Source organism: Kitasatospora sp. NPDC005856 (assembly GCF_040629945.1).
Taxonomy (GTDB): domain Bacteria; phylum Actinomycetota; class Actinomycetes; order Streptomycetales; family Streptomycetaceae; genus Kitasatospora.
Genome location: NZ_JBEXWT010000072.1, coordinates 1 through 46,815 on the forward strand (window position 1 = coordinate 1; position 46,815 = coordinate 46,815).

46 protein-coding genes are annotated in these 46,815 nt (G+C 73.5%); 26 read left to right on the forward strand and 20 right to left on the reverse strand.

Annotated elements, in window-relative coordinates; translation table 11 throughout:
• Nucleotides 1–39: 39 nt before the first annotated feature.
• Complete coding sequence (locus ABZ449_RS31545; protein WP_360352988.1) at nucleotides 40–861, reverse strand: integrase; 822 nt, start codon at nucleotides 859–861, stop codon at nucleotides 40–42.
• A gap of 203 nt (nucleotides 862–1,064) precedes the next feature.
• On the opposite strand from ABZ449_RS31545, the gene ABZ449_RS31550 reads away from it, so the two are divergent.
• Nucleotides 1,065–1,226, forward strand: a complete 162-nt coding sequence (locus ABZ449_RS31550) for a hypothetical protein (protein WP_360352990.1) — start codon at nucleotides 1,065–1,067, stop codon at nucleotides 1,224–1,226.
• On the opposite strand, the gene ABZ449_RS31555 is transcribed toward ABZ449_RS31550, so the two are convergent.
• Complete coding sequence (locus ABZ449_RS31555) at nucleotides 1,223–2,572, reverse strand: amidase (RefSeq protein ID WP_360352992.1); 1,350 nt, start codon at nucleotides 2,570–2,572, stop codon at nucleotides 1,223–1,225. The two genes, ABZ449_RS31550 and ABZ449_RS31555, sit on opposite strands and share 4 nt — an antisense overlap.
• A 19-nt stretch (nucleotides 2,573–2,591) precedes the next feature.
• Entirely contained in the window at nucleotides 2,592–2,822 is a 231-nt protein-coding gene (locus ABZ449_RS31560; protein WP_360352994.1) for a hypothetical protein, read from the reverse strand.
• 248 nt (nucleotides 2,823–3,070) lie between these two features.
• Here ABZ449_RS31560 and ABZ449_RS31565 point away from each other — a divergent pair, with 248 nt between their 5' ends.
• The 7 genes from ABZ449_RS31565 (at nucleotide 3,071) to ABZ449_RS31595 (ending at nucleotide 8,854) form a co-directional block, all read left to right on the forward strand.
• Complete coding sequence (locus ABZ449_RS31565; RefSeq protein WP_360352996.1) at nucleotides 3,071–3,295, forward strand: LuxR C-terminal-related transcriptional regulator; 225 nt, start codon at nucleotides 3,071–3,073, stop codon at nucleotides 3,293–3,295.
• 114 nt (nucleotides 3,296–3,409) lie between these two features.
• Nucleotides 3,410–3,736 carry a hypothetical protein gene (locus ABZ449_RS31570; protein WP_360352998.1) on the forward strand — a complete coding sequence of 109 codons (327 nt, stop codon included), beginning with the start codon at nucleotides 3,410–3,412 and terminating at the stop codon, nucleotides 3,734–3,736.
• A gap of 106 nt (nucleotides 3,737–3,842) precedes the next feature.
• On the forward strand, nucleotides 3,843–4,763 hold the full coding sequence (locus ABZ449_RS31575; RefSeq protein WP_360352999.1) for a hypothetical protein: 921 nt from the start codon (nucleotides 3,843–3,845) through the stop codon (nucleotides 4,761–4,763).
• Complete coding sequence (locus tag ABZ449_RS31580; RefSeq protein ID WP_360353001.1) at nucleotides 4,760–5,335, forward strand: hypothetical protein; 576 nt, start codon at nucleotides 4,760–4,762, stop codon at nucleotides 5,333–5,335. Before ABZ449_RS31575 ends, ABZ449_RS31580 begins: the two co-directional genes overlap by 4 nt.
• Before the next feature lie 38 nt (nucleotides 5,336–5,373).
• Nucleotides 5,374–6,861 (forward strand): peptidoglycan-binding protein, encoded by a 1,488-nt coding sequence (locus ABZ449_RS31585; protein WP_360353003.1) that lies wholly within the window; start codon nucleotides 5,374–5,376, stop codon nucleotides 6,859–6,861.
• Nucleotides 6,858–7,598 (forward strand): ABC transporter ATP-binding protein, encoded by a 741-nt coding sequence (locus tag ABZ449_RS31590; RefSeq protein WP_360353005.1) that lies wholly within the window; start codon nucleotides 6,858–6,860, stop codon nucleotides 7,596–7,598. The genes ABZ449_RS31585 and ABZ449_RS31590 overlap by 4 nt, the downstream gene beginning before the upstream one ends.
• Complete coding sequence (locus ABZ449_RS31595; protein WP_360353007.1) at nucleotides 7,595–8,854, forward strand: ABC transporter permease; 1,260 nt, start codon at nucleotides 7,595–7,597, stop codon at nucleotides 8,852–8,854. Before ABZ449_RS31590 ends, ABZ449_RS31595 begins: the two co-directional genes overlap by 4 nt.
• Before the next feature lie 67 nt (nucleotides 8,855–8,921).
• Here ABZ449_RS31595 and ABZ449_RS31600 read toward each other — a convergent pair whose 3' ends face one another.
• A complete protein-coding gene (locus tag ABZ449_RS31600; protein WP_360353009.1) occupies nucleotides 8,922–9,563 on the reverse strand; it encodes an ATP-binding protein in 642 nt (213 codons plus the stop codon).
• Nucleotides 9,564–9,793: 230 nt separating this feature from the next.
• On the opposite strand from ABZ449_RS31600, the gene ABZ449_RS31605 reads away from it, so the two are divergent.
• From ABZ449_RS31605 to ABZ449_RS31655, 11 genes are all read left to right on the forward strand, one after another.
• On the forward strand, nucleotides 9,794–10,603 hold the full coding sequence (locus ABZ449_RS31605; protein WP_360353011.1) for a hypothetical protein: 810 nt from the start codon (nucleotides 9,794–9,796) through the stop codon (nucleotides 10,601–10,603).
• Between the two features lie 182 nt (nucleotides 10,604–10,785).
• Nucleotides 10,786–11,535: a YcnI family protein gene (locus ABZ449_RS31610; protein WP_360353013.1), complete on the forward strand. Its 750-nt coding sequence runs from the start codon at nucleotides 10,786–10,788 to the stop codon at nucleotides 11,533–11,535.
• A gap of 77 nt (nucleotides 11,536–11,612) precedes the next feature.
• On the forward strand, nucleotides 11,613–12,281 hold the full coding sequence (locus ABZ449_RS31615; protein WP_360353015.1) for an SCO family protein: 669 nt from the start codon (nucleotides 11,613–11,615) through the stop codon (nucleotides 12,279–12,281).
• Nucleotides 12,278–12,802 (forward strand): copper chaperone PCu(A)C, encoded by a 525-nt coding sequence (locus tag ABZ449_RS31620; RefSeq protein ID WP_360353017.1) that lies wholly within the window; start codon nucleotides 12,278–12,280, stop codon nucleotides 12,800–12,802. Before ABZ449_RS31615 ends, ABZ449_RS31620 begins: the two co-directional genes overlap by 4 nt.
• A 14-nt stretch (nucleotides 12,803–12,816) precedes the next feature.
• On the forward strand, nucleotides 12,817–14,850 hold the full coding sequence (locus ABZ449_RS31625) for a FixH family protein (RefSeq protein WP_360353019.1): 2,034 nt from the start codon (nucleotides 12,817–12,819) through the stop codon (nucleotides 14,848–14,850).
• 14 nt (nucleotides 14,851–14,864) lie between these two features.
• Nucleotides 14,865–16,205 (forward strand): iron uptake transporter deferrochelatase/peroxidase subunit, encoded by a 1,341-nt coding sequence (gene efeB / locus ABZ449_RS31630; protein ID WP_360353021.1) that lies wholly within the window; start codon nucleotides 14,865–14,867, stop codon nucleotides 16,203–16,205.
• A gap of 155 nt (nucleotides 16,206–16,360) precedes the next feature.
• Nucleotides 16,361–17,296, forward strand: a complete 936-nt coding sequence (gene pheA / locus ABZ449_RS31635) for a prephenate dehydratase (RefSeq protein ID WP_360353023.1) — start codon at nucleotides 16,361–16,363, stop codon at nucleotides 17,294–17,296.
• A 543-nt stretch (nucleotides 17,297–17,839) separates the two neighbouring features.
• Nucleotides 17,840–19,114, forward strand: coding sequence for a serine--tRNA ligase (gene serS, locus ABZ449_RS31640; RefSeq protein ID WP_360353025.1), 1,275 nt, complete (start codon nucleotides 17,840–17,842; stop codon nucleotides 19,112–19,114).
• A gap of 52 nt (nucleotides 19,115–19,166) precedes the next feature.
• Entirely contained in the window at nucleotides 19,167–20,012 is an 846-nt protein-coding gene (locus tag ABZ449_RS31645; protein ID WP_360353027.1) for an HAD family hydrolase, read from the forward strand.
• A 333-nt stretch (nucleotides 20,013–20,345) separates the two neighbouring features.
• Nucleotides 20,346–21,068, forward strand: a complete 723-nt coding sequence (locus ABZ449_RS31650; RefSeq protein ID WP_360353029.1) for a FadR/GntR family transcriptional regulator — start codon at nucleotides 20,346–20,348, stop codon at nucleotides 21,066–21,068.
• A 63-nt stretch (nucleotides 21,069–21,131) separates the two neighbouring features.
• Nucleotides 21,132–22,382 (forward strand): MFS transporter, encoded by a 1,251-nt coding sequence (locus ABZ449_RS31655; protein ID WP_360353031.1) that lies wholly within the window; start codon nucleotides 21,132–21,134, stop codon nucleotides 22,380–22,382.
• Between the two features lie 173 nt (nucleotides 22,383–22,555).
• Here ABZ449_RS31655 and ABZ449_RS31660 read toward each other — a convergent pair whose 3' ends face one another.
• From ABZ449_RS31660 to ABZ449_RS31675, 4 genes are all read right to left on the reverse strand, one after another.
• The gene (locus ABZ449_RS31660) at nucleotides 22,556–23,272 is read right to left on the reverse strand and encodes an ABC transporter permease subunit (RefSeq protein ID WP_360353033.1); all 717 of its coding nucleotides are present in this window, start codon (nucleotides 23,270–23,272) and stop codon (nucleotides 22,556–22,558) included.
• 118 nt (nucleotides 23,273–23,390) lie between these two features.
• On the reverse strand, nucleotides 23,391–24,308 hold the full coding sequence (locus tag ABZ449_RS31665) for an ABC transporter ATP-binding protein (protein ID WP_360353035.1): 918 nt from the start codon (nucleotides 24,306–24,308) through the stop codon (nucleotides 23,391–23,393).
• A 30-nt stretch (nucleotides 24,309–24,338) separates the two neighbouring features.
• The gene (locus ABZ449_RS31670; RefSeq protein ID WP_360353037.1) at nucleotides 24,339–25,238 is read right to left on the reverse strand and encodes an ABC transporter permease; all 900 of its coding nucleotides are present in this window, start codon (nucleotides 25,236–25,238) and stop codon (nucleotides 24,339–24,341) included.
• The gene (locus ABZ449_RS31675; RefSeq protein WP_360353039.1) at nucleotides 25,222–26,244 is read right to left on the reverse strand and encodes an ABC transporter ATP-binding protein; all 1,023 of its coding nucleotides are present in this window, start codon (nucleotides 26,242–26,244) and stop codon (nucleotides 25,222–25,224) included. The genes ABZ449_RS31670 and ABZ449_RS31675 overlap by 17 nt, the downstream gene beginning before the upstream one ends.
• 215 nt (nucleotides 26,245–26,459) lie before the next feature.
• Here ABZ449_RS31675 and ABZ449_RS31680 point away from each other — a divergent pair, with 215 nt between their 5' ends.
• The 4 genes from ABZ449_RS31680 to ABZ449_RS31695 are packed head-to-tail and all read left to right on the forward strand — an operon-like array spanning nucleotide 26,460 to nucleotide 30,253.
• Nucleotides 26,460–26,900: a hypothetical protein gene (locus ABZ449_RS31680; RefSeq protein ID WP_360353041.1), complete on the forward strand. Its 441-nt coding sequence runs from the start codon at nucleotides 26,460–26,462 to the stop codon at nucleotides 26,898–26,900.
• A 13-nt stretch (nucleotides 26,901–26,913) separates the two neighbouring features.
• Entirely contained in the window at nucleotides 26,914–29,196 is a 2,283-nt protein-coding gene (locus tag ABZ449_RS31685) for a hypothetical protein (protein ID WP_360353043.1), read from the forward strand.
• Nucleotides 29,193–29,741, forward strand: coding sequence for a hypothetical protein (locus ABZ449_RS31690; RefSeq protein ID WP_360353045.1), 549 nt, complete (start codon nucleotides 29,193–29,195; stop codon nucleotides 29,739–29,741). The genes ABZ449_RS31685 and ABZ449_RS31690 overlap by 4 nt, the downstream gene beginning before the upstream one ends.
• Nucleotides 29,738–30,253, forward strand: coding sequence for a hypothetical protein (locus tag ABZ449_RS31695; protein WP_360353047.1), 516 nt, complete (start codon nucleotides 29,738–29,740; stop codon nucleotides 30,251–30,253). Before ABZ449_RS31690 ends, ABZ449_RS31695 begins: the two co-directional genes overlap by 4 nt.
• 72 nt (nucleotides 30,254–30,325) lie before the next feature.
• Here the strand turns inward: ABZ449_RS31695 and ABZ449_RS31700 are convergent, their stop codons facing one another.
• Together ABZ449_RS31700 and ABZ449_RS31705 are read right to left on the reverse strand one after the other, a co-directional pair.
• Entirely contained in the window at nucleotides 30,326–30,934 is a 609-nt protein-coding gene (locus ABZ449_RS31700; RefSeq protein ID WP_360353049.1) for a hypothetical protein, read from the reverse strand.
• A 116-nt stretch (nucleotides 30,935–31,050) separates the two neighbouring features.
• On the reverse strand, nucleotides 31,051–31,938 hold the full coding sequence (locus ABZ449_RS31705; RefSeq protein WP_360353051.1) for an LLM class flavin-dependent oxidoreductase: 888 nt from the start codon (nucleotides 31,936–31,938) through the stop codon (nucleotides 31,051–31,053).
• Nucleotides 31,939–32,020: 82 nt separating this feature from the next.
• Between ABZ449_RS31705 and ABZ449_RS31710 the strand changes: the two genes are divergently transcribed.
• The gene (locus ABZ449_RS31710) at nucleotides 32,021–32,335 is read left to right on the forward strand and encodes a hypothetical protein (protein ID WP_360353053.1); all 315 of its coding nucleotides are present in this window, start codon (nucleotides 32,021–32,023) and stop codon (nucleotides 32,333–32,335) included.
• A 32-nt stretch (nucleotides 32,336–32,367) separates the two neighbouring features.
• Nucleotides 32,368–33,612, forward strand: coding sequence for a hypothetical protein (locus tag ABZ449_RS31715; RefSeq protein ID WP_360353055.1), 1,245 nt, complete (start codon nucleotides 32,368–32,370; stop codon nucleotides 33,610–33,612).
• Between the two features lie 374 nt (nucleotides 33,613–33,986).
• On the opposite strand, the gene ABZ449_RS31720 is transcribed toward ABZ449_RS31715, so the two are convergent.
• The 3 genes from ABZ449_RS31720 to ABZ449_RS31730 all read right to left on the reverse strand — a co-directional run bounded on the left by ABZ449_RS31720 (nucleotide 33,987) and on the right by ABZ449_RS31730 (nucleotide 35,632).
• The gene (locus ABZ449_RS31720; RefSeq protein ID WP_360353057.1) at nucleotides 33,987–34,817 is read right to left on the reverse strand and encodes an isocitrate lyase/phosphoenolpyruvate mutase family protein; all 831 of its coding nucleotides are present in this window, start codon (nucleotides 34,815–34,817) and stop codon (nucleotides 33,987–33,989) included.
• A 338-nt stretch (nucleotides 34,818–35,155) separates the two neighbouring features.
• Nucleotides 35,156–35,401, reverse strand: a complete 246-nt coding sequence (locus tag ABZ449_RS31725; RefSeq protein ID WP_360353075.1) for an LLM class flavin-dependent oxidoreductase — start codon at nucleotides 35,399–35,401, stop codon at nucleotides 35,156–35,158.
• A gap of 42 nt (nucleotides 35,402–35,443) precedes the next feature.
• Nucleotides 35,444–35,632 carry a hypothetical protein gene (locus tag ABZ449_RS31730; RefSeq protein WP_360353059.1) on the reverse strand — a complete coding sequence of 63 codons (189 nt, stop codon included), beginning with the start codon at nucleotides 35,630–35,632 and terminating at the stop codon, nucleotides 35,444–35,446.
• A 179-nt stretch (nucleotides 35,633–35,811) separates the two neighbouring features.
• Between ABZ449_RS31730 and ABZ449_RS31735 the strand changes: the two genes are divergently transcribed.
• Nucleotides 35,812–36,639 carry an HAD family hydrolase gene (locus ABZ449_RS31735; protein WP_360353061.1) on the forward strand — a complete coding sequence of 276 codons (828 nt, stop codon included), beginning with the start codon at nucleotides 35,812–35,814 and terminating at the stop codon, nucleotides 36,637–36,639.
• An 87-nt stretch (nucleotides 36,640–36,726) separates the two neighbouring features.
• Here ABZ449_RS31735 and ABZ449_RS31740 read toward each other — a convergent pair whose 3' ends face one another.
• From ABZ449_RS31740 to ABZ449_RS31770, 7 genes are all read right to left on the reverse strand, one after another.
• Nucleotides 36,727–37,674 carry a phosphate ABC transporter ATP-binding protein gene (locus ABZ449_RS31740; protein WP_360353062.1) on the reverse strand — a complete coding sequence of 316 codons (948 nt, stop codon included), beginning with the start codon at nucleotides 37,672–37,674 and terminating at the stop codon, nucleotides 36,727–36,729.
• Between the two features lie 23 nt (nucleotides 37,675–37,697).
• Entirely contained in the window at nucleotides 37,698–38,609 is a 912-nt protein-coding gene (locus tag ABZ449_RS31745; RefSeq protein WP_360353064.1) for a class E sortase, read from the reverse strand.
• Nucleotides 38,606–40,426, reverse strand: coding sequence for a phosphate ABC transporter substrate-binding protein PstS (locus ABZ449_RS31750; protein ID WP_360353066.1), 1,821 nt, complete (start codon nucleotides 40,424–40,426; stop codon nucleotides 38,606–38,608). The genes ABZ449_RS31745 and ABZ449_RS31750 overlap by 4 nt, the downstream gene beginning before the upstream one ends.
• A 38-nt stretch (nucleotides 40,427–40,464) precedes the next feature.
• Nucleotides 40,465–41,706: a phosphate ABC transporter permease PstA gene (gene pstA / locus ABZ449_RS31755; protein ID WP_360353067.1), complete on the reverse strand. Its 1,242-nt coding sequence runs from the start codon at nucleotides 41,704–41,706 to the stop codon at nucleotides 40,465–40,467.
• Nucleotides 41,707–41,773: 67 nt separating this feature from the next.
• A complete protein-coding gene (pstC, locus tag ABZ449_RS31760) occupies nucleotides 41,774–42,805 on the reverse strand; it encodes a phosphate ABC transporter permease subunit PstC (RefSeq protein WP_360353069.1) in 1,032 nt (343 codons plus the stop codon).
• Nucleotides 42,806–42,967: 162 nt separating this feature from the next.
• Nucleotides 42,968–45,616, reverse strand: a complete 2,649-nt coding sequence (locus ABZ449_RS31765; protein WP_360353071.1) for a hypothetical protein — start codon at nucleotides 45,614–45,616, stop codon at nucleotides 42,968–42,970.
• A gap of 236 nt (nucleotides 45,617–45,852) precedes the next feature.
• A complete protein-coding gene (locus tag ABZ449_RS31770; RefSeq protein WP_360353073.1) occupies nucleotides 45,853–46,446 on the reverse strand; it encodes a hypothetical protein in 594 nt (197 codons plus the stop codon).
• Nucleotides 46,447–46,815 lie beyond the last annotated feature (369 nt).

Sequence of the window (46,815 nt, forward strand, 5' to 3'; positions counted from 1 at the left end):
GGCCGCGGGCGATGCCCGCGGCCGCTCCGCCGTTCCCGGTCACAACAGCGCGTAGAGGGCCGAGGCGTCGGCGTGCGTCCTGCCGCGCGGCCAGCGCTCGCAGGCGGCGTCCGCCCGCTCCGCCGCCCGGACCTGGGCGATCAGCTCGCCCGGCCCCGACTCGGCGAGCAGCCGCAGCACATCACCCCAACTGCCCAGCCCGAAGCGCTCGGTGTAGCGCGAGGCACCGTCGGTGAGGGCGGCCAGCGCGTGCAGCCGGTCCAGCCGGACGAAGCCGGTCTCGGCGCGCTCGGCCGCGCGCGGGCCCGCGGCGGCGATCCACGGGCCGTTGCCCCGGTTGCGGGCGGCGCGCACGGCCATCGCGTACTCCAGGTGCAGCGCGGCCCGCTCCGCCGATCCGGGAACGGTCTCCCAGACCTGGCGGCGCAGCTCCTCCCCGCCGGGGAAGCGCTGGTTGTCCCCGATCACCTTCGGCGGAGCGTCCTTGAACTCCAGCACCAACAGGGAGTCCCCGAGCACCAGGTACTCCAGCGACTCGCCGTGCCGCCGGGCGGCGACGACCATCGCGGCGGGCGTGTTGGGGTGGGCGAGGTCGCAGCGGCCGCCGTGCAGGGCGGCCGTCTCCACGATGGCGTCGGCCAGGCACTCGGCGATCGAGCGGTCCGCCCGGTCGGTGAGCCGGGCGAGCAGGTGCACGCCCAGCCGGCGCACGTACCAGGCCGTCCCGTGCCGGCACCCGGACTCCAGGCCGGCCGGCGAACTCGCGCCGTCCAGCAGGACCAGCGCCTCCGGCGAGGCCGCCGCGAAGTCCTCGCTCTCGCGGTCGGGCCGCCGTGCTTCCCCTGCGAGCTGTAGCTGCATCCCGACAGTGTGTCCGCCGCGCCGGGCCCGCGCCCAGACCCGTGCGCCGGTGTGGCGCGGGCCGGGACGCGGCGCCCGGTGGCAGCCGGGGTGATTCGGCCATACCGTCGGACAGTGACCGGACGATTCGGCCAATCGGAGCGGGCCGGGTTTGGGATCACCTTCGGGTGTCCGGGCCGCCCGCGACTGACGAGGAGCGGAAGATGTTCTGGCAGTTCATCGTGTTGCTGGCCGCCTCGCTCGGCTTCCCGACCGCCGCCCTGCTCTTCCTGATCGGCGGCCCGCGCTTCCCCGACGAGCAACGCGGCCCCGACCCCGACCGGGGCACCGCGGCCCGGGGCACCGGGGCCTCCCGGACCTCCTAGCGACCCGCCCGGCTCTCCCGACTCTCCCGACTCGCCCGGCTCTCCGCAAGGGCCCGCTCGACGCGGGCGGCCTGGGCCAGCAGGCGCTCGTCACCGCCGGGGGCGCCGACCACCTGGAGGCCCAGCGGCAGCCCCTCCGCGGTCCGCCCGGCCGGCAGGCTCAGCGCCGGCCGGCCGAGGAAGCTCCACGGCAGTGACATCACCGCGTCCCCGGTGCTGTGCAGGCCCTCGGGCGCCCCGCCGGTCGCCGAGGGTGCCAGCCACAGGTCCACCCCGGCCGCCGCACCCGCCGCGGCCACCCGCTCGCCCAGCCGCTCACGGAACCGCAGGGCGGCCGCCCGGTCCCCGGCCGCGACGCCCTGGCCGGCCCGGATGCCCGCCACCGTCTCCGGCCGGTAGAGCCCGCCGAAGCGGGCGAACCAGTCGGCGTGGCTGCGGGCCAGCTCGAAGCGGTTGACCGCCTGCAGCTGCCGGGTGATCCCGGCGAAGTCGGGGAACAGCTCGACCCTGCGCACCGTGAACCCGGCCCGCTCCAGCCGGGCCAGCTGCTCCTCGAAGGCGCGCAGCGCGGCCGGTTCGGCGTGCTCCAGGTACGTCCCGTCCGGCACCCCCAGCACGGGTTCGGGCGAGTCACCGCGCCCCGGCCGCCAGCCGTCGCAGAGCAGCGGGGCCACCAGGGCCGCGCCCGCCAGGTCGGCGGTGAAGGTGCCCAGGGTGTCGAAGCTCGGCGCGTTCGGGATCACCCCCGTGATCGGGATCCGCCCGTACGTCGGCCGGAAGCCCACCACCCCGCAGTACGCGGCCGGGCGGATCACCGAGCCGACCGTCTGGGTGCCGATCGCCAGCGGCACCAGCCCGGCCGCGACGGCCGCCGCCGAGCCGCTGCTGGAGCCGCCCGGGGTGTGCCCCGGATGGTGCGGGTTGCGGGTCGGGCCCGGGGCGCTCGCGGCGAACTCGGCGGTCACCGTCTTGCCGGCGACCAGCGCCCCCGCCGCCCGCAGCCGGTCCACCACCACGGCCTGCGGCCCGGCCAGCACCCCGGGCGGCAGCGCCGAACCGCCGTGCGTGGGCAGCCCGTCCACGTGCACGATGTCCTTGACGCCCACCGCCACCCCGTACAGCGGCGGCCGCCCGTCCGGCTCCGGGTACCGCGCGGCCACCTCCCGCGCCTGCGCCCGCAGCCGGTCGTACCGGCCCGGTTCCGGCACGAAGGCGTGGATCAGCGGGTCCACCCGCTCGACCAGGGCGCACAACCGGTCGACGTGATCGGGCAGTTCGGGCACACCGGCGCGCAGCCCGGCGGCCTCCTCGGTCAGCGGCCGCGGCCGGACGAGCGGTTCCTCCATGCCAGCACGGTAACGCTGTTCACGGGTGCTCGGCCGCCAGGTACGGCGCCTCGCGCAGGAAGTACGCCCCGCAGGTGTGGCAGCACAGCTCCGGGGTCTTCCCCCAGTCCACCGCCGACCGCACCCGCGCCCCCGGATCGAGCTCACGCCCGCACATGGCCACGCTCTCCTCGCCCCGGACCATGTGCCACAGCCGCACCCCGTCGGCGGCGCCGCCGGCGCCGTACTCGGCTCGCATCTGGTGCATCATGCTCCCCATCGTCCGGCCGCCGCACGCCCCCGGCAACCGGAACGGATCCGCCGGCCGGCCGCCCGCGAGGCCCGCACGCGCGCGCCCCGGCGGCCTCACCGTGCACATCCGGAGCCCCGCTCTCCGTCACATCCACGTTGACTGGGCCCAGCACCCGCCGGAGACTGGTTGTGCGTACGCTCCACACTCGGCTACGGGGGGAACCGATGGGCGATGCACCGCTTTTGACGATCGATCACCTTTCCAGAATGCGCGCGGCGGCCGACCGGGTCAGGGGGCTCTCCCAGCGCCGCGCCCAGGTCCTCGAGCTCATCGGAACCGACCTGTCCAACCAGGAGATCGCCGCCGCACTGCGGATCGAGGAGCGGACCGTCAAGGCGCACACCGCTGCCCTGTTCGAGCAGCTCGGCGTGTGCTCACGCATCCAACTGGCCCAGGCGGCCCTGCTGTTCCGGCTGGAGGACTGTACCTGAGGACACTTTCGGACCGTCCGGCCCGGTGCTGAGATGTCCTAGCCCCGATCGGGGCCCTGGCTCCGATCGGGGCATCGACAACCACCCTCCGCACCACGAGAGACGGGATTCACCATGCTCAGGAACCGTGTGGGCCGCATGGTCTCCGTGGCGGTCGCCGCCACCGCCGCGCTGACCCTCGGCACCGGTGTCGCCAACGCCCTCTACGTCAGCGACTACACCACCGCCGCCAACATCCGGAACACCCCGTACACCAACGGTGTCATCAACGGCGTCGGCTACCCGGGCCACGGCACCAACGACTGGTGCTTCACCCTCGGTTCGACCGTCAACAACTACGCCGCCTGGGACAGCAACACCGACAAGGCCACCGGCAAGTGGGGCTACACCTTCGAGGACTACATCGCCGGCGCCCAGGCGAACCAGTGGACCCGCTGCTGATCCGCTGAGCGCACCACCGCACCACAGCCCTCTTCGCCCCACCGCTAATGGGGCGAAGAGGGCTCCGTCCGAGACTACCGGCCCGCCCACCCGATGAGGTCCACTCGTGAGGTCCCACCGCCGCACCGCCCTGGTCGTCACCGCCGCCGGGCTCGCCCTGCTCACCGGCTGCTCCTCCGACAAGAGCGCCGCTCCGGCCGCCGGCGGATCCGGCGGCCAGGCCGCCGCGCCCGCCCTGACCGCGACGCCCACCCCGACGACCGTGGCCGACACCCAGCAGCTCCCGCTGCGGGCCTTCGCGGCGAGCCCGCAGGAGCTGACCGGCATCGCGCGGGCGCAGGGACTGCTCACCCAGGACTGCATGAAGCGGTTCGGCTTCGCCTCCTGGCAGCCGAGCAACGCCGACCTCACCAAGGCCGCCAAGGACGACATGCCCACGCCGTACGGGTTCCTCAACGAGGCGCAGGCCGCCCAGTACGGCTTCCACGCCCCCGGCACCGCCGGGGGCGCCAAGACCGGTGGCAGCACGATGAACCCCGCCGAGTTCACCGCGCTGTCCGGGCTGAAGTCCCCCTCCGGCGGCGAGCCGGCCGGCGGCAACACCCCGCCCGGCGGCTGCACCGGCGAGGCGGACCGCAAGCTCAAGGGCGACAAGGCACCCGGGACCGACGTCTACGGCGACCTCACCGGCCAGTCGATGAACCGCACGAAGTCGGACGCCCGGGTGGTCGCCGCCACCGCCGAGTGGGCGTCCTGCATGAAGCAGAAGGGCTACGCCTACAGCAACCCGGAGAGCCTCAGCACCGAGTCCTGGGGCCCCACGGTGACCCAGCGGGAGATCGACACCGCCAAGGCCGACGTCGCCTGCACCAAGCAGACCAACCTCTCCGGCATCGCCTTCGGCGTGCAGAGCGCCATCCAGAAGCAGCTGATCGAGCAGCACGACAACGAACTGAAGGCCTACCGCGCCGCCGTCCAGTCCCAGATCGACCAGGCGGCGACGGTGCTGCGGGAGCACGGCCAGTGAGCCGCACCCGGCCCGGCCGCCCGCTGCGGGCCGCGGCGGCGGCCCTGGCCTGTGCCGCGGCGTTGACCACCGCGGGCTGCTCCGGCACCTCCGCGGCGGCCCCGGACGGCGCGACCGCCACCGGTCCGTACGGCGAGCGGCTGATCGCCGTCGACACCGACCTCCGGCAGCCCTACCTGGCGTACTGGGACGAGTGGACGAGGGTGGCCCGGGCCGCCGACACCGGGGCCGCGCCTCTGGACGCCCACGCCGACGAACCCAACCTCTCCATCCTCCGCGCCTCGGTCGACCGGATGCGCGAGGACAAGCGGCACATGAGCGGCGACGTGAAGCACCGGCTGCTCGGCATGCAGGTCGACGGCGAGGCCCGCCGGCTGTACGACTGCGTGGACCTGAACGCCTGGCGGATCGTGGACGCGGGCACCGGCCGAGAGATCGACCAGGTCGGACAACGGCCGGAGCAACTCAGTGTCATGACGATGCGTCATGTCAACGGGGCGTGGAAGGTCACGGACATCCGGAATCCGCTGCCGTGCCCGGAGGGCACCGCCGGCCCGTCCCGCAGCAGCTGAAACCGTCCGAGCGCCGAGCACCGGAAGAAGCACGGGAAATGGAAGCCGTGGAAACACCCCAGCCCGAGGCCACCGCAGCGGAACCCGCCGCCCCGGCCGGGCCCGCCCCGCACCGACGACGGCGGCTGATCATCGTGATCGCCCTGGTCGCCGCGGTCACCGCCGGGGGCGGGATGTGGGCCGCCACCCTGATCCGCTCGCCGGAGCAGGCCGCAGCCGACACCAAGGCACCACCCGCCTCGGTGCTCACGGCGCCGGTGGTGCAGCGGGTGCTGTCCAACACCACCGTCCTGCGCGGGGTGTTCACGGCCGGCCAGTCCTTCCCGGTGCAGCCGGGCGCGGTCTCGGCCAGCGCCGGCGGCCCGGGTGGCGGCACCCCGATCGTGACGGCGCTGAAGGTCAACGGCGGGGACGCGGTGGACTCCGGGCAGGTGCTGGCCGAGGTGTCCGGGCGGCCGGTGATCGCCCTGCCCGGCCCGATACCCGCCTACCGCGACATGGCGCCGGGCGAGTCCGGCGGGGACATCGGCCAACTGCAGGACGTGCTCCGGGGCATGGGGTACTCCACGGGTGGCGACGACAAGGAGTACTTCGGGGCCGGTACCAAGGCCGCCGTGACCAGGCTCTACCAGAAGCTCGGCTATCCGGTGCCCACCACCGGCGACCAGACCGCCGCCGCCGTCCGGGCCGCCCAGCAGGCCGTGGACCAGGCCAAGCAGACCGTCCAGGACCTGGAGAGCCAGCCCGCCCGCGGCAGCGAACCGACCGCGACGGCCACCAAGTCCGGCGCGCCGGCGAACGCACCCGGCGCAGCCGCCGGGGGTGCCTCCGGGGGTGCCGCCGCACTCGCCCGCGCCCGCGCCGACCTCACCGCCAAGCAGCAGGACCTGGCCCGCGCCCAGGCCAAGGACGGCCCCCAGCTGCCCGCCGCCGAGGTGGTCTTCCTGCCCGCCCTGCCGGCCCGGGTCGGTGCCGTGGGCGCCAAGGTCGGCGACAGGGTGACGACCCCGGTCCTCACCCTCACCGCCGGCGGCCTCAACCTGACCGGCCACCTGCTCCCCGGTGACGCCCCGCTGGTCAAGCCCGGGATGAACGTCACCGTGCTGTCCGAGACCACGGGCGCCCAACTCTCCGCCAAGGTCGGCTCGGTGGGCACGCTCGTCACCCCCGGCAGTCCCGCCGGGGGAGGCGCGGCCAGCGCGGCACCGGCGGCGCCGGGCGCCGGCACCGACCCCTACGTCCCGCTCGTCATCACGCCCGACGCTCCCTGGGACCCGGCGCTGGAGGGCCAGGACGTGCGGATCACCGTGGTCGCCGCCTCCACCCAGGGCGAGGTGCTCGCCGTGCCCTCCTCGGCCATCAGCTCGGGCGTTGACGGCCGGACCTCCGTGTCCGTCGCGGGCGCCGACGGCACCCGGCGCACCGTGGAGGTGACGGCGGGCGTCGCCGCCGACGGCTTCGTCGAGGTCAGGCCCGCCGCCGGGACCGAACTCAGGCCCGGCGAGCAGGTCGTGGTCGGCCGGTGAGCGGGACCGAGGCACGGGCCGACGACCGCGGGGCCCCGGGACACCGCGACACCCCCGTGATCCGGCTGCGCGGAGCGTTCCGCACCTTCCCCGGGCCGCCGCCGGTCACCGCCCTGCACCCCCTCGACCTGGAGGTGGCCCGCGGCGAGTACGCCGCCGTGATCGGCCCCTCGGGCTCCGGCAAGTCCACCTTCCTCAATCTGCTCGGACTGCTCGACCGGCCCAGCGGCGGCACGTACGAACTCGACGGCATCGACACCGGTGCGCTCTCCGAGGCACGGCGCACCGCGCTGCGCGGGCGGCGGATCGGCTTCGTCTTCCAGTCCTTCCACCTGCTGCCGTACCGGACCGCCCTGGAGAACGTGATGCTCGCCCAGGTCTACAACGGATCGGCGCGAGCCGGCCGGGCCGAGGCCGCCCGGCGGGTCCTGGACCAGGTCGGCCTCGGCCACCGGGCCGAGGCCCTGCCCTCCAGGATGTCCGGTGGCGAACGCCAACGCGTCGCGGTGGCACGGGCGTTGGTGAACCGGCCGTCGCTCCTGCTGTGCGACGAGCCGACCGGGAACCTCGACTCGGCCACGGCCCGGCGGGTCATGGAGCTGTTCGAGGAACTGCACGGGAGCGGCCTGACCCTGCTGGTCATCACCCATGACCGCGAGGTCGCCGAGCGGGCCCGGCGGACCATCACCATCCGGGACGGCCGGCTGGGCACCTCGGGGGCGGTGGCCGGGCGATGAGGAAGCGCGCCGCGTCCACCGAAGTCCCGCTCTCCCGGATCGGGTTGGCCGACCTGCTGAGCGAGGCGCTGTCCGGCATGGTGCAGCGGCCCGGCCGCTCGGTGCTCACCCTGCTGGGCACCGTCCTCGGGGTCGGCGCCTTCGTCGCCGTCCTCGGGCTCACCTCCAGCGCCACCGGCCAGATCGGCAAGCGCTTCTCCGCGCTGCAGAACACCACGGTCACCCTGGTCGGCACCGGAGCGGAAGTCGTCACGGCCGGCGGCCGGCACCGTGCCGCCATGGACTTCCCCGAGGACGCCGACCGCCGGGTGGGCCGGCTCAACGGCGCGGTCGCGGCCGGGGTCTACTGGAGCGCACCGCTGACCGAGCCGAAGATCTCCACCTCCCCGGTGCCCGGCCCCGGCTCCGGCACCGGGCTCGACGTCCTGGCACTCTCACCCGGAGGCTTCGACGCGATCGAGGCGCAGGTCTCCGCCGGCACCGTCTACAACGCCTTCCACAGCGAACGCGGCCTGCGCGTCGCGGTGCTGGGCTCGGCCGCCGCCGGACGGCTCGGCATCAGCCGCCTCGACGCCCATCCGGCGGTGTTCGTCAACGGCGTCGGCTTCACCGTCATCGGCATCATCGACGGCAGCGCCCGGCTCCCCGAGACCGCGCTCGACGTCATGGTGCCCACCACCACCGCGCGGACGCTCTGGGGCAACCCGCTGCCCGGGGAGAACGGCCGGGCCCGGATGGTGATCCGCACCCGGACCGGCGCGGCCGGCCTGGTCGCCTCCCAGGCCCCGACCGCCCTGCGACCGGAGGCCCCCCAGGACTTCGAGGCGCTCGCCCCGCCCGACCCGCACACCCTGCGGGACTCCGTCTCCACCGACCTCACCGGGCTGTTCCTGCTGCTGGCCGCCATCTGCCTGGTGATCGGCGCGGTCGGGATCGCCAACACCACGCTGGTCGCCGTCCTGGAACGCACCGGCGAGATCGGCCTGCGGCGCGCCCTGGGCGCCCGCCCCCGGCACATCGCGGCCCAGTTCCTCACCGAGTCCACCGTGCTCGGCACGCTCGGCGGACTGGTGGGCACCGCGATCGGCGTGGCCGTCGTGGTGCTGGTCGCGCTGGCCCGGGACTGGACCGCCCTGCTCCAGCCCTGGACGGTCCTGTCCGCACCACTGGCCGGCAGCCTGGTGGGCCTGCTGGCCGGCCTCTACCCGGCACTCCGCGCCGCCGGCGTGGAACCGGCCGAAGCCCTGCGCCACTGACCCGGCTCCCCCGCCCGTCCCACGGCGCCGCCCGCCGCCCGCGCCGCCGCCCGTGCCCCGCCCTCCCCTACGACGCCGCCTGCAGCAGCGCGCCGTCCTGCCACTTGAGGATCTTGTCGAAGCTGACGATCGCCCCCCGCAGGGGGTGGTTGCGGAGCTGGACGTGGTCGGTGAGGGCGTGGATGAGGAAGAGGCCGCGGCCGGATTCGGCGGTGAGGTCGGGGAGGCTGTCCAGGTCGACCGGGCGCAGCGTGGGGGTGCTGGGGCGGCAGGGCAGGACGTGGGTGTCGTACGGGTGGCCGTCGCGGCGGGGGCGGTGGGCGGCGAGCACGCGGGCCGGGACGGTGGCGCGGCCGCGGGTGCGGCGGGGCGGCCGGCCGGCCGCCGCCGGGCGGGCCTGCGCCGGGGCGGCCGCGCGGCGGGCCGGCTCCGCGGGTGCGGCCAGGGCGGGCAGGCCGGGGCCGGAGTCGGTGACCTCGATCCGCAGCCGGTCGCCGCAGATCGAGGCGGTGACCTGGAAGCCGTCGTCGGGCCGCCCGGTGGCACCGTGCTCGACGGCGTTGGCGCAGGCCTCGGTGAGGGCGACGCCGAGGTCGTCCGCGATCTGCGGGTCGACGCCTGCGGTCGCCATCGCACCGAGCAGGATGCGCCGGGCCAGCGGGACGCTGGCCGGGTCGCGCTTGAGGTGCAGAGTCCACCAGATGTCCACGGGAGGTCCCTCCTGGCTGCGGCTCCACATACAACTAGGTATCTCCGGGCGATTCCCGGGTGAACCGTGCCCGGGGGCCGCTACCGCCCGTTCGGCGGATGGACCGGGGGACGGTGTCTGTGCCGGGCGACGCGTACGCCCCCTCGCACGCCGCCGCCGAAAGGGGCATTCGTAGGGATTTCCCACCCTGCCCGTGTCAGGGGTGTACGCAATGAGAGGATGGCCCGGCCATGACTGCCCTCGCCGCCGCCCCGCTCCCGGGCGCCCCCGGACCGGCCCTGCCGGTGGGGTCCGCCGCCTGGGACCTGCGGCTTGCCCGGGCGGTCCCGTTCGCGCTGGTCTGCACCCTGATAGCGGCCGCCGGGCACGCCCTGGCGGGTGGCGGGAACGTGCCGCCGACCGCGCTGGCGCTGGGCTTCGCCGCGGTGCTGGCGTTCGCGGCGGTCTGCGGCGGGCGGGAGCGTTCGCTGGCGGCCATCGCCGGGGCGCTGGGTGCCGGGCAGCTCGGACTGCACTGCCTCTTCCACGGCTTCGACGGCTCCATGTCCGGCATGCGCCACGGCGGCCCGCTGACCGTGCCGCAGGTGGCCGGCCGACTGATCTGCAACGAGGCCCGTCCCGGCACGCTGGTCGGACTGCCCGGGGGCCCGTCCCCGGAGCAGCTGGTCTCCTCCGCGGGCCTGGACCCGCACGCCTTCGCCGCCGCGCCCTGGTGGCAGGCCGGCCTCTTCGGCATGACACCGTCGATGCTGGTCGGGCACCTGGGCGCCGCGCTGGTCGCGGGCTGGTGGCTGCGGCGCGGTGAGGCGGCGCTGTGGCGGCTGCTGCGGGTGGCCGCCACGGCCGCCCGGGAACACTGGGCGGCGCCGTTGCGCACGGCGTTCGCGCTGGTGGCCGTGTTGCTGCGCGGTCTGTTCGGCGCGGCCGGCCCGGCCCGCCGGTTCGGTGCCCGGGGCGGGGAGTACCCGCTGCCGGCGGGCGCCGTGCTGCGGCACAGCGTGGTGCGGCGCGGCCCGCCGTGCGGGGCCCTCGCGTACTGACCGGCGTCTCCTGGCGGCCCCACGGCCGTACCGGGTGCCGGCGTGCGCACCGTCCGGCCGTTCCCCGACCACCGGGGCGGCCCGAGGCTCTGCCCCCACGTTCCCACGCGCGGCCCCGCGGCACGGCTCACGTCCGTCGCCCGGTTCCGGCCGCCGCCGAGCTCCGATCGGAGACCCGCATCATGCGTTCCCTTCCCGCCCGCCGTCTCGCCGCCGTCGCCCTCACCGCCGCCGCCTCCGTGGTGGCGCTGGCCGGCCCCGCCTTCGCGCACGTCACCGTGAACCCGGGTGCGGCCGCCCAGGGCGGCTACACGGCCGTCGACTTCCGGGTGCCGAACGAGAGCGACACGGCGGGCACGGTGAAGCTGGAGGTCAACCTCCCGCTGGACCACCCGCTGGCGTCCGTCCGGACCCTGCCCCTGCCGGGCTGGACCGCCACGGTCGAGAAGGCCAAGCTCGACAAGCCGATCAAGGTGCACGGCAACGACGTCACCGAGGCCGTCGCCAAGATCACCTGGACCGCCGACGCCGGCACCAAGATCGCCCCCGGTCAGTTCCAGGAGTTCCGGGTCTCGCTCGGCCCGCTGCCGACCGACACCGACAACCTGGTCTTCAAGACCCTCCAGACCTACGACAACGGCGACGTCTCCCGCTGGATCGACGAGTCCAAGGAGGGCCAGCCGGAGCCGGCCAAGCCCGCGCCCGTCCTGAAGCTCACCAAGGCCGCCGAGGGCGACGGGCACGGCGTCACCGCCTCCCCGGCCGCGGGCGCCCACGAGGACAGCTCCGACCACGCCGCCTCCGCCGGCGACGCCAAGTCCAGCGACTCCACCGCCCGCACCCTGGGCGTGGTCGGCATCGTGGTCGGCGTGATCGGCACCGCCGTCGGCGTGCTCGGCCTGCGCCGCAAGAACGGCGGCTCCGCCTCCTGAACCCCGCGCCGGCGGGGCCGCACCCGGAAGACGGGTGCGGCCCCGCCGGCGGACCACCGCGCACGATCGGAAGTCCCATGCCCCGCACCACCCGCACCACCCGTCTGGCCGGCGCCGCCGCCCTGGCGCTGGCCGCCGCCCTGACCCTCTCCGCCTGCGGCTCCTCCGGCGGCGACTCCACCGCCGCCAAGGTCACCCGGCAGAAGGAGGACACCCCGTACCAGGGCACCAAGCTCGCCAAGAACTTCGAGAAGCCGGACCTCCAGCTGACCGACACCTCCGGCCGGCCCTTCGACCTGCGGCAGCAGACCAACGGCAAGGCCACCCTGCTGTTCTTCGGCTACACCAGCTGCCCGGACGTCTGCCCGACCACCATGGGCGACATCGGCGTCGCGATGAAGGCGCTCCCCGAGGCGGACCGGCAGAAGATCAACGTCGTCTTCGTCTCCACCGACCCGCAGCGCGACACCCCGCAGGTGCTGCGCACCTGGCTGGACTCGATGGGCAGCGACTTCATAGGCCTCACCGGGGACCTGGCCAAGGTGAAGACCGCGGCCAAGTCCCTCGGGATCATGATCGAGGACCCGGTGGTCAACGGGGACGGCACGGTCACCTCCACCCACGGCGCGCAGGTGCTGGCCTTCCTCCCCTCGGACGACAAGGCGCACGTGCTCTACATGAGCGGCACCGAGGAGAAGACCTACGAGCACGACCTGCCGCTGCTCGCCAAGGGGGTCGCGGCGTGAGCCCGGCGCAGACCGGAACCGGCCGCTTCCGCCGCACCGCCCTGCTCGGCGCCGTCGTCGCGACGGCCCTGGGCGGCGGCGCCATCCTGGCCGCCTGCGGGACGGGCGGCGGGACCGGGGGCGGCACGGGCGGCCAGGACGCCACCGGCGGCCCGGCCGTGATCAGCGTCGCCGACTCCTACATCCCGCTGCCCCCGACCGGCGGCATGGCGGCCGGCTACCTGACCGTCCGCAACGACGGCGGGCGGGACCAGCTGCTCAAGGTGACCAGCCCGGAGGCCGGGTCGGTCACCATGCACCGCTCGACCGAGTCGAGCATGGAACAGGTGGACAGCCTCGACGTCCCCGCGCACGGCGCCCTGAAGCTCGCCCGGGGCGGCAACCACCTCATGATCATGGGATGGCAGAAGGCCCCGGCCATCGGTGACGAGCTGGAGCTCGACCTCACCTTCTCCAAGTCCGGCACCATCTCCGTCAAGGTGCCGGTCAAGGAACTCACCTACCGCCCCGGCCAGAGTTAGGGGGACCCGCCACCATGCAGTCGGCCGGCCTGGAGAAGGCCACCCACCGCCGGAGCGCCGGGGTGCTCGCCGTGCTCGGCGCGTTGCTCGCGCTGATGCTCGCGAGCGCCGGCCCGGCCTCCGCGCACGCCATCCTGGATTCCACCGACCCGGCGCAGAACTCGGTGATCGGCACCGCCCCGCAGGCGGTGACACTGACCTTCAGCGAGTCCGTCTCGCTCTCCGGCGACTCCGTCCGGGTGCTCGACCCGAACGGCAAGGCCGTGGACACCGGCAACCCGGCGCACGCCGACGGCAAGGGCAACACCGCCCGGGTCGGGCTGCAGAGCGGGCTCGCCAACGGCACGTACACGGTGGCCTGGCGGGCCGTCTCGGACGACTCGCACCCGGTCGGCGGCGCGTTCACCTTCTCCATCGGCGCGCCCTCGGACACCTCGGTGTCGGCGACGGCGTTCCAGGGCGCGGAGGCCGACGGCCTGGTCGCCGCCCTGTACGGCACCGGGCGCGCCGTCGCGTACACCGCCTTCGCGCTGCTGGTCGGCGTCGCCGCCTTCGTGCTGATCTGCTGGCCGGCCGGCACCGCCCGGCGCCGGGTGCAGCGGCTGCTGATGACCGGCTGGACGGCGCTGCTGGTCTCCAGCGTCGCGGTGCTGATGCTGCGCGGCCCGTACGAGCGCGGCTCGGGGGTCGGGCAGGCCTTCGACCTGTCGCTGATGCGCTCCACGCTGGACGAGCGGATCGGCACCGCGCTGGCCGCCCGGCTGCTGCTGCTCGCGGCGGCCGGGGTGTTCCTGTCGCTGCTGGTCGGGCAGCTGGGGCAGCCGCCGCGGCCGGTCGTCCCGAAGCCGCGGGACGAGGAGGGCCCGGGCGGTTCCGGGGGCCCGGCCGACTCCGAGGACGACGCCGAGGCCGAGGCCGCCGAGCTGCGCGAGCTGGAGCGGCGGGCCGCCGAACGGCCGCAGCGCGAGGTCCGGCTCGGCCTCGGCGTGGCCGGGCTGGTGCTGGCGGTCGCCCTCTCGGCGACCTGGGTCGGCGCCGACCACGCCTCGGTGGGCATCCAGGTCTGGCTGGCGCTGCCGCTCGGCATCCTGCACCTGATCGCCATGGCGCTCTGGCTGGGCGGACTGGCCGCGCTGCTGGTCGCGCTGCGCGAGGGCGTCGGTGTCGAGGTGGTGGACCGCTTCTCGAAGCTCGCCTTCGGCTCGGTGGCCGTGCTGGCCGCCACCGGCCTCTACCAGTCCTGGCGCGGCCTGGGCAGCTGGAGCGCGCTGACCGGCACCGAGTACGGGCGGCTGCTGCTGGTGAAGAGCGGCTGCGTGGTCGCGATGGTCGGCGTCGCCTGGATCTCCCGCTCCTGGCTGGCCCGGCTGCGCTCGGCCCCGGCCGAGGCGCTGGAGGTCGCACCGGCCGAGCTGCCGGAGCCGGTCGCCGTGGCGACGCACAGCGAGGACCCGGTCCGGCAGGCCCAGCTGGAACGCCAGCGGACCGCCCGGGAGAGCGCCGGACGCGACCGCGGGCTGACCCCGACCCGGGCCGGGCTGCGCCGCTCGGTGCTGGTCGAGGCGCTGGTCGCGGTGGCGGTGCTGGTGGTCACCACGATGCTCACCAACTCCCCGCCCGGACGGGTCGCGGACGAGATCAGGGCCGGGGCGGCCGGCGCCGCGGCGGCCGGCGGGCCCGCGGCGGCGCAGACCGAGCCCGGCCGCACCGTCGAGCTCAAGCTCCCGTACGACACCAAGGGCCGCACGCCGAACGCCAAGGGCACCGCGACCGTCACCCTCAACCCCGCCCGGACCGGGGCGAACGAGGTGACGCTCGCGCTGGACGGCACGGACGGGCAGCCGGTGGAGGTGCCCGAGGTGCAGCTCGCCTTCACCCTGCCGGACCGCGACCTCGGCCCGCTGCCGGTCGAGCTCACCCCGGAGGGCGCCGGCCGCTGGATCGGCACCGCGCAGCTCCCGCTGGCGGGCAACTGGGTGGTGTCGGTGCAGGTCCGCTCCTCCGACATCGACCAGGCCACCCCGACCCAGCAGTTCAAGATCGGGTGAGTGGGGTGGCGGACGTGACGTCGGAGCGCCCCGCGGCGGAGCACGGGTCGGCGGAGCGCGGGTCGGCGGAGCGCGGGTCGGCGGAGCGCGGGTCGGCTTCGGCGGGGCCGGCGGGCTTCACCCGGCGGGCGCTGCTCGGCACCGCCGGGGCCGGACTGCTGGCCGGCGCCGGCGCGGGCGTCGCCGGGGCCGTCGCCCTGGACGGGCGGTCGGGCGGGACGGCGGTCGCGCCGGGCCCGTCCGACGGGACGCTGGGAGCCGCCCGGGTGCCGTTCCGCGGCGAGCACCAGGCCGGGATCACCGACCCGGCGCAGGCCCGGGTCCAGCTCGCCGCCTTCGACCTGGCCGAGGGCGTCGGCCGGGAGGGGCTGCGCACCCTGCTGCAGCGCTGGACGAAGGCGGCCGAACGGCTGACCGCCGGAGAGCCGGCCGAGGAGTTCGACAACCAGGTCGCGCTGGACGCCGGGCCCTGCTCGCTCACCCTCACGGTCGGCTTCGGCGCCACGCTCTTCGACAGGGCCGGGCTGACCGACCGCCGCCCGCCAGGGCTCGAACCGCTGCCCGCCTTCCCCGGCGACGCGCTCGACCCGGCCCGCGGCGACGGCGACCTGTTCGTCCAGATCGGCGCGGACGACGCCCTGGTGGCGGTGCACGCCCTGCGGGTGCTCCAGCGGCTCGCGGCCGGGACGGCGGCGCTGCGCTGGCAGTCGGCCGGCTTCGCCCGCACCCCCGGCGCCGCGGCCCGGCCGGTGACCGGACGCAATCTGATGGGCCAGATCGACGGCACCAACAATCCCCGGCCGGACGAGGAGGGCTTCGCCGCCACGGTGTTCTGCGCCGCCGGCGGCGACCAGCCGGGCTGGCTGGCCGGCGGTTCGTACCTGGTGTACCGGCGGATCCGGATGCTGCTGGACCACTGGGAGGCGCTGCCGGTGGACCGGCAGGAGCGGGTGATCGGGCGGCGCAAGTCGGACGGCGCCCCGCTCGGCGCGCCCGCCGGGGCCGGCGAGCGGTCCCCGGTCGACCTCGCCGCGCAGGGCCCGGACGGCACCCTGGCGATCCCCGCCGACGCGCACATCCGGGTCGCCGCCCCGGCGGCCAACGGCGGGGCGGCGATGCTGCGCCGCGGCTTCTCGTACCACGACGGGCTGCTGCCGGACGGCTCCCCGGACGCCGGGCTGCTCTTCCTCGCCTTCCAGGCCGACCCGCGCAAGGGCTTCACCCCGGTGCAGCGCAAGCTCTCCCGGGGCGACGGCCTCTCCCGCTTCCTGCGGCACGAGGCCGGGGGCCTGTACGCGGTGCCGCCGGGCGCGCCGCCCGGAGGTTACCTCGGCCAGCAGTTGTTGGAGGGGTAGTTCCCCCGGAATCCCCCCGGATCCGCCGGGATCCGGGGGGATCCACCCCCGCGGTTCCGGCCCGTGGAACGCTTTCCTGCCGGAGCCGCGGAGTCGTTAGGGTGACTCTTCCGGCACATTCTGCCCGCGCAGCACCGAGATCCCACGGAGGCGTCATGTCGGCCACCCGCTACACCTACCTCGGACCGGCCGGCACGTTCACCGAGGCGGCCCTGCACACCCTGCCCGAGGCGGCGACCCGGGAGCTGGTGCCGCTGTCCTCGGTGGCGCTGGCGCTGGACGCGGTGCGCGGCGGGGAGGCGGCCGGGGCGTTCGTCCCGATCGAGAACTCGGTGGAGGGCGCCGTCACCGCGACCAACGACGAACTCGCCGCCGGCACACCGCTGATGATCTACCGTGAGGTGCTGCTGCCGATCACCTTCGCGCTGCTGGTGCGGCCGGGCACCGAGCTGTCCGGGATCAAGACGGTGACCAGCCACCCGGTGGCCCAGCCGCAGGTGCGGCGCTGGCTGGCGGCCAACCTGCCGGAGGCGAAGTGGGAGTCGGCCGCCTCCAACGCGGACGGCGCCCGGCTGGTCGCCGAGGGCCGCTACGACGGCGCGTTCGCGGGGGAGTTCGCGGCGCCGATCTACGGGCTGGAGCCGCTGGTCAAGGAGATCGCGGACGCCAAGAGCGCGGCCACCCGGTTCGTGCTGGTCGGCCGCCCGGGGCGGGTCTCCTCGCCGACCGGCGCGGACAAGACCTCGATGGTGGTCTGGCTGCCGGACGACCACCCGGGTGCGCTGCTGGAGCTGCTCCAGGAGTTCGCGGTGCGCGGGGTCAACCTGATGCGGATCGAGTCGCGCCCGACCGGCGAGGGCATGGGCAGCTACTGCTTCCTGATCGACTGCGAGGGCCACCTGTCCGAGCGCCGGGTCGGCGAGGCGATGATGGGGCTCAAGCGGATCTGCCCGCAGGTGCGGTACCTCGGCTCCTATCCGCGCGCCGACCGGCAGGAGTCCACCCACCGGCGGCCGGGGACCTCGGACGAGGATTTCACCTCGGCGGCGGACTGGCTCTCCCGCGCCCTCGACGGCCGCGGGAACATCTGAGGCCCGCGGGACACCCGCGGCCCTCCGGACACCCTGGTTACGCCTTTTGTCTTTCCGCCCTTTTCCGACTGTTTCGGATCGGGTCGATCGGGCGGGCCGGGTGGTCCCACCCGTCGTCCACAGGGAGCCCGGAGCCGGGGCCCGCTGTCCACAGGGCCCTGCACTGTCCACAGCCCCGAGTTATCCACAGGCCTGGGGGCGAGTCGACAAACCGCTATAGCCATTGCCCGGAACCGGTCGGACCATCGGTTTGCGCCGCAGAGATGACCAATCGGACCAGAGTCACCCGGTTGCCAGCAAATCACCCGTCCGAGTGCTTCAATTCCCTCGCTCGAGAAGGTTCATTGAGGTTTGAAACCTCAATTCCCTGGTTCGTTCACGCGGAAGGCGATCCTCCCCTTTGATCCACAGGCCTGGGGTCCGACCTGTGGATAACCCGGTGGCGGAGAGTTCCCCACAGAAGTTATCCACAGGATCGGCCGAGTTATCCCCAGGGGAAAACCCGTACCGGTGGAGGAACGGTCGCCCGGTACGCTTGGGCCTGTGATTGACCTTCGCCTGCTCCGTGAGGACCCTGACCGAGTACGCGCCTCGCAGCGCGTCCGTGGCGAGGACGTCGACCTGGTCGACGCCCTCCTCTCCGCCGACGAGCGGCGCCGGTCCTCGGGCAGCCGCTTCGACGAACTGCGCAGCGAGCAGCGGGTGCTCGGCAAGCAGGTCGCCCAGGCCAAGGGCGACGAGAAGACCGCCCTGCTGCAGCGCACCAAGGACCTGGCCGCCGAGGTCAAGGCCGCCGACGCCGAACAGGGCGCCGCCAAGGAGGAGGCCGACCGCCTGCTCCGCTCGCTGGCGAACCTCATCGACCCGGCCGCCCCGGTCGGCGGCGAGGAGGACTTCGTCACCCTGGAGGAGATCGGCACCCCGCGCGACTTCGCCGCCGAGGGCTTCGAGCCCCGCGACCACGTCGAGCTCGGCCAGATCCTCGGCGCGATCGACACCGAGCGCGGCGCCAAGGTCGCCGGTGCCCGCTCGTACTACCTGACCGGCGTCGGCGCGCTGCTGGAGCTCGCCCTGGTCAACATGGCGATCGCCCAGGCCACCGCGGCCGGCTTCATCCCGATGATCACCCCGACCCTGGTCCGGCCGGCCGCCATGGACGGCACCGGCTTCCTCGGCCAGGCCGCCGAGAACGTGTACCACCTCGCCGAGGACGACCGGTACCTGGTCGGCACCAGCGAGGTCCCGCTCGCGGCGTACCACATGGACGAGATCCTCGACGCCGACAAGCTGCCGCTGCGCTACGCCGGCTACTCGTCCTGCTTCCGCCGCGAGGCCGGCACCTACGGCAAGGACACCCGCGGCATCATCCGCGTCCACCAGTTCGAGAAGGTGGAGATGTTCGTCTACACCACCCCCGAGGACGCGGAGAACGAGCACCGCCGCCTGCTCCAGTGGGAGAAGGACTTCCTCAACGCGCTGGAACTGCCCTACCGGGTGATCGACGTCGCCTCCGGCGACCTCGGCGCCTCGGCCGCGCGCAAGTTCGACATCGAGGCGTGGATCCCCACCCAGGGCAAGTACCGCGAGGTCACCTCGACCTCCAACACCACCGAGTACCAGGCCCGCCGACTGTCGATCCGGATGCGCGAGGAGGGCAAGACCCGCCCGCTCGCCACCCTGAACGGCACCCTGGTCGCCGTCCCGCGCACCATCGTGGCGATCCTGGAGAACCACCAGCAGGCCGACGGCTCGGTCGTCGTGCCCGAGGCGCTGCGGCCGTACCTCGGCGGGCGGAGCGTCCTCGAACCGGTCAAGTAACCCGGCACGCACCACCCAGCACCACCCGCAACTCCCGGGAGACGTACGGCCCATGAGCACCATCAGCCCCAGCCTCGCCTCCCCCGGCGGTGGCGGCCTGCCCTACCGGCTGGTCGCCACCGACCTCGACGGCACCCTGCTCACCAGCGAGGAGACCGTCTCCGAGCGCACCCGCGCCGCCCTGGCCACGGCCACCGGCGCGGGCGCGCTGCACATCATCGTCACCGGGCGCTCGGCGGTCTGGGCCCGCCCGGTCTTCGACGAGATCGGCTACACCGGGATAGCGGTCTGCGGCCAGGGCGCCCAGGTGTACGACGCCGGCGCGCACAAGCTGCTCACCTCGCTCACCCTGGACCGGCGGCTCGCCGCGCTCGCGATCGAGAAGATCGAGACCGAGACCGGCCCGCTGGCCATCGCCGCCAACCAGGACGGCCTCGACGGCCAGGTGCTGGCCGGCCCCGGGTACGAGCTGCTGATCGGCTCCGACCTGCCGGTCGTCCGGGTCGACCGCGGCGGACTGTTCGACGCCCCGCTCAGCAAGCTGTACATCCAGCACCACGCCCTCACCGACGACGCCCTCGCCGAGGCCGCCCGGCGCGCCGCGGGGGACCTGGTCGGTGTGGTGATGGCCGGCGCCGGCGTCGTCGAACTGCTCCCGCTCGGCCTGTCCAAGGCCACCGGGCTGGCCGTCGCCGCCCGCCGCCTGGGCGTCCGCGCCGCCGACACCATCGCCTTCGGCGACATGCCCAACGACGTCCCGATGTTCGGCTGGGCCGCCCACGGCGTCGCCATGGCCAACGCCCACGAGGAACTCCTCGCCATCGCCGACGCCGTCACCACCAGCAACGACGAGGACGGCGTCGCCGCGGTCCTGGAGCTGCTCTACCCGCAGCGCTGACGCCGCCGGCGGGGACGCGCCCGACGCCCGGCTCACGACCGGAGGACCTCCGGCACCCGGCACCCGGCACCCGGCACCCGGCACCCCCGAGGCGGCCTTCCGCCCCGCGCGGTTCCCCGCGCCCCCGGTGGGGCGCGGAGATCGGTGTCCCTGCCCATCGGCGTGGGGCGACCGGGCGGTGCGGGACTGCCCGTTTTCTGGCGGCAATCGGCGGCGATCGGCGGCGATCAGAGTTGGCCGAGGGTTCACGGGCTGGTCGGAGGCGGGTTGTAGGATGACCGGGCAAGCAGTTGTAGGATGACCGATGACCGGTGTCGAGAAGGGAGGTCCGGCATGAGCGGCGGTTTGCAGGCGGCCGGGCGGCGTTCCCTGGTGGACACCGCCATCGAGCAGTTGCGGGAGCAGCTGGCGGGTGGGGCCTGGCCGGTGGGGTCGCGGATTCCCACCGAGCACGAGCTGGCCGAGCAGCTGGGCGTCGGACGGAACACCGTGCGGGAGGCGATCCGGGTGCTGGTGCACGCCGGGATGCTGGTCTCCCGGCAGGGCGAGGGGACGTTCGTCCGCTCCACCAGCGACCCGGCGTCCGTCCTGCGCGGCGTCCAGCGTTCCGGCATCCGGGACGTCCTGGAGGTCCGTGCCGCGCTGGAGACCGAGGGCGCCCGGCTGGCCGCGCTCCGGCACACCCCCGAGGACATCCGGCGGATGCGCGCCGCGCTGGCCCGTGAGGCCGAGGTGTTCGCGGCGCACCCCGAGCGGGCGAGCCGCGAGGCCACCGTCGAGCACGACCTGGAGTTCCACACCGCCGTCGTCGAGGCCGCGCACAACCCCGCGCTGGCCGAGGTGTACCGCTACTTCGGCGCCTCCGTGCGCGAGGCGATGACCTCCGCCTTCGGCGACCACGAGATGCCCGAGGCCGTCGTCGCCACGCACGAGGCGCTGGTCGACGCGATCGAGAGCGGTGACCCGGACCGGGCCGAGGCCGCGTGTCGCACCCTGCTCGCCGAACCGACCGCGGCCGTCGAGCAGCTGCTCGCGGCCATCGCGGCCCGGAAGTAGGACGGCGCGAGCCTCCCTTCCGCCGTCCGCATCCACGCACCTTCACGAAAGAACAGCACCCCCATGGCCGTCACCCGTGCCCAGCAGCCGGTTGTCACCACTCCCGCCCCGCTCCCCGTCCGGGCCCGGCTGGCCCATCCGCTCCTGCTGCTGACCGGCATCGTGCTGGTCGCGCTGAACATGCGCGCCTGTCTGGCGGCGGTCTCCCCGATGGTCGGCGAGATCCAGCGGACCTTCGGCCTGTCCGCCACCGCGAGCGGGCTGATCACCACCGTCCCGGTGCTGTTCCAGGGTGTCGGCGCCCCGCTCACCCCGCGGCTGACCCGCCGCTTCGGCGCCGAGCGGGTGGTGCTCGGCGCGGTGCTGGTGCTCGGCGCGGGCGTGCTGCTGCGGGTGCTGCCCTCGGTGGCGGCCCTGTACGCGGGCTGCGTGGTGATCGGCGTGGCCATCGCGGTGCTGAACGTGTCGATGCCGGGCCTGGTGAAGCGCGAGTTCCCGGACCGCGCGGCCACCATGACCGGCGTCTACTCGACCACCATGCTGGTCGGCGCCACGCTCGCGGCCGGTACCTCCGTCCCGCTGGAGCACGCGCTGGGCGGCGGCTGGCGGGCCTCGCTCGGTGCCTGGTCGCTGCTGGCGCTGATCGCGGCGGTGGCCTGGCTGCCGCAGGTGCTGCGCTCGCGTCAGGAGCGGCAGGCGGCGACGGCGGCGGCCCCGGCGGGCGCACCGGCCGCCAAGCCGATCGAGGGCATCTGGAAGTCCCCGCTGGCCTGGCAGATCAGCCTCTTCATGGGCATCTCGTCGCTGCTGGTGTACACCCTGGTCGCCTGGATGCCGACCATCCTGGCCGACCACGGCATGGACCGCGGGCAGGCCGGTCTGGTCTTCGCCTACTCCAACCTGGTGCAGGTGGCGGGCGCCTTCCTGGTGCCGCTGATGGCCGGCCGGATGACCAGCCAGCGCGCGCTGGCGGTGACCATGGCCGCCCTGAACGGGCTGGGCATCGCCATGCTGCTGGTCGCGCCGGTCTCGGCCGCGTGGGCGTCGGCGACCATCCTGGGAGTGGCCCAGGGCGGTTCGCTGGGCCTGGGCCTGGCGTTCATCGTGCTGCGCACCCGTACCGCGGCCGGTGCCGCCCAGCTGGGCGGGATGTCGCAGGCGATCGGCTACCTGGTCGCGGCGGCCGGCCCGGTGGGCGCGGGTGCGCTGCGCCAGCTGACCGGCGGCTGGGAGACCCCGCTGGTGCTGATGCTGGCGCTGGTGCTGGTGGTCGGCGCGGCCGGCTGGGGCGCGGGCCGCAACCGCACCCTCTGAGCCACCCGCCACGGGAGCGGAGCAGAAGCAGGGCACAGCGTGGGGCCCCGGACACCTGAGGGTGTCCGGGGCCCCACGCATGTACGGGCCCCACGCATGTACGGGCCCCACGCATGTACGGGCCTCGGCGCCGTACGGGCCTCAGTGCCTGAGGGCTCAGCGCCGTGCCGGGCTCACTCCTCGCCCGCCAGCGTCATCCCGGCCAGCTTCACGGAGGCGAACACCGTCGCCGCGACGGTGACCACCAGCAGCAGCGGCACGGCCGCCCCGAGCGAGACGTCGGAGCTGATCGCGTTCTGCCCGGCGACCGCCTCGCCCACCGAGCGGCCCCACTGCTGGATGCTCAGCGTGCGGGCGCCCTCGACGAAGTTGCCGACCGTCGACTCCCAGATCAGGGCGTACGCGAGCCCGGCCACCACCGCGTGCCGGGTGACGACGCCGAGCAGCAGGAACAGCGCGCTGTACGCGGCGCCGGCGACCAGCACCGCCACGGTGTAGCCGAGCGCCACGCCGTCCTGGGTGCCGACCAGCAGCAGCCCCGCCAGCAGCGTCGGGACGACCGAGAACAGCCAGGTGACGCCGATCGCGACGACCAGCTTGGTGGTGACGATCCGCCACCGGGGCAGCGGCTTGGCGAGCAGGTAGACGATCGAGCCGTCGTCGATCTCGTTGGCGATCACCCCGGTGCCGACGACCAGCCCGAGGATCGGGATCAGGGTGCCGAGGCCGAGCGCGCCGAGGATGTTGCCGGCCGTCTCGTGGGGGTCGGCGCTGGACACGCTCGCGATGGCCGCGACGACCAGCAGCAGGGCGGGGACCACCAGCAGCAGCAGGCCGCGGCGGCGGCCCAGCAGCCCGCGCAGGGTCAGCCTGGCGACGGTGGGGTTCATGGTCGGTCGGCCCCTTCCTGGGCAACAACGGTCCTGGCGGCGACGCTCACGCGCCCGCCTCGCTCGGCAGGGGCGTTCGCCCGTGCGCGCCTTTCGATGATCGGCCCGCCGCGCCCGCTCATGCGGAGACCAGGTAGGAGAAGACGCTCTCCAGCGATTCGTCCGCCGGGGAGACGGTGTACAGCCGGATGCCGGCCTCCCGGGCGACCCTGGGCAGCAGGGTGGTGAAGCCCTGGAAGTTCACCGCTTCGATCCGCAGCGCCCGCTCCCGCTCGTCCACCTCGATGCCGGTGGTGGAGCCGTCGGCGATCAGCGCGGCGGCGAGCCGGCGGTCGTCGCTGGAGCGGACCAGGTAGCGGTGCGGGCGGTCGGTCATCAGCCGGCGGATCCTGCGGAAGTCGCCCGAGGCGGCGTGCCGTCCGGCGACCACCACCTCGATGTGCCGGGCCAGCTGCTCGACCTCCTCCAGGATGTGGGAGGAGAACAGCACCGTCCGGCCGTCCGCGCCGAAGCGGCGCAGCAGGTCCATCAGCTGGAGCCGCTGGCGCGGGTCCATGCCGTTGAAGGGCTCGTCGAGCAGCAGCACGGACGGGTCGTGGACGAGGGCGGAGGCCATCTTGACCCGCTGCTTCATGCCCTTGGAGTAGGTCCCGGTGCGGCGGTCCTTGGCGTAGGCCATCTCCACCAGGTCCAGCGCCCGGCGGGCGGCGGCGCCCGGCTGGGGCAGGCCGTGCAGTTCGGCGTTGGCGAGGACGAACTCCCAGCCGGTCAGGTAGTCGTACATCGACTCCCGCTCGGGCACCAGGCCGATCTGCTGGTACACCTGCTGGTTGCGCCAGATCGGCGCGCCGTCCAGGGTGACGGAGCCGCTGGAGGGGGCCAGGAAGCCGCTCATCATGTGGATGAGGGTGGACTTGCCCGCCCCGTTGGGGCCGAGCAGGCCGGTGATGCCGGGACCGATGGCCATGGTGATGTCGTTGACCGCGACCACGTTCCCGAACCAGCGGGAGACCTTGTCGATGCTGATGGTGGCCATGCCGCCCTCCCCTTAGACACTGCAGTTGAATCAGACACGGCGGTAGCGGCGCAGCAGCAGCCGGTACGAGCCGGCCACCATGGCCACCGCGACGAGCGCGAACACGGCCAGTCCGAGGCCGCCCGGCGCGTGCCGGCGGTCGATGCCCTCGCCGAGCCCGAACAGCTCGTTGACCAGGGACTCCACCAGGTCGGTGGGCGAGATCAGCGACATCCACTGCGCGGTGTCCGAGCCGGTCGTGCCGGGGTTGCTGATCCCGACCGCGGCGGCGCCCAGGGCGGCGCTGACCGCCAGGTAGCCCATGATCGCGGCCACCCCGAAGCCGCGGCGCGGGGTGGCCGCCGCGATCACCAGGGCCACCGAGGTCGGCACCAGCGCGTAGAGGACCGCCGCGACCAGGCCGTACAGGAAGTGCCCGGTGTTGTGCCCGAAGTCCATCCCGCCGAGCAGCGCGCCGATGTAGAGCACCAGCAACGGGGCCGCCATCAGCAGCAGTTGGGCGCAGACCATGGCACCGAACTTGGCTCGGACGTAGTCGGTGCGGGTGATCGGGCGGGAGAAGTAGAGCGGGACGGTCTGGTAGCGCAGGTCCCGGGAGAGCAGCACCGGCGCCTGGGAGGCGAGGAAGACCGAGACCACCAGGCTGAGGACGGAGAGGTAGCCGGCGTACTCGACCGGCAGTTCGTCGCGCTTCATCACGATCGCGAGCGCCACGAAGATCGCCGCGGGCACGGTGACCACGCCCAGCACCAGCATCGGCAGCACCTTGGACTTGCCGGAGCGGCCGAGGCCGTACGCGGCGCGCAGGCTCTGGGTGAAGAGCGCGCGGGTCGCGTAGGAGCGGCCGAGCCGGGGGCCGGTGTAGCCGCGGTAGCCGATGTCGTGGATGACGCCGGTGTCGGCGGACCTGGTCTCAGGAGGCAGCGGCACTGTTCGTCCCTCCCCTGCTCTGCTCGGTGTCCTGGGAGTCGGTGAAGAGTTCGGCGACCCGGTGCCGGCGCTGTTCCAGCCGGACCAGTCCGAGGCCCAGCCCGGCGACGGCGTCGCGGATGGCGTCGTACGTCGACTCGTCGGCCAGCCGGACCAGCAGCTGGTGCGAGCCCTCGGACTGGACGGAGAGGCCGGCCGCGGCGAGCCGCTCGCGGACCGCCGGGCCCGGCTCCAGGCCGTGCCCCTCCGGGGAACGCCCCTCCGGGGAGCGGTCCTCCGGGCCATGGGCCTCCGGGAAGTCGCCGACCTCGACCGCGAGGACGGCCGTCGCCTCGGTGAAGGAGGCGGTGGAGGAGGAGCGCAGCAGCTTGCCGCCGTCGATCACGACCAGGTGGTCGCAGGTCCGCTCCAGTTCGCCGAGCAGGTGGGTGGTGACCAGCACCGAGATGCCGAAGTCGGTGTGCACCCGGCGGATCAGCCCCAGCATCTCGTCCCGGCCGGCCGGGTCGAGGCCGTTGGTCGGCTCGTCCAGCAGCACCAGCTTCGGGTCGTGCACCAGCGCCTGGGCGAGCTTGACCCGCTGCTTCATGCCGGTCGAGTAGCCGCCCATCGGGCGGTAGCGCTCCTCGTACAGGCCGACGTGCCGCAGGGTGTCCGCGGTGCGCTCACGGGCGGCGGTGGCGGGCAGGCCCGCCATCCGGGCCATGTGCACCACGAACTCGGTCGCGGAGACGTCCGGTGGCAGGCAGTCGTGCTCGGGCATGTAGCCGACCTGCGCGCGGATCTCGGAGCCCCGGGTGGCGACGTCCAGGCCGAGGACCTCGCCCCGGCCGGAGGTCGCCGGGGCGAGCCCGAGCAGGATCTTGATCAGAGTGGACTTGCCCGCGCCGTTGGCCCCGACCAGACCGACCACACCCGGCCGCACCTCCACGGTGAGCTGGTCGAGGGCGGTGACGCGGGGAAACCTCTTGGTGAGGCCGTCCGTCGTGATGACAGCTGTGGACACGCGGACCAACGTAACGGTGTTGTGCGGTACGGGTCATGAGCACGAATGACGAGCCCGTCTGCTGCTGCGGTATGACGCCGGGCACCCGCACCCCTAGGGGTTCGGCAAAAAGTGGGCCCACCTGTACCCTTTGTCGAACTCTTGACGTACTTGCCGAAATCTTTGCCGACGGGGGTGCCGGAACAGCGTGCCGGCACGGAGGGGGAGCGAGCGACATGTCTGATCGGGCGACCGCGTTCGACCGGATGATGAACCCTTGGGCCTACGACGCGGACGGGAACCTGACCGCCCAGGCCCGCGCCCAGGAGGCGGCCCGCACCCGGATCAACTCGACCTCGGCGTCGGGCGGCGGGGGCGGGGGCGGCACCGGCTTCAACGCCGACCCCGACGCGCTCACCACCGCGGGGAACAACTCCGACCAGATCCACGGCCGCCTCAACAGCGACGGCCGAGGCGCCGACGAGGCCACCGCCAAGGTCTCCACCGCGCTCGCCAACTGGAGCACCGGCAAGGCCGCGGCGGGCGCCGCCGGCACCTGGGACCAGTGCGTCGCCGCGCTCGGCGGCACCATCGGGCAGACCACCCAGGCGCTGCGCGCCACCGCCACCAACTACCGCCAGAACGAGTCGGCCGTCCAGCACGACCTCGGCGCCTGAGAGGAGAGCTGCGATGGTCGACTTCCACGAGCTCAGCACTGCCGACTTCGGTGTCCTGGACGCCGCCGCCACCGCCTGGACCACCGTGGCCCAGAAGCTCCAGGCGATGGACGGCGACTGGGACACCACGGTGATCGCCAAGGTCAACTCCGCCTGCTGGAGCGGCCCCGCGGCCGACCAGGCCCGCCCCGGCCTGCAGCGCACCAACGAGCAGCTGACCGCCGCCGTCACCGAGGCCAACGCCTTCGCCTCCACCTTCAAGGAGGCGTCCACCGAGTTCAAGGCGGCCAGGACCAAGCTGGAGAAGGCGGTCGCGGACGCCCGCACGGCCGGACTGACCGTCACCGACAACGGCACCGTGAGCTGGCCCCCGGCCGACAACGCCACCCGGCACGACTACGAGGCCATGCGGGACTACCAGAAGGAGTGGGGCGACAAGGCCGAGGCCGCCCGCAAGGCGATCGACGCCGCCGTCGCGGAGGCCGCCGCCGCCGACGAGCGGATCGCCTGGGCGCTGCGCTCCGACAGCATGACGGACGGGCAGAAGTCCTTCAACAGCAAGGCCATCGGCAGCGGCCCCGAGGCGGACGGCAAGCGCGCCGCCCAGCTCGCGGCCAAGGGCGGGGACATCACCGAGCCCGAACTCACCGAGCTGAACTCGCTGTTGGCCTCGCACGGCAACGACCCGAAGTTCTCCACCAAGTTCTACCAGGACCTCGGCCCGGACGGCCTGATCAAGTCCTGGAACGACATGGTCGGCGACCCGGCGCACCCCCGCGACGACAAGTCCCCGCGCTGGAAGGCCTACCAGGACCTCCAGAAGAACCTCGGGCTCACCCTCGCCACCGCCACCCGCACCACCAACGAGCCGCACCTGTCGGACGAGTGGTCCGCCGCGCTGCGCAAGGCCGGCTCCCAGCCGGTCTGGGACAAGCCGTACCGGGCCTCCGGCCTGGACTACGTGCCGTACGGCTACCAGGTGCTCTCCGGCATCCTGATGAACGGGAACTACGACGCCCACTTCATCAACCCGATCGCCGAGCACGTCACCCAGCTCGACACCCAGGACAAGTACTGGCCGGCCCCGCCGCCCGGCTCCAAGATCCAGGGCTTCAACCTGACCGGCGGCGACGAGGCGGGCTCCGGCTTCCGGCCCACCACGGCCGTGCTGGAGGCGCTCGCGCACAGCCCGGAGGCCTCCACCAAGTTCTTCACCGAGAAGCCCACCGCGTACAACGAGGACGGCACGGTCAACCAGGGCGGCAAGCCCAAGCCGGCCGACTACTTCGACTACTACGTGCACGACAAGGACTGGATCCCGGACACCACCTCGCGGGACTCCAAGGTCTGGGACGCGAGCAAGCAGGCCGGGCCGGCCGCGCTCGGCCGCGCCCTGGAGGCGGCCACCACCGGCCACCCGTACGACGAGCCGAGCCCCGTCCCGCCGACCAGGCACACCACCGAGCAGGCCGACCTGATGCAGAAGGTCGTGAACACCTTCGGCAGGGACGGCAACGGCGGGGTGCTGGAGGACATCAAGGGAGACGGCAAGCTCGCCGCGATGCGCGGCAGCCTCGGGCACATGACCGCCGAGTACATCGGGGACGTGCAGAACGCGCTCTCCACCACCCACGCCCTCCCGGTCAACGGTTCCCCGGCCGTCCTCAACCAGTCCAGCGTGACCGGTCTGCTGGACGCGCTCGGACGGGATCCGGAGTCCTACGGCGCGGTGGTCAACGCCAACCAGGCGTACACCACCGCCCTCATACGAGGCCACATGGACAGCGGGCAGACCGACTTCGCCCGGCTCAACGTCGACATCGACAACGTCGCCCACGCCGGCGGGATCACCAGCGGCATCCTCAACGAGGCCCGGGTCGACGAGGTGCACTACCAGCATGCCAAGTCCGACCAGGAGTTCAACGAAGCGCTGGAGAAGAACGTCGGCTACGGCAAGGACGCCTTCAACGCCGTCATCGGCCTGGTGACCGAGAAGGTGCCGGTCGGCGGCGAGATCGCGGGCCAGATCGTCGACTCCATCGCCGAGAGCGTGATCGAGGCCAACAAGCAGGACACCACGGCAGCCGGCAACCAGACGGCACGCGACAACAACGCCGACGGCCGGAACCAGGCGGTGGGCGGCGTCAAACAGGCCATCACGGACGCCGGCGGCAGCTCCGGGATGAGCCAGGAGGACATCAAGCGCCTCGCCGAAAGCGCCGGGATCAGCGTGACGAACGGGTACACCACCGGGGTCACCAACAACCACGTCGGTCACGAGAAGGGCAGCGCATGACGGGGCGCGGAGGACGCTGGGCCCTGCCCGCCGCGGTGGTCGTCGCCGTCGCGGCCGCCGGGACGGTCGGCTACCTGGACTGGCGCGGCCACCGGCCGGTCGAGACGGCCGGTCGGGAGTCGAGCCTGTGCACGCTGCCCACCGGTGACGACACCCCGCTCGGGCGGTTGCTGCCGAGCGGCGGACAGGACGTCGAGGAGAGGTCGCGGGGTCTCACCGCCGACCCGGTGTCCTGCACGGTCCGCGTGGACGGGCGCACCGCGGTCACCGTCTCCGCCGTCTTCCACGACGGCGGGCCCGCCCTCTCCCCCGAAGCCGCGAAGCACCCGGACGCCCGCAGCTTCGACGCGGGCAGCGTGGCCGCCTCCTGGCCCGGCGGCGCGACCGTTTCCGACTACTGCGAGGGCGGGCCGGTCGGCCACGTCCAACTGGTCGTCACCGCCGGTGAGGCGGCCAGGGCCGACTCGGCCGACCGACAGCGGGCGGACCTGGAAGGGATCGCCCGGGACAGGCTGAAGAAGAGCAGGAAGGACGTCTGCCGGTGAAGCGCTTCCGACTGGTGATCGCGGGTTCGACGGCCCTGCTGCTGGGCGGTGGCCTGCTCGGCTGGCACGTGTACCTCGACCGCACCGAGTACCGGCCACCAGCTGTCGACCTGTCGCACGGGGAGTGCCGGGGCACCCTCGACGCCCCGGGGTTCGCGGCGCTGATGGGGCACACGCCCCGGGTCTTCGTGGAGACCGGGTTCCGCGTTCCGGCACGGGACGGCGTTCCCGGTCTGGACTGCCGGGTCGAGGGCCAAGGCGGACGGGTGCTCCAGGTCATGGCGGCCAGCGCCGCCTACCCCGGCAACGGCCTCGACGGTGAAGTCTCCTTCGGCTGCACTTTGAACGGCAAGAACGAGCCCTACCGGGCCGCTCTCAGGTTCAGCCCCGACTTCCCCTCCGCCGACCGCCCCGACCGGACACGCGTGACCGAGCTCCTGACCGGCTTCGCCAAGCGCGCCGCCCAGGAACTGGGCTGCGCGAACGGCGCCGAATCGGTCACCGAAGGGTGAGCCGGCCGGCGCCGCTCCCGGCGGCCGCCGGCCGTGGGCCCACCTGCCGTGGGCCCGTCGACTGCCGGCCCGTCAGCTGTGGGCCCGCTCCCACAGCTCGGTGACCTTGCCGGAGGCGTCGATCGCCACCTTGTAGTCGCCGGCCGAGCAGGGGTAGGAGCCCTTCTCGTTGTGCGGCGAGGCGAGGCACTCGGTGACGTGCTTCACCAGGTCGGCCAGGTTGACGTCCTTCGGCGGGGCCAGCACCGAGCTCAGGTGGCCCTTGGCGGTGGGTGCGAACGGGGCGCTCTTGTCGGCGCCGACCGGCTCGAAGACCACGTCGTTGACGCCACAGGCGTCCTTGGTGTCCTTGTAGACCAGGGTCGTCGCGCTGGTGCCCTTCGCCGGGTAGACCCACTTCTGCCCGGCGGGCAGCGGCCCGTGGGTGCAAAAGCCCTCCGGCTCTCCGTCGGCGGACGGCGTGCCCGTCGCGGCGGGCTTGCCGGTCCCCGCGGGCTTACCGCTCGGCGCCTGACTCGTGGCGCCGGCCGGGGCGGCGGTGGGCGCGGCGGAGGCGGCGCCGGTCGACCCGTTTCCCGCGCCCTGGTCCGACGAGTCGTCCGGGCCGCAGGCGGCCAGGCCGAACGCGGCGGCGGCGACCAGGACGGTGGCGAGCAGTCTGCTGGAGCTGGAAGAAGGCATGACGAAGGAACCCCCGTGGTGACGCATGATCAGTTGTACGGTGCGGCGGACAGACTAGCGCCCCGGGCCGACGCCCGGGGCGCCGACGGGGGCGCCGGCGGGGGCGCCGGCGGGGCTCAGCCCAGCCTGGCCAGCCCCTCGGTGGCGATCTCCTCGAAGACGGCGAGGTCGTTCTCGAAGATCGAGTCGGGGATCGGCCAGTGGATCACCAGCTCGGTGATGCCCAGCTCCCGGTAGGTGCCCGCCCAGTCGACGAAGGCCTCCACCGACTGCAGCGGCTTCTCCGCGGTCGAGCCCTGGAGCAGCACCTTCTCCAGCGTCGCGACGTCCCGGCCCCGGGCCTCGCAGGCGGCCGTCAGCTTCCCGATCTGCTGCGCGATCACCGCGGGCGCCTGCTCCACGGGCACGTCCGCCGGGCCCTTCGGGTCGCCGTACGTCACCCAGCCCTGCCCGTGCTCGGCGGCCAGCTTCAGCCCGCGCGGGCCGGTCGCCGCCACGTAGAACGGCAGCCGCGGGGTCTGCACGCAGCCGGGGATGTTCCGCGCCTCGACCGCCGAGTAGTACGCCCCCTCGCGGGTCGTGGCGTCGTTGCGCAGCAGCTCGTCCAGCAGCGGCACGAACTCCCCGAGGCGGTCCGCCCGCTCCCTCGGCGACCACGCCTCCTGCCCCAGCGCCGTCGCGTCGAAGCCCGTCCCGCCGGCCCCGATCCCCAGCGTGAACCGCCCGCCGGAGACGTCGTCCAGCGTGATCAGCTCCTTCGCCAGCGTCACCGGGTGCCGGAAGTTCGGCGAGGACACCAGCGTGCCCAGCCGCAGCCGCTCGGTGGCGCAGGCCGCCGCCGTCAGCGTCGGCAGCGAGCCGAACCACGGCTCGTCCTGGAACGACCGCCAGCTCAGGTGGTCGTAGGTGTAGGCGGTGTGGAAGCCGAGTTCCTCGGCCCGCCGCCAGATCTTCTGCCCCTCGGCCCATCGGTGGATGGGCAGGATAACGGTACTCAAGCGCATGTAGTGACGATACGCGCGCGGATCGGCGGGGTTGCGGACCGCCCGCCAGACGTCACGAGCAGGTCGGCTACCGTGACGCCTCATGGGCACGTTGAGCAGGCGAGAGCTCGCCGCGCTGGTCGATGAGGCGACGGTCGACACCTACGACGAGCACGAGGAGGTGTCGGGTCTGTTCGCCGCCGTCGAGGAGAACCTGGCGGTGCCGTTCAGCACTGTGGTGCTGGGCGTCGAGGTGACCGTGCGCGGCGTCGACCTGTCGCGGGACGGAAGGATCGTCGCCCTGTGCGCCCGCGGCGGATTCCGGCAGACGGTCGGGCTACTGGACCTTCCGTTGCCGGACCCGGCGCCGGACGGAGCGGAGTGGGTCGAGGCATATCGCTACTACTGGGCGCAGTGAGCGCTGGAACGATCAGAACCAGGAGGGCTTCCATGGCTGTCGTCGTACGGAGTGAGGACGAGGCGTCGTTGCGAGGCCTGATCGAGCGGTGTGCCGAACTGAAGGGCGAACTGGTCGAGTTCGCTCAGAGTGCGCGGTTCGACCGGTGGTTGACTCCCCTCCTGCTGGAAGCAGCGGGCCCTGAGCGGCAGTTGGAGGAGGGCGAGGCGATTCGGATCATCGACCACTTCATCCTGCGGTACCGCCTGCCGGACGGTGCGACCGTGGTGGACCGGTTCGTCGCCGGGCGGCGGGACCTGACCGAAGCCGACCGGGCGATGCTGCTCGGCTGGCGTGACCCGGTCGAGGGCATCTTCGAGATCCGTCGCAAGGACGGGGACGCCGTCGTCCTGCTGAACCTGGTCGACGACCTGGAGTACCGCACGTACTCGAACGTCGGGCGGGCGGCCTTTCGAGGAGTGGCCAAGGGAAGTTTCCTCCTCACCTGCCTGGTGCCCGTCCACTCGGCCGACGGGGCATGGCTGATCTCCGGGGCGATGTCGTCCTACCCGAAGGCCAGTGCTACCGAGATCGCCCAGGCCGCACTTCAACTGGCCACCACTCAGCCCGAGCTGGTCTTCCGCAACCCCGAGAAGATCGAGCAGGGATGGCGCTCGATGCGCGAGGACCGGGCCGGGTTCATCGAGTTCTGCGGCAGCGACGAACTGATCCTTCTCCCTGCCGAAGCCGAGGAACGGCTCAACGCCTACTACCGGCACCGGCAGGAAGCTTCCGTCGCCGAGCATCCCGACCGAGCCCGGGACAGGCGGCTCCCCGGTCTGGCCTTCCCGGCCTTCGAATTGCCGCGAGGACTCGCGGAATCGGACACAGTCGGCGTGATCTACGACGAAGTCGACGGGCTCAACTTCTACCCGGACTACGGGATGCTGCGGGACCTCTTCGCCGACCCGGCCCTCGCCGGCCGCAGGCACCACCAGGACCTGCTGCGGGTGTACCTGCGCGAGGAGTCGATCGCGCCACTGCCGGTCCGCCGCTTGGCCGCTGCTCACCCGGAGACGGTCGACGCGGTGTTCCGGAAACTGCTGCGGAAGCCCGAATTCACCTGGAGCGAGCACGGAGAAGCCCTGCTGCGTCGGCGCAAGCCCCGGTACTACGCGCAGGAGCCCCGCCCCGGCGTTTCCGTGATCGGCGAGCGCCTCGGCGAACTCGCCGCCGGCGCCGGACGACAGAAGTTCACCAGGGCGCGGCGTGTGCCGGGTCGAGTCGGCCACCCGTAACCGCGTCGGCTCTCGGTAGTCAGTAGCGACCCATGTGCGGCATGGCCTTCTCCGCCGGCTCGATGATTGCCTGTGCTTTCGGCAGATCTCCCCTGACCTCCTCGGGGGTGACCGGCGGAGCTTCGGCAGATCGGTATTCGCTCTCTCCCCCCGCAGCCGCTCGGTGGCGCACGCCGCCGTCAGCGTCGGCAGGGAGCGACCGTACGCGTGTGATCCGGCGGATGAGGTTGTGAGCAACCCGCGATGACGACACCCGCGCTACCGCTGGCGCGGCGCCATGAGGGCACTGGGCAGGGCCGAGCTCAAGGCCCTGATGGTCCACGGCACCGTCACCGCGGCTGCGATCCGACTGTGGTCGAGCTCCTGACCGCGTCTCAGCGCGTGGGCTCGGCCAGGAGCAACGCGTTGAGGGTGGCGTAGTCGAAGCCGCCCTCCAGCGTGGTCGTCGTGCCCTTCTCCAACAGTTCGCGGGCGGCCCGGCGGGCCAGCCCGTACGCCGCCTCGGCGATGGAGGATCCCGCGCTGATGCGGGCGGCTCCCGCCTCGGCGAGCTCGGACACCGGGAGTGCACCGGGGCCGGCCAGGACGTTCACCGGCAGGGATTGGGAGCCCACCAGCGTCCTGACCGTCTCGGCGTCCGGTGTGCCGAGGACGAAGATGCCGTCCGCGCCGGCTGTCGCGTAGGCGCGGGCGCGGGTGAGGGTTTCGTCCAGCCAGGTCGTGCGGTCACCGGGCGGCAGGCGGTGCGTGTCGATGCGGGCGTTGATGAACAGCGGGACGCCGGTCTCGTCCGCGGCCCTGCGGGCGGCTGCGATCCGTTCGGTCTGCTCGGCGACGGGACGCAGGGTGTCCTCCAGATTGATCCCCACGGCTCCGGCCGCGAGGACGCCTCGAACGGTCTCGGCCACGCCGTCCGGGTCGGTCGCGTAGCCGCGTTCGATGTCGGCGGTGACCGGTACGTCAACGGCGGCCGTGATCCGGGCGAGCGCGCCGAGCGCCTGGTCGCGGGTCAGGTGATCGCCGTCGCCGTGGCCGAGTGACCAGGCGACCCCGGCGCTGGTGGTCGCGATCGCCCGGGCGCCCGCCTCCGCCACCACACGGGCGGAAGCGCCGTCCCATGCGTTGGGCAGGATCAGCGGCGTGCCTGGTACGTGCAGGGAACGGAACGTCTGTGCCAGATCGAGAAGTGTTGCCATGGGCAGCATTGCACCACGCGAGCCAGATGAGCGATCAGGGTGTCGACGCCGTGGTCCGCCGGACAGGGCCTACTGCTGTGACCGGCAACGTTCGCCGGATCGGCGGTGATGGCGCCTGAACCGGTTGGACGGGGAACGTCCGATTGGGCGCGAGGAGGCCTGCGCCGGCAGCTCGGCCACCTGCGTGCGGCTTCTGCGCGGCGGACCCCCGGGGGCGTGGCGGGGAGCGGGGGGAGCGGCCGCGTCTTCGGCGGCTCCTCCCGGTCGACGAGCTCGGTCAGGCGGTCTCGATGGGAAGGCCGGCCTCGACCCAGTCCGTCGGCGCCTTCATGGAATGAGTCCGCAGCTCAGCCTGCGATGGGTGAACGAGGCTTGACCGAGGACACCAGCGTGCCCAGCCGCAGCCGCTCGGTGGCGCAGGCCGCCGCCGTCAGCGTCGGCAGCGAGCCGAACCACGGCTCGTCCTGGAACGACCGCCAGCTCAGGTGGTCGTAGGTGTAGGCGGTGTGGAAGCCGAGTTCCTCGGCCCGCCGCCAGATCTTCTGCCGCTCGGCCCATCGGTGGATGGGGAGGATCACGGTGCTCAGTCGCAGGCCCCCGACCCTACGTGGGCGGGGGCGTGCCGCGCGGCGGTGCTAAGGGTGCGGGCTGGTGCGTTGGGCGGGGAGGGAGGGGGCGCTGGTGCGGCGGGCGAGTTCGGCGAGGGTGTGGAAGAGGACGTCGCCGAGCAGGACCGGATCGCGCGAGGCGTCCGGGGCCTGCGGGTCGCGGGTGTCGGGGCGGGCGCTGGAGGGCGGCTGGTCGCGGAGCTGGCGTGTGGGCATGGCTCTTCCTGCCGACGGGGTGGCCGTGAGCGGTCATGCCCGGCGCGACCACCGGGGCACCCCCCGGCCGGACGATCGGCCGGAAACGGCGTACGAAGGGCTTGATCACGGCGGGGACGGCCGGTGGCCGCGCGGTCCGGGCCGGTGACCCGGCAGCGCCGATGGGCGAAGATGGACCGGTGACCGAACCCCGTACCGCGCCCCGTCTCGTCGCCACCGACCTGGACGGCACCCTGCTCTGCTCCGGTGGCACCGTCACCGACCGCACCGCCGCGGCGCTGGCGGCGGCCGAGGCGGCCGGGGTGCAGGTGGTGTTCGTGACCGGGCGGCCGCCGCGCTGGATGCAGCAGGTGAGCCCGCACATCGGCGGCCACGGGGTGGCGATCTGCTCGAACGGCGGCGCGGTGGTGGACGTGCGGCGCGGCGAGCTGCTGGAGGTCTTCCCGCTGCCGGTGGAGACCACCCTGGCCGTGGTCGAGGCGCTGCGGGCCAAGCTGCCCGGCACCGCGTTCGCCTTCGAGCACCCGGGCGGCTGGGCCCGCGAGCCCGGGTACGCGGTGCCGATGTGGGGCGACGAGCTGGAGCACGCGGTCGGCACCGCGGAGGAGCTGCTGGGGACGGGCGGACCGGTGCGGGACCTGTTCAAGCTGCTGGCCAAGCACCCGGACCTCGACCCGGACAAGTTCCTCGCCGAGGCGAGGGAGGCGGCCGGGGACCTGGCCGAGATCACCCGCTCGGCGGCGATCCCGCTGCTGGAGATCAGCGCGCCCGGCGTCACCAAGGCCAGCACGCTGGCCCGCTGGTGCGCCGGGCGCGGGATCGACCGGAGCGAGGTGGTGGCCTTCGGCGACATGCCGAACGACCTGGAGATGCTGGCCTGGGCCGGCACCGCGTACGCCGTCGCCAACGCGCACCCGCAGGTGCTGGCGGCGGTGCCGCTGCACACCGTGAGCAACGAGCAGGACGGCGTCGCGGCGGTGCTGGAGGAGCTGCTCGGGCTCGTCTGAACCGGCGGCCCCTCCAGCGATGCGGCCGCCCGGCCGGTGTCGGCCCGGCGGGCGACGGGCGACGGGCGACGGGCGACGGGCGACGGGCTAGCCGAAGCGGCCGTTGACGTAGTCCGAGGTCCGCTGGTCGCGCGGGCTGCCGAAGACCTGCTCGGTCGGCCCGGCCTCCACGATCCGTCCCGGGGTGTCGTGGGTGGCCAGGAAGAACGCGCAGGTCTGCGAGACGCGCTGGGCCTGCTGCATGTTGTGGGTGACGATCACGATGGTGAGCCGCCCGCGCAGCTCGTCGATCGTCTCCTCGACCCGCCGGGTGGAGGTCGGGTCGAGCGCGGAGCACGGCTCGTCCATCAGCAGGATGTCCGGCGAGACGGCCAACGACCGTGCGATGCACAGGCGTTGCTGCTGGCCGCCGGAGAGCGCCCCGCCCGGGGTGTGCAGCCGGGTGGACACCTCGTCCCAGAGCCCGGCCCGGCGCAGGCTGGTCTCCACCAGGTGCCGGCGCTCCTCCTTGGACACCTTGATCCCGGCGAGCTTGAGCCCGCTGGAGACGTTGTCCTGGATGGACATCGCCGGGAACGGGTTGGGCCGCTGGAACACCATGCCGATCCGGCGCCGCACCTCGGCGGGCCGGCGGCCGGGCCGGTAGACGTCGTCGCCCTCCAGCAGCACCTCGCCGGAGAGGGCGGCGCCGCGCACCATCTCGTGCATCCGGTTGAGGATCCGCAGGTAGGTGGACTTTCCGCAGCCGGACGGGCCGATCAGCGCGGTGACCTCGCCGGCCGGCATCGCCAGCGAGACCCGCTCCAGGACCTTGCGACTGCCGAACCAGGCGGAGACGTCCCGGGTCTCCAGTCCGGCGAGCGGCTGGCCGTCGGGCTGCCCGCCCGCGTACTGCGCGCCCGTGTACGGCCCGTCGGCGTACTGCCCGTCGGCGTACGGGGCGGCGGCGACCGGGGGGATGGTGAGGGTGTCGGCGGCCGGGTCGGCCGGTGCGGGGTCCACCGGCGGGGTGTCGGTCAGTGGTGCGTCGGTCATCGGAACGGTCCTCCGGGCGCGCGTCAGTAGAGGTTGGGCAGCAGGGCGGCGGCGTTCTCGTAGACCGCCCAGAGCAGCGCGCCGACCACCGGCGCGAGGCTCAGGTAGGCGGCCGAGCGCCGCCAGTACCGGGCCAGCAGCAGGGCGGCGGCCACCGCGCCGAGCAGACCGAGCGACCACAGCTGGAGCGTGGCCAGCGCGCCCTTGTCCGCGGCCAGCGCCTTGTCGTACGGGACGGTCGCGGGCCGGCCGCCGGGGTTCTGCTCCGGGTCGCCGTCCAGCCGGGCGCCGATCAGCACGGTGGAGCCGGGGATCCAGTCGGAGTCACCGGTGACCAGGACCATCCGGTTGCGGGCCTGGTCGACGATCGGGTGGTCGCCGTCGCCGTACGCGTTGACGGTGTAGGTGAACTTGCCCTGGCCGGTGGTGGCTTCGATCTTGTCGCCGACCCGCAGCCTGGACAGTTCGGCGAACGGCGCGCCGAAGGTGGCACCGCGGCCGAAGACCACGGCGACCCCGCGCTGGCCGGGCAGCGCGGTGTCCCGGCGGTGGCCGGGGCCGCGCATCAGGTCCCGGCCGGTGGTGCCCTCGACCACCACGGCCCGGTGCAGGCCGATCGCCGGGATGTCCAGCAGCGCCACCGGGTCCCCGTCGGCGGCCGCACCGGTCGGGGCGACCGCCCGGGCCAGCTGGTCGCGGAAGGTCTTGTACGCGGTGGACTGGTAGTGCTTCTGCTGGACGTGCGAGAGCGTGAACAGGTACCCGACGAAGCCGAGCACCAGCGCGGCGGCCAGGCTGACCGCCCAGGCGCCCTGGAGGAACCGCCGCCGCCCGGGGGAGACGGCGGGCCGGGCCGGGGCGGCGGGCTCGGCGGGGGCTGCCGGCCGGCCCGGGGCGCCGTGCGCGACCGGCTTCTCCAGCACCGGGGCGGTCACGAGGTACCGCCCGAGCCGTTGCGGCGGCGCAGCAGACGGCGGCCGAGCAGCGGCGGGACGAGCACCACGGCGAGCAGTTCCAGAGCGGTGAGCGAGGACAGCATCCAGTCCTCGGGCTTGCCGCTGACCTCGACCACGTTGGCCGCCACCTCGGTGGCGGCGCCGCCGCGGCCGCGGGCGACCACCTGGCCGGTCTGCGGGTCGACCACGTCCTCGGTGCCGTCGCCGGCGCCGGGCGCGTTCGGGTCACCGCCGGCCGCACCGCCGGCGGCGTTCGGGTCGCCGGCACCGCCGGCCGTACCCGCACCGGCGCCACCCGCGCCACCGGTTCCGCCGGTTCCGCCCCCGGAACCTCCGGAGCCGCCGGAACCGCCCGCCGCACCGCCGGAACCGCCCGCCGCACCGCCGGAGCCGCCGGCCGCGCCGCCGGTGCCGCCCGTCCCCGAACCGGTCTTGACCGGCTGGCCGTTCTGCACCGTGCAGTCCAGCGGGGTGCCCGCCTTGTCGCAGGGGCTCGGCATCGGGGCGTTCTTGAGGACGGTCAGCTCCCCGACCGAGTTGAAGGTCGGGTTGGCGCAGTTGGAGAGGGTGTTCGGGTCGACCGGGCTGGCGTTGCCGGGGATGTTCCTGGTCTGCAGCAGACCGCCCTTGACCAGGCCGCGCGGGATCGGCGAGTAGCCGAGGTCGTCCGCCTTGCCCTGGCCCTCGCACAGCACGTAGGAGAGGAAGCGGCTGAGCGCGGAGCCCTTGTCGTTGTTGAAGCGCGGCGGCGGCGGGTTGGCCGCCCCGGCCCGCGGCACGATCAGGTAGCTGTAGCTGGAGATCGGGTAGGCGCGCGGGTCGTTCATGGTGTAGACGCCGTCGAGGTTCTGCTGGAGGTAGTTCGGGTCGTTCGGCGCGGTGCTGTCGTCCACGCCGCGGATCTTGGCGGCGGTGAGCGCGACGGCGACGTTCGAGGCGGTCGGCAGCGCGTAGTAGCCGGCCTGGTTGAGCACCTTCACGACCGGCCAGTTGCTGCGCTTGGCGAAGGCGTACTCGTCGTAGCCGATGGTGCCGACGTTGGTCGGGGACTTGATGTAGCCGGCCACCACGTCGGAGCCGTTCTGCGCGGTCATCCGGCCGGACGGCGGGAAGAACTCAGTGTAGTCGCCGCAGCTCACGCCGTTGACGGACTTGCAGTAGGCGTCCCACTGGTCCTTGTGGGTGTGCTCCATCCAGCGGGTGAACTGCGCGGTGGCGCCGGAGCCGTCGGAGCGGACCACCGGGGTGATCGGCAGGCTGGGCAGCGCCTTGCCGTAGTCGTTGGTGATCTTCGGGTCGTTCCAGTTGGTGATCTTGTTGGTGAAGATGTCCACGATGGTCTGCGGGGATAGCCGCAGGTCACGGACCTGCTTGCCGCCGACCACCAGGTTGTACATGAAGGTGGTGCCACCCGCCGTGATCGGGACGTAGGAGAAGCCCCAGACCGGGTTCTCCGCGCTACCGGTGCCGGACTCCTTGCCGCCCTGCCCCACACCGGTGTCCTGCCCGGAGCGGAACGGCACGTCCGAGGCGGTGAAGTCGTCCTGTCCGACCGACCACTGGGTTCGGCCGGCCGCCGAACCGACCGGGTTGAAGTTGATCTGGATGCCCTGCGGGGACACGTCCTGCCGCCACTGGTCGATGGCAGGACCGGCCCAGCTGGAGCCGTCCGCGCTCAGCGAGACGGAGGCCGCGAACGCCGGGGTCTGCCCCAGCAGGGGGGAGGCCGCCGCGAGCATCAGGGACATCGTCCCCGCCAACAGCCGGGCCACGGAGCGACTGAGGCCCCTGGACATGTGAACTCCTCTGGTACGGAGGGTGGTTGGTCTGGACATCAGTGCTTCGCCTGCGAGTGGATGGCGTACGGGCGGGCGATGCCGCCGAGCGCGGCCGCCTCCTGGCGGCGGGCCTCCCGGCTGATCATGCGCTTCTGGGCCCGGGTCAGCTGTCCGGGACGGCGGCCGCCGAGCACCCGTGCGGTGACGAAGAGGACCAGCACCACGGCCATCAGGGTCAGCCCGGCCGCGAAGCCGCGCGCGATCATCCCCTCGTAGGGCTGCTTGACGTAGTTCCAGATGTACAGCGGCAGCGAGACCTGGTGCTCGCTGAACGGGTTGCCGTTGAACTGCGAGGTGAAGCCGGAGGTCAGCAGCACCGGCGAGGTCTCGCCGACGCCGCGCGCCATGCCGAGCACCACCGCCGTCACCAGACCGGGCCGGGCGGTCGGCAGGACCACGTTCCACACGGTGCGCCACTGGCTGCCGCCGAGCGCGTAGGAGGCCTCGCGCAGGGTGCCCGGCACCAGCCGGATCACCACCTCGGCGGCCCGGGTGACGATCGGCATCATCATCACGGTGAGCGCGAGCGAGGCCGCGAAGCCGCTCTTCTCGAAGCCGAAGGTGAGGATCACGACACCGAGGATGAACAGGCCGGCCACGATGGACGGCAGCGCCGTCATCGCCTCGACCAGGGTGCGCACCGGGCGGGCCATCCGGCCGCCGACCTCGGACATGAAGACGGCCGCCGCGATGCCCAGCGGGACGGCGAACAGCGTTGCCAGGCCCAGCTGTTCGAGCGAGCCGACGACGGCGTTCAGCGCGCCGCCCGAGCCCAGCTCGTCGAGCGGGCCGGTGTGGTCCATCGACTGGGTGAAGAAGTTGAGGTGCTGGGCCGCCTCCCAGCCGCGGCTCGCGACGTAGCCGATCTGGTCGGCGATCAGCGCGACCACCAGCAGGCCGGAGCTCCAGGCGGCGACGGAGACCAGCCGGTCCCGCACCATCATCGGGTGCCACTGGAGCCGGCCGAGCAGGTGGTAGCCGGCCAGGAAGAGCAGGTACCAGCAGATCAGGAAGCCGAAGGCGCCGCTGAACGGCAGCACCCGCTCGTACAGCAGCCAGTTCAGCGCGAGCGAGCCGACCGCCGCGCCCACCACGGTGAGGACGTCGTCGCGGGTGACGCCGCCGATCCGGAGCTTCTTCTCCGGCCGCGGGGCCACGGCGGGCCCGGTGGGCCCGGTGCCCGCCGGTTCGCCGACGGGCCCGGACGCCGCGACCGGCGGCAGGTCGAGCGTGGTCATCGGATGGTCCCTTCACGGTTCGGACGGCTGCGTGCCCCGCGGGCGGGCTGAGGGGGGTTCGTCATGCTCAGTCCGCCGTCGCGGCGCCGGAGCGCGAGCGGTTGATGACGAACCCGGCCAGCACGTTGACCAGCAGGGTGAGGGCGAACAGCACCAGACCGGCGGCCATCAGCGCGGAGAGCGACAGCGCGTCCGACTCGCCGAAGCGCAGCGCGATCAGCGCGGAGATCGAGTTGGCGCCGTTCTCCAGGATGTGGGTGATGGCCTTGAAGTTCGGCGAGATGATCAGCGCGACGGCGATGGTCTCGCCCATCGCCCGGCCGAAGCCCAGCATCACCGCGCCGATGACGCCGCCCCTGCCGAACGGCAGGACGACCGTGCGGACCATCCCCCAGCGGGTCGAGCCGAGCGCGTACGCGCCCTCCCGCTCGCCCTGCGGGGCCTGGGAGAACACCTCCCGGCTGAGCGAGGCGACGATCGGGATGATCATCAGGGAGACCACCACGCCGGCGATGAAGGTCGACGAGGTGTAGGAGGTGCCGATGTCGCCGGTGCGCACCTTGAGGAAGGGGACGTACTCCCCCAGGTGGTTGGCCAGCCAGCGGACGAAGCCGATGATCCTCGGCTGGAGGAAGAACAGGCCCCAGAGGCCGTAGACGATGCTGGGGATGGCCGCCATCAGGTCGACGAGGGAGATCAGCGCGGAACGCAGCCGCACCGGCGCGTACTCGGAGATGAAGACCGCGGTGCCGAGTGCCACCGGGACGGCGATCACCAGCGCGATCACGGCGATCAGCAGGCCGTTCGGCAGGACGGCCCCGATGCCGAAGTTGTGGGCGGCGGTCTGCCACTTCTGCTCGGTCAGGAAGGACCAGCCGACGGACCGCAGCGCGTCGGTGCCGCGCAGGATCAGGAAGAAGGCGATCAGTCCCATGATCGCGAAGACCGAGAGGCCGGCCAGCCGCAGCAGGCCGCGGAACACCCGGTCGCCCGGGGTCGCGGGGGCGGTGATGGTGCGCGGCACGTCCTGGTCGGGTCCGTGGTCGGGTTGACGCGGCGCCCCGGCGTACGGTGCCGCGGGCTCGGCGGCGGATGTCATGTGTGCTCTCCGTGCTCGGGAACGGGCGTGCTCGGTGAGGGTCCGGGGCGCTGCCTCGGCGGGAGGGAACGGCGGGAAGGACACGGCGGAAGGACCGCGGGAGGTACGGCGGGAGGGGAGCGCTCGGCGGGGCCGGAACGGCGGCCCCGCCGAGCGCGGTTCCTACCTGCGGCGCAGTCGCGACCACTGGGTGCGGGCGCCGGCCAGCACCTTCGCCCCGGCCGGGGTGCCGCCGAGGAACAGCGCGGCCGGTCCGCCGACCAGCAGCACCAGGCCGGCGATCAGCGCGACGGGCAGCAGCAGCCGGGCGGTGCCGGGCCGGTCGGGCACCGGGGTGCCGACCGGGGCCGCGGCGATCGCGTTGCCGGAGGGCGCGGCGGTCGCGCCGGGCTTGGCACCGCCGGCCGCCGGGGTGCCGGGCGCCGCGGCGCCGCCGGCCGTCCCCGTCCCGCTCCCGGTCCCGGTGGAACCGGTGCCGGAGAGGCCGCCGCCGGACGCGCCGCCGGAGGAGCCGAAGCCGGTGCCGCCGGAGTTGCCGTCCGCGGTGGTGCCTCCGGTGCCGGAGGTGCTCACCGGGGTGGTGCCGTCGTCCGTGCCGCCGGAGCCGGAGGAACCGTTTCCGCTCTCCGGGGTGCCCGGCTCGCCGCCGGCCGGAGGAGCGGTCTGGTTGCCGGGCAGCTTGCCGTCCTGGGCGGCGACGTGCTGCACGGCCTCCTGGGCCTGCTGCCGCTGGGCGCCGGTCAGCGCGAGGTAGCCCTGGGCGAGCTGCCCCGGCGCGAGGCCGTAGGTCTGGCCGTCGGTGGTCACGGTCTTGAGGAACTGCGAGATCGAGGCGGCCTTCTCGGCGGACAGCCCGCCGGTCGGCACCATCGCGTACTGCACCGTGGTCAGCGGGTACGCCCGCTGGTCGCGCGAGAACGCGGTGTCCGGCGCACCGTAGGGCAGCTGCTGGACCCCGGTGGCGGCGTCGGTCGGCATGTCGGCGACGGCGGCCTGGAAGCCGGCCGTACCGGGCGACACGTAGGAGCCGGCCGGGTTGAGCAGCGCGGCCTCGGGCAGCGAGAACGCCTTGGCCTGGGCGGTGTCCATGACGGCGAGCAGGGAACGCACGCCGGGAACCTGCGCGGCACAGGGCTTGTGGCTGCCGTTGGACTCGACGTTCGGCTGCTGGCAGTTCGGCTGGTACTGCATCAGGTTGCGCGCCACCCGCCCGAGACCGTCGAGGGAGGGGTTCCACTCGTACTGCTTCCAGTGCTGGAAGTCCACGCCCGAACTGCCCTGCGCGGGCCCGGAGAAGTCCTGGACCTGGAACGCCTCCGTCGGGTAGCCGGCGAACTTCGGCTTCAGGTAGAAGCTGTCGACGCGCATGCCCCACGGGTCCGGCTCACCGTCGAGGAAGCGGCTCGCGTCCGGATCGGCGGCGAACCACGAGGTCAGCTGGTGGGTGAAGTCGGTGGTGCCGCCGGGGACACCGGGGTAGATCGTCAGGGTCCCGCCGCAACTCGTCGGCCAGTGGATCCCGTTGGCCGCGGTCTCCGGGTTCAGCTGCTTGAACTCGGGGTCGGTGAAGAGGCAGGTCGGATTGCCGGCCACGGAGGGGATGTTCGCGCCCGGCGAGGCGTAGGACTGGGTGAGCAGCTTGGCCACCAGCCGGGCGTTCAGCCTCATGTCGCGGATCTGCCGACCGGTCTTCGGGTCGTCGATCAGGTACGTGACGGAGATGCCGGTCGTGGCCAGCGGGGCGTAGACGTACGGCCTCGTCGGCGGCGACCGGTCGGGCCGCGCCGTCAGCGCGACCTCCGTGGTGCTGCTGCCGCCCAGGAACGCGGCGCGGGCCTGCGGCTCACCGCCTGCGGGGACGTAGCCCACGGTCATCGGCGCGTCGCCCAGGCACAGGCCGGCCCGCCACTGCTGCACGGCCCGGTTGGCCATCTCCAGACCGGCGGCGCCGAAGGCCTGACCGGTCGCGGCGCAGGAGTCCGCCGTGGGGGCGAAGGAGAGCGGGATCACCGTCTTGTGCTGCCAGGCGCACTGCTCGCTGGTGCGGTTGCCCGTCTTCCAGTTCTGGAAGGCGGGACCGGGCTTCATGATGCCGTCCGCGGCCGTGTAGCCGTCCGGGTCGTCGTCCAGGTCGTGGAACTCGCAGTCGGCCTTGCCGTCGAGGACCTGGAAGAGGTCCAGCGGGTCCCCTCCGTAGTTGGGCTCGACCACCAGGGAGCAGGGGTGGGTCGCGTCACAGCCGAGCGTGGCGCTCTCCTTGGCGCTCCACACCTCGATCGAGGCGGTGCCCGAGCCGTCCGGGCCGGTCGCGGCGATCACCTGGTTCGTGGGCCACTCCGGCACCTCGGTGCGCGTCGGCCGGGGCGGCTGCTCGAAGCCCTTCGTCGGGTCGCCGCCGTAGAGCGTGCTGCCGTAGCAGTCCGTCACCGAGGGGTCGGTCCCGCGGCACTGGTAGATCCGCACCGCGTAGAGGATGAAGTTCGACTCCTTCAGTGCCACCGGCACCGGGGCCTTGCTGCCGAGCGCGACGGTCGGGGTGAAACCGCTCCAGGAGACCTGGAGGACCTGGTTGGTCAGGTTGGCCGTCTGGGAGACGGTCACGCTGCCCGGCTGGCCGTACTGCTTGGTGGCCGGGATCCAGACCTTCGGGCCCGGGACGGTCACGGCCGAATCGGCGTGCGCCGGCGACGCCGCGCCCAGCCCGATCGGAAGGACGGCGAGCGCCGCCACCACGGCCTTGGCGATGGCCAGGGCCGGTAGTCGGCGGCGCCACCACCCGGGGCCTCTCGGGTCGGGTACGCGGTTTCTCATGGCGAGGCCTCCGGGAGATGCGGGCCGCCGAGGGAGGCGGCGCGAGGTCGTCGATCGCGCTGGGGACGGACGATTCCGTGCGTACTATTCGGCCAGCCGGACATGGCGGGATCCGGACGGCCAGGTGTACGAGACCACAACGCGACGACTCCGTACCGGAGTTGGGAACTCCGCAAGCGAAGGGGCCCGCGCCGAGGCGCGGGCCCGCCGACCTGCGGTCCTGCACTGCCCCCCGGTCAGTGCGCCGGGGTGTAGGACAGCGCGAGCTTGCCGATCTGCTGGCCGGCGGTGAAGTAGCCGGTGCCGAGCTTGGTGTCGAGGTACTGCGCGCCCGCCGCGTCCACCTGGAAGCTGGAGGAGTTCAGGTTCTGGGTCAGGCCGGTGCGGTTGATCACGTTGTCGCCGGCCGGGTCCAGCAGCGGGACCGGAGTGGTCGAACCGTTCGGCACGGCGGTGAAGTAGCCGTTGTCGACCGAGAAGTCGAACTGCTTGAAGGTCACGCTCTTGCCGGTGTTGAGGTTCAGGAAGAGCAGGCCGCCGCCGAACTGCACGTCGCCGTAGAAGGAGGGGATGTTCGCCACGCCGCCGCTCACCGGGAGGGTCACGGTGAGGCCCGCGGTCTGGTCGTACGCCGGGCTGGCGGGCTGGATCGGGATGATCACGATGCCGTTGAGCGCCGCGTTCGCCAGGAAGTCGACGTCCGTGGTGATCACGGCCTGGCCGGCGGCCGGGGTGACGGCCGTGTCGGCGACGGCGGCACCGCTCACCGCGGTCAGGGAGAGGACGACGGCGGCACCGGTCGCGGCCAGGCGGGCGCTGATGCGGGACATGCTGAACTCCTTGGGAGAGGGAGAGGTGAGGTGCTGGTCGTGCGGTCCGTGGACGCTCGGGAGTGGGTGCTGCGGCCGCAGGCGTACCAGTGGCGGCGGGCCCGTGCGGGCGGTGCCGCCGACGGTCGGCGTCCAGTGGTCGGAGGTGGGCCCGGCGGGCGGGGGGGGGGGGTGGTGTGGTGGGGGGGGGGTTTGTGGGGGGGGGGTTGCAGCCGGGGCCCTGGGCGCCCCCCCCCCCCCGGGGGGGGGGGGGGGGGCGGGGGGGGGGTGTTTGGGGGGGGGGGGGGGGGGTGGGGGGGGTGGGGGGGGGGCGCTGGTGCGGCGGGCGAGTTCGGCGAGGGTGTGGAAGAGGACGTCGCCGAGCAGGAC

What these genes read in the sequence shown, in the direction of transcription:
- ABZ449_RS31545 (WP_360352988.1), bottom strand. Translation starts at nt 861, where the DNA reads ATGCAGCTACAGCTCGCAGGGGAAGCACGGCGGCCCGACCGCGAGAGC.
- ABZ449_RS31550 (WP_360352990.1), top strand. Translation starts at nt 1,065, where the DNA reads ATGTTCTGGCAGTTCATCGTGTTGCTGGCCGCCTCGCTCGGCTTCCCG.
- ABZ449_RS31555 (WP_360352992.1), bottom strand. Translation starts at nt 2,572, where the DNA reads ATGGAGGAACCGCTCGTCCGGCCGCGGCCGCTGACCGAGGAGGCCGCC.
- ABZ449_RS31560 (WP_360352994.1), bottom strand. Translation starts at nt 2,822, where the DNA reads ATGATGCACCAGATGCGAGCCGAGTACGGCGCCGGCGGCGCCGCCGAC.
- ABZ449_RS31565 (WP_360352996.1), top strand. Translation starts at nt 3,071, where the DNA reads ATGCGCGCGGCGGCCGACCGGGTCAGGGGGCTCTCCCAGCGCCGCGCC.
- ABZ449_RS31570 (WP_360352998.1), top strand. Translation starts at nt 3,410, where the DNA reads ATGCTCAGGAACCGTGTGGGCCGCATGGTCTCCGTGGCGGTCGCCGCC.
- ABZ449_RS31585 (WP_360353003.1), top strand. Translation starts at nt 5,374, where the DNA reads ATGGAAGCCGTGGAAACACCCCAGCCCGAGGCCACCGCAGCGGAACCC.
- ABZ449_RS31595 (WP_360353007.1), top strand. Translation starts at nt 7,595, where the DNA reads ATGAGGAAGCGCGCCGCGTCCACCGAAGTCCCGCTCTCCCGGATCGGG.
- ABZ449_RS31605 (WP_360353011.1), top strand. Translation starts at nt 9,794, where the DNA reads ATGACTGCCCTCGCCGCCGCCCCGCTCCCGGGCGCCCCCGGACCGGCC.
- ABZ449_RS31610 (WP_360353013.1), top strand. Translation starts at nt 10,786, where the DNA reads ATGCGTTCCCTTCCCGCCCGCCGTCTCGCCGCCGTCGCCCTCACCGCC.
- ABZ449_RS31615 (WP_360353015.1), top strand. Translation starts at nt 11,613, where the DNA reads ATGCCCCGCACCACCCGCACCACCCGTCTGGCCGGCGCCGCCGCCCTG.
- ABZ449_RS31625 (WP_360353019.1), top strand. Translation starts at nt 12,817, where the DNA reads ATGCAGTCGGCCGGCCTGGAGAAGGCCACCCACCGCCGGAGCGCCGGG.
- pheA (WP_360353023.1), top strand. Translation starts at nt 16,361, where the DNA reads ATGTCGGCCACCCGCTACACCTACCTCGGACCGGCCGGCACGTTCACC.
- ABZ449_RS31645 (WP_360353027.1), top strand. Translation starts at nt 19,167, where the DNA reads ATGAGCACCATCAGCCCCAGCCTCGCCTCCCCCGGCGGTGGCGGCCTG.
- ABZ449_RS31650 (WP_360353029.1), top strand. Translation starts at nt 20,346, where the DNA reads ATGAGCGGCGGTTTGCAGGCGGCCGGGCGGCGTTCCCTGGTGGACACC.
- ABZ449_RS31655 (WP_360353031.1), top strand. Translation starts at nt 21,132, where the DNA reads ATGGCCGTCACCCGTGCCCAGCAGCCGGTTGTCACCACTCCCGCCCCG.
- ABZ449_RS31660 (WP_360353033.1), bottom strand. Translation starts at nt 23,272, where the DNA reads ATGAACCCCACCGTCGCCAGGCTGACCCTGCGCGGGCTGCTGGGCCGC.
- ABZ449_RS31665 (WP_360353035.1), bottom strand. Translation starts at nt 24,308, where the DNA reads ATGGCCACCATCAGCATCGACAAGGTCTCCCGCTGGTTCGGGAACGTG.
- ABZ449_RS31680 (WP_360353041.1), top strand. Translation starts at nt 26,460, where the DNA reads ATGTCTGATCGGGCGACCGCGTTCGACCGGATGATGAACCCTTGGGCC.
- ABZ449_RS31685 (WP_360353043.1), top strand. Translation starts at nt 26,914, where the DNA reads ATGGTCGACTTCCACGAGCTCAGCACTGCCGACTTCGGTGTCCTGGAC.
- ABZ449_RS31690 (WP_360353045.1), top strand. Translation starts at nt 29,193, where the DNA reads ATGACGGGGCGCGGAGGACGCTGGGCCCTGCCCGCCGCGGTGGTCGTC.
- ABZ449_RS31700 (WP_360353049.1), bottom strand. Translation starts at nt 30,934, where the DNA reads ATGCCTTCTTCCAGCTCCAGCAGACTGCTCGCCACCGTCCTGGTCGCC.
- ABZ449_RS31705 (WP_360353051.1), bottom strand. Translation starts at nt 31,938, where the DNA reads ATGCGCTTGAGTACCGTTATCCTGCCCATCCACCGATGGGCCGAGGGG.
- ABZ449_RS31710 (WP_360353053.1), top strand. Translation starts at nt 32,021, where the DNA reads ATGGGCACGTTGAGCAGGCGAGAGCTCGCCGCGCTGGTCGATGAGGCG.
- ABZ449_RS31715 (WP_360353055.1), top strand. Translation starts at nt 32,368, where the DNA reads ATGGCTGTCGTCGTACGGAGTGAGGACGAGGCGTCGTTGCGAGGCCTG.
- ABZ449_RS31720 (WP_360353057.1), bottom strand. Translation starts at nt 34,817, where the DNA reads ATGCTGCCCATGGCAACACTTCTCGATCTGGCACAGACGTTCCGTTCC.
- ABZ449_RS31730 (WP_360353059.1), bottom strand. Translation starts at nt 35,632, where the DNA reads ATGCCCACACGCCAGCTCCGCGACCAGCCGCCCTCCAGCGCCCGCCCC.
- ABZ449_RS31740 (WP_360353062.1), bottom strand. Translation starts at nt 37,674, where the DNA reads ATGACCGACGCACCACTGACCGACACCCCGCCGGTGGACCCCGCACCG.
- ABZ449_RS31750 (WP_360353066.1), bottom strand. Translation starts at nt 40,426, where the DNA reads ATGTCCAGGGGCCTCAGTCGCTCCGTGGCCCGGCTGTTGGCGGGGACG.
- pstA (WP_360353067.1), bottom strand. Translation starts at nt 41,706, where the DNA reads ATGACCACGCTCGACCTGCCGCCGGTCGCGGCGTCCGGGCCCGTCGGC.
- pstC (WP_360353069.1), bottom strand. Translation starts at nt 42,805, where the DNA reads ATGACATCCGCCGCCGAGCCCGCGGCACCGTACGCCGGGGCGCCGCGT.
- ABZ449_RS31765 (WP_360353071.1), bottom strand. Translation starts at nt 45,616, where the DNA reads ATGAGAAACCGCGTACCCGACCCGAGAGGCCCCGGGTGGTGGCGCCGC.
- ABZ449_RS31770 (WP_360353073.1), bottom strand. Translation starts at nt 46,446, where the DNA reads ATGTCCCGCATCAGCGCCCGCCTGGCCGCGACCGGTGCCGCCGTCGTC.